Here is a 57,671-nt window from a genome sequence, read left to right on the forward strand (position 1 = left end):
TTCCCTTCACCCATAATTTCATTGTCATTTCCTTTCCCGTTAAACCCATAACGATACTCTTTGGCATCTTTATGACGATTCGGCACCAGCATTCCAAAAGGATAGTAATCTAAACATCTTTAAAGCCAGTAAATATAGGAACTCATTCCATAATAAATATCCTAAAAAATGCACCAAAAGGCAATTTTCAGCATTTCAAAGATAGAAAATTAATGGTATTTTGGGTTTAATTTAATGAGGGAAATGAGGAAATTCAAAATGTGATTTAGTAACATTTCTTTATCATTAAAAAACCTACAGAATTTATTTGTAAAAGAATTTTAAAAGTTTATCTTGCCCCAGTTTTATTAAAAAAAATACCACATTGAAAACAAAAGTATTATCCGGTTTTTTACTGCTTTTTTTTAGTCTTTTTTTGGTTTCTTTTTCAGATCCGTATGCCATCAAACGCATTTCTGATGCCAACTTCAGATATGAATTTTATACTACCGATAAAAAGGTAAAGGTAAAAGACCATAAAATGTACTTTTGGTTTAAAGGCGGCGCAATTCATAGTGCCGAATCCGGTATTGCCGGAACTTTGCTTGATGATAAATTTGTAAAAATGTATCACAGCAATCAATTGGCCGAACAAGGTCAGTTTAAAGAAGGCCTAAAAGTAGGAACCTGGAAAACCTGGCATCAAAACGGAACTATTGAATCTGTTCAAAATTGGAAAAAAGGTTTAAAATGCGGTGATTATTTACGCTACGACCAAAATGGCGCTCTTGCCGAAACCGGAAAATACAGCAAAGACTTAAAAACGGGTAAATGGGTAAATTTCGAAAAGAAAGATACACTTGTTTACAAAAAAGGAACGCTTGTAATCAAGAAACAAAAACTGTCTAAATCTCAGGAATACAAACTGAAAGAAGAACAGGCTAAAATTGAAAAATCTCAAAAAGAAGCACAACAACTTGAAATCACTCAGGATGCTAATACGTTAACTTCATACAAAGAAGCAACCAAAGAAAAAGAAAAAGCTGAAAAAGAAAGAATAGCAAAAGAAAAAGCAGCCGAAAAAGAAAAAACAGCAAAAGAGAAAGCAGCCGAACAAGAAAAGAAAAAAGCAGCCGATAAAGCTCCCAAAAAAGATTCTAAAACAAAATCTTTCTTTAAAAACATATTTACAAAAAAGCAATAAACTATGGTTAAAGCTCATAGTTTATTATATGCCATTTACATCTGCTTAATCGTATCCATTATTTGCGGCGCATTGTTGTATTTTGCTAATTTGTACAATCAGCTTAACTTATATTACAATTTACAGGAAGAGTTATACATTCAAAACCAGTCGGTTGTCAATTTTGCTTTGGGAAATAAAATTCTTCCGCAGGAAATCGAAAAAGATGAAAACTCAGGAATTGAAGGAAGATACAAAACCAAATCTTATGGTTTACTGACACTTTTACTGGCAGAATCATCCGTAGGAAATGATACTGTAACCTCAGCTCATTTTGTTGGAAATTATGTTACTAACAAAACCGCTATTTATTTAACCAATATCTCCAAATCGCTTAGTTATTCGGGAACGGTTACTTTAACAGGAAACAGCGAATTGCCTTCAGATTTTATTGATGCTGCCTACATTAACAACAGCGCAAACAAGTTTACCAATAACGGAAAAATCACAGTTTCGGATATTAGATTACCTGAAATAAATCCTGATTTTGAAAAAATATTTGAGGAAACAGAAGGTTTAAAAACAGCATTGAAAGACGTAGAAAAACCAAAAGATTCCCTTTACTACAATTCCTTTTTTAACGAAACCAAAGAAATTTACATAAACTCCTCACTTTCGAATATCATTTTTAAAGGCAATTTTATTCTTAAATCACAAGATTCTATCCGGATTAAAAAAAGTACCGTTCTGGAAGATGTAATTTTGATTGCCCCAAAAATAACTTTCGAAGCCGGATTTAAAGGAACCGTTCAGGCATTTGCTACAAAAGGCATTGAACTTGAGGAAAAAGTGACTTTAAATTATCCTTCCGTACTATGTGTTTACAATAAAAATGAAGAAGAAAGCAAAATCATAATAAAAAAAGAAAGTATAATAAGTGGCGCTGTAGTGCTTTTTGGTAATTCGCCAGACGACTTTGATAAAAGCAGCATAGAGATTGCCGAAGAAGGTTTAATCTTTGGAGACATTTATTGTACCGGAAAATTGGCTTTAAGAAGCAATGTTTATGGTTCTGTTTACACCAATCGTTTTTTTGTAAAAACAATGGCTTCAACTTACGACAATACCATTAGCGATGTCGAAATAAATGCCAGCAAACGACCCGCTTATTTTATTTCAATTCCTTTGTTTAACAATCAAAAATCAGCCTATGGTATTCTTAAAAAAGTATTATAGTGTAAAAGCAAACTCCATTCTGGAGTCGGTAATCGCGTTAACCATTATCTCGATTTGCCTGTATTTTGCTATTTTGATTTTTGCTTCTGTTTTTACACCCAGAACATCGGCCAAGTTTTACAGCACTCAAAATAAAGTAAATGAACTGTTCTTTTTGTCGCAATTAAAAAATGATTCGCTGCAATACGAAAGTGCAAACGAAGATCTTTTGATAGAAGAAGAAATTGTAAATGATCATTTAAAAAAGATTTCGGTACAATATAAAGATAGCACGCAGTTTAAATTCGAAAAAAGTTTTTATGTCGAAAATAACCCTTAATCAGAAAAATTCAGTTTCGGCATTTTCTATTATAGAAACAATCGTCGGCATGGCGATTACAGCAATTATTATGAGCATTTTATTTGTCATCTTTAATATCGTCACAGAGCGAATGCTTGATTTTAAAAATCAAAATCAACTCGTTAACGATTTAAACCGACTAACTTACAGCATAAACAAAGACATTTTCGAAAAGGAAAAAATGACAAGAATTGATAATGAATTATTTTTTAAAGGATATGCAGGAGAAAAAGTAACCTATAATTTTCAGGAAGATTTTACAATAAGAACTCATGAAACATTTATAGACACTTTTAAAATCAAATTAAAGCAAATCGTTATCGATACCGTCAGGAATAAATCGGAGCAATTACTATTTCAAAAACTAAAATTAAATGTAGAAATTAATGAAAACGAATCCTCTTTAAATTTCTACAAAAGAGTTTATGCTAATGAATTATTACAAAAAATACCAAAATAATGAGCCTCGATTTAAGCACATATAAAGCACCAAAAGCTGAGAAAACTGATTTTAAATTACCATCAGCAGGTACTTCATTTCAATTTTCGAAAAAACTATCTGATAAGAAAAAAGAAATTTTTTACAGAGAATTGGGCATGCTGTTAAAATCCGGTGTTGATTTTAAAAAAGCTTTGGAAATTCTTAGCAATCAGTCAACAAATAAGTTTGAAAAAGAAATCATAATTCAAATTAAGGATAAAGTTATTTCGGGAAGAAGCATTTACGAATCAATGCGCGAAACCAATCAATTTTCGGCTTACGAGTATTACAGCATTCAGATTGGTGAAGAAACCAGAAAACTGGAAGAAGTTTTAGGCGAACTGCAAAAATACTTCAACCGAAAAATTCAAATGAAAAGACAGATTATTTCTGTTTTAACCTACCCGACAATCGTAATGCTTGTTACCATTTTGGTATTGTATTTCATGTTGAATAAAGTAGTTCCGATGTTTAGTGGTGTATTTAAACAATTTGGAAGCGAATTACCAAAAAGCACGCAGATTATTATAAAAATATCCAATCATTCCGGGACCATTTTTGCCGTTGTTTTTGCTTTCATAATTGGTCTTGTAATTATGCATACTTTACTTAAGGAAAAAGATTTTTACCGGGCTTTTACGACAAAAATGCTTTTGAAAATTCCTTATTTTGGAAACCTCATTAGAAAAATTTACATCTCTCGTTTTTGTCAGGCAATGAATTTATTGATTACATCAAAAACGACTTTAATAAACTCATTATCCCTTACGGCAAAAATGATTGGTTTCTATCCAATCGAAGTAGCGATTCAGGAAATAAAAGACGATATAACGCGTGGGGCTTCTTTAAACGAAAGTTTAAAAAAACACAACGTCTTCGAAAACAAAATGGTTTCCATGGTTGAAGTTGCAGAGCAAGTGAATCAGCTTGAAACTATGTTTGAACGACTTACAGAGCAATATAATGAAGAAATTAGTCATCAGACAAAAATGATTGGAGTCATTCTGGAACCCATGATAATCATCGTTATCGGAGTAATTGTAGGAGTAATTATGGTGTCTATGTACGCCCCAATGTTTGATTTAAGTAAAATTATAAATAAATAGTAATAGTTTCGTTACAATTTGTATTTTTGCCGCCAAAGATATTAACATATTTTAATAAATAAATGCATACAAATGTCAAATAAGATAAAAAAATTATTAAAAAATAGTAAAAAAGCTACAATTAAAGCATATTCGTTAACAGAAATTTTAATTGTATTATGCATTATTGGAATATTGTTGTTAATGGTTTTACCTAATCAAACTTCTGTAATTGGACAAGCAAAAGCTATTGAAGCCCAAGCTATGCTTAATCAGGTTTATGGTTTAGAAAAAAGTCATTTTTACAGACATTCTAAATATTCAGGCAGTCTGGAAGAATTAGGATTCGAACAGGAACAAACTGTAGACGAAGGCGGACAGGCCGTATATAAAATTGAAATCCTTGAAGCATCAAATGATTCATTTCTTGCCAGAGCTACCGCAACCTCAGATCTTGATGGAGATGGTAATTTTAATACTTGGGAAATTGACAGTAAAAAAATGCTAACCGAAGTAACAAAAGAATAATTTGGAAATAACTTTACTTTCTTTATCATTTACTTTATTGTTTGTGTTTTTTCAGGATTGGAAATACAGGCGCATTCATGTATTGCTGCCAGTCGCTATCTTTCTTTTATCATTGTATGTAACACATTTACAACCTTCCGTTTTTAAAAACACTCTCTTAAACGGGGCCTTTTTTCTTATTACACTGGTTGTACTCGTAATTTATATGAGCATTAAAAACAGACAATTCCTAAATCCATTTCAACATTATTTTGGGCTGGGTGATTTACTTTTTTATATAGCAGTCACTCCGCTGTTTTTATTGCCGAATTTTATTTTGTTTTTTATACTTTCTATGGTTTTTGCTCTTGCTTTACAAATTATATTCAAGAAAATTATTCATGAAAATACAGTCCCTTTAGCCGGATTTTCGGCATTATTTTTATTTATTATTCTGATAAAAGATTATCTGTCTTTTTATCAAAAATTTACTTTGATATAAATTATGCAGGAAATCACCATTCTTTCAGAAAACCAGCATATTGTGTCAAGCGATCTCGCAAACCAATATCGAATATTACCGAAATCAGTTTCAGAAAACACTTTAGAATTATATGTTGATGATTCTTATAATAATGCTGATGCAAAAGAAGAACTGGAACTTTTTTTAGGCAAAAACATTATATTTAGTCCAATTGATTCTTATGAAATAGAAAAAGCACTTTCTATTTATTACCGTAAAGAACGATTGACAAATTCTAATAAATCATTAAATTTTGACAGAGGTGATTTTCTTGAAAATTTACTGGAAGAAGCAAAATCATTAAAATGTAGTGATATTCATTTTGAAGTTTATGAAAATTCTGCCCGAATCAGGTTTAGGATTGACGGACAACTTATTGAACGTTATAAAGTTGAACGCGAAAATTATCTTGAATTAGTAAACAAAATCAAGATTAAAGCAAAACTTAATATTACCGAAAAACGTTTACCACAAGACGGAAGGATAACTAATGATTCGTTTGATATAAGGGTTTCTATTTTACCAACCTTATTTGGTGAAAAAATAGTAATGCGTTTATTAGGACAGGATGCATCTAATATCGATCTGAGCACACTTGGGCTTCAAAAAGAAGAATTAGAACATTATCTTGAAGCTGTAAAGAAACCAAACGGAATTATTTTAATAAGCGGTCCTACAGGTTCGGGAAAGACAACTACACTTTACGCAACCTTAAGATTACTTAATGATAGCCGTAGAAATATAGTTACTGTTGAAGATCCTATAGAATATACTCTAAAGGGAATTAATCAGGTACAATTAAAAGAAGATATTGGACTAACTTTTTCATCTGCCTTAAAATCATTTTTAAGACAAGATCCCGATGTTATAATGTTAGGGGAAATTAGAGATTCTGAAACTGCGTTAATGGCCATCAGAGCTTCATTAACAGGTCACCTGGTATTATCTACCATTCACACCAACTCAGCAATAGGAACAATTTCGAGATTGATTGATATGGGCGTGCCTTCGTATCTAATTGCAGAAACCCTAAACCTTTCTGTAGCGCAGCGATTAATTCGAAAACTATGTCCGAATTGCAAAAAAGAAACGCCTTTTATCGGGAAGGATTTTCCTATGAATTATAAATTGCCATACGAAATAACATCGTATTACAAACCTGTTGGCTGCAACCAGTGTTTTCATACAGGATATAAGGGAAGAACCGCAATTTATGAAGTCCTTACAATAGACTCCATAATTGCAGAAGCCATAAAAAACAATACCGTTACTAAATTATTCAGTAACGATGAAAATTATAAATCACTATCAGAAAAAGCTTTTGATATTTTGGCCGAAGGAGAAACGGCCTTAGAAGAAATATATTCTATTTTAATTAACTTATAAATAAATGTTTAAAAAATTAGGTTACGTAATTATTGTACTATTTTTTACCAATAGTATTGTTGCACAACAAGATATAAACGAATTAAGCAAACAGTTTGATGCCCTTTCGGCACAAAAAAAAGGACTTAACGAAACTATTAAAATAGATGTTTCAGGCTTAACACTTCATGATTTTATTTCTTCAATTGCCGAGGAACATCAGTTGAATATTGATGTCGATACCGAATTGAATCAGCCTGTATCAAACAACTTTTTTGATGTTACAGTCAAGGATGTATTTATTCATCTTGTACAAAAATATGATCTTGAAGTTACTTTCATGAACAATATTATTCTATTCAAGAAAAGAAAGGCGGTAAAAGTCGTCGAGAAAAAGCTCCCAAAGGTTATTGACGTGAGCTATAATTCGCAAAATGATTTTTTATCCCTAAGATTAGAAAATGATACTTTATCAGCAGTTGCAAAAGCAATTATTGACAAATCGGGTAAAAACTTAATTTTGGCGACTGAAGTTAAAAATATCCGTGTATCAGCTTATATTTTAAATCGTCCGTTTGATCAGGTAATAGAAATGATGTCAAAATCAAATGACCTGATTGCAACAAAAGATGAAAATGGTTTTTACTATATCGAAAAAAATAAAGATGGAACCGTTTCATTAAACAGTAGTTCTCAAAAATCAAAACAGCCAAAAGCCAGTAGTGGAGTACCGGGATTTTATGAAGTTATTTTAAATAAAAATGGTCTTTTAAATGTAAAAGCATATATCGCCGATGCCTCTGATTTATTGACAGAAGCAGCCGAAAAATTACACGTTAATTATTTTTTATACAATAAACCTGAAAACGAAAAAACAACCCTTTCTGCAGAAAATATTACTTTTGATGAATTATTATTTCACATTTTTAAAGGAAAAAAATATACATTTAAAAGACAAGGTAATCTCTATTTAATTGGAGATGAAGGAGCAGAAGGATTGCGTGCTACAGAAATCCTTCAATTAGAAAACAGATCAATTGAACTTGTTTTGGCCTCACTGCCTAAAGTCTTTACAGAGAAACTGGAAATTAAGGAATTTGTAGAACTAAACGGATTAGTAGCCTCCGGATCTAAATCGATATTGGAAGAATTAAAACTATATATCAAGCAAATTGATAAAGTAGTACCAATGGTTCAGATTGAAGTAATCATTGTACAATACAATAAATCGCACGATGTACAAACGGGAATGAAAGCCGGTCTTGATAAAATCAACAAACAGGTTACTGGCGGAACATTGTTTCCAACAACAGATGTTACTGTAAACTCAACCTCTGTAAACAGTTTAATCGATGCCTTTAATGGTTTTGGAATTTTCAAACTGGGAAAAGTTACTGAAGCTTTTTATCTTAATTTAAAATTATTAGAAAATAATTCTATCGTTAAAGTAGAATCAACGCCAAAAATCGCAACTATCAGCGGTCACGAAGCAAAATTATCTATTGGAGAAACAAGCTACTATTTTGAACAAAGCAACCGTTTGATTAATAGTAATATTGGAAACGACATCTTAAATTCAGGAACATGGAAATCTACAGATGCTAACTTAAGCCTTTCTATAAAACCGTTTGTTTCTATTGATGAAAATGTAACACTTACCATAGTAGTTGAAAAAAGTTCTTTCCTGGCAAGAGCCGGCGAAAATGCTCCTCCGGGAAAAGCAACCCAAAAATTTGAATCCCTTGTTCGTGTTAAGAATGGTGAAATGATATTATTAGGCGGTTTAGATGAATTAAAAAAAGAAGACAGCGGTTCAGGAACTCCTCTATTATCAAGAATACCTATTATAAAATGGTTTTTTAGCAGTAGAAAAAAAGGAAAAACCAACTCAAAATTGCACATTTTTATTAAACCAACAGTGGTATATTAATGATTACATTTTTATCTAAAATAATAAAACTAAACAATTTACACGTAATTGGAATCATTAAGAAAGATAATGAGGAGAGTTATCATGTTCTGACGGTTAAGAAAAAAGGAAGTAAAATTGATATTGTAAATGCGGTTTCGTTTGATTCTTTCGAAAAAATTGCCCAAAATATTGACCTTAAAATTCCTGTCCTTTTAGCTATTGATGGAAAAGGAATTTTGAATAAAGAAATAAATTTCAATAACGAGAGTGATGTAACCTGGTATAAAAACATAGATTTTGAATCGATTTATTATACCAGCCTGATGGGTTCAAACAGTAATTTTATTAGTTTCTGCAGAAAAAACATCGTACAGGAAATTACTGAAAAATTTCTAAAAAAAGGTTTTCAGGTTGCCGATATTTATGTAGGTTCTTTTTTATCAGGCTTATTGCACAATGCAATAAAAAAAGACTTTATTACGTCAAACGATATCATTTTACAACTTGAAAATGGAAGACTAGCTGGCTTCACTAAACAAACTGACCCTGTAAAAACAGAAGATTATAGTATTGGTAAAGATACCATTTCCAGCAATTTCTTACCTCTTTATGGAATTATTGTTCATTTTTTTATTCAGCCAAAAGAAGTTTCAAAAACAAAAAATGAAACCTTAAATACAGAAGAGATTGTATATAAAAAAGCCTTTAATGTTTTAGGAATTACAATGCTCGTTGGTTTTTTAATTAGTTTATTGACAAGCTATTTCCTTATACAATATTATGGGGCAAAAAATGCTGAATTAAATCTCCAGAGTGTATATTCTAATCAATCATACCAATTAATACTAGACCTTGAAAAACAAAAAGAAAACAAACAACAACTTTTACAAGAGTCCGGATTTCTGTCGGCAAAATTTCTTTCTTTTTACAGTTATGAGATAATTAAGGGAATTCCGCAAGATATTTCTTTAACTAATTTGAATATCATTCCGGTAACCAAAGAAATTAAAGCCACTAAAAAAATAAGTTTTGATGCGAAAACAATCATTATAAAAGGAGAAACTTTCAACGAATCTTCATTTAATAATTGGATGGAAAAAATAAAAAAAATGGACTGGCTTAAAAATTTTGAAATTATAAGTTTCAAAAAAGACAAGAAAAATAAGTCGCAGTTTGAAATAAAAATCACGATAAAAGATGTTTGAAAACTATTCCTATAAAAAGAAATTCATGGTTTTGCTCCTGGTTTTTGTTATGCTTTTAATAACAGCATATAAAAGATCTTTTCACAACTTATTTCAGGTAATACATGAATATAAAACATTAGCTGAGAAAACAAACGACATCAATAAAAAAGCAAATAATACAGAGAAACTAACAAAAGAAATTAATTATCTGGACCGTGTTATTGGCAAAGAAGGTATTACAAAAGAAATGGTACAGCAAGGAATAATAAGTTTTGCCTCTACCAAAGATCCTAAAATTTCTATTAACGATTTGCAATCTTCTCATGTTTTTTCTGATGAAAATTACCGAATAATTAGTAATCAGCTTGATGTAACCGGAAACTGCAATCAATTATTAGCCTTAGGATATGGTTTTGAAAAAAAGTTTGATTATTCGAGAATTGTCAGCATGAATTTCTATACCACCAAAAAAAACAATACCTCTGAAGTTTTACATTTAAAAATGATTTTTCAAAATTATGAAAACAATAAATAAAATTATATTCGCACTTTTAGCCCTATCGATTATATCTTGTGATGATGTTTTTGAAGAAGATATTTCAAATGATATCATAGAAACAACATCCCCAAAAGATGATGCAACAATTGAAAGTAATGTAGTCACCTTTAAATGGAACGAACTTGATGGAGCAAAAAAATATCGCTTACAAGTATTAGACTTAGAAGAAACAGTAGTGTTTGACTCATTAGTTAGCCAAACAAGTTTCATTTGTCCATTAGAGCCGGGATCTTACTTATGGAAAGTAAGAGGCGAAAATTTTGCTTATGAATCTGAATATTCAGAAACTTCAACTTTCTCTATAATAACTACTGAAAATCTAGCCAATCAGCAAGTTATATTATCCAGTCCAGACAATAACATTTACAAAAATACAACAAGTGTTACGCTTAAATGGCAAAAACTGGCTGCAGCAACGAGTTATAATGTAGAAGTAGTAAATACTACAACCGGTGAATCTGTTTATACCGCAGAAAGTATATCCGAAACAAGTGTCGCGCTAAGCAGCACAGATTTAGAGCAGGACGCTGTTTATCAATGGAAAATAAGAGGAATAAACAGTACGAGCCAAACCACACAAGTATCTACAAGAAATTTTATGATAGATACCGTTGTTCCAAATGTACCGCAAAATAGTCTCCCGGCAACTAATGCTACCATTACAAATAACGTATCAACTGCTTTCACTTGGATTTCTCCAACCGACACTGGAACAGTGCAATCGCCATTGTTGTATACTATAGAATTTTCGACCACCAATACTTTTACCACCCTGCTTTTTACTACAAACAATTCAAGTACATCCTATCAATATACATTTACGGCTATTGGAGATTATTACTGGAGAATTAAAACTAGTGATTCTGCAGGTAATATCAGTGCTTATAGTAGTCCGTTTAAGGTGACAGTAATCTAAGAAAAAATGGTTAAAAAGAAAATCAATATTGTTTTAATAATTGTAGTTTTAGGACTATGGGGATCTGTATTTTATAAAACGATCAGTCAATATTTCTTTACTAAAGAAATAGCTGCCAATACCGCATATTCAGAAAAAATACAATTCAATCAAATCAACAAGGATACTTTTGCATTAGAAAAAGTATCGAGAGATCCTTTTCTAAACAAACAAACGCAGGAAGCAGTCTCCTATCCTAAAAGACAATATACAAATAATGCTTCTGCTACGCCAAAAAGAGCAAAACCCGCAATTCAGCCTCGCCAACTAACAGTGTGGCCGGCAATTTCGTATCATGGTTATATAAAAGATTCACGAGGAGAATTGGTCATCATTAAAATCAACCAAAAAATGTTTCGTTTAAGAAAAGATGCGCTTGCAGATGGAATTATCGTAAAAAAAATATCCAGCGATTCTTTAGAATTAGATTTCAATAAAGAAAGAAAAGTAATTAAGCGTTTTAAAATTTAAGTACTTTTCTTTTTATTTCAGGAGCAGAATTTTTGTTTTCAAACAACAATTTTCCCGCTATACCTTTCAATCTTTTGAGCCGAACCACGACACAAAGTATTTCCTGTTCTATCAGGATAGATTATCTTTTTATTTTTGAAGTCACTATTAATCTCCTTATCAAACCATATTTTTAGCTTAATAAATATGTATATTTAGGAAAAATATTAATTTATGAAATTAAGGATTCAAAACTTTAGAAGTCTAAAAGACACTGGAGACATTGAAATTAAACCTATTACCGTTTTGATTGGAAAAAACAGTTCAGGTAAAAGTTCTTTTTTAAGAACCTTTCCAATGTTAAAACAAAGTACACAAGAAAAAACAGTATCGCCTATACTTTTATTTGGAGATTATGTCGATTTTGGATCATATAATGACATCAAGCCTCATTTTTCCAAAGATAATGAAATGCTTTATGAATTGGGTTTTACTATTAACACAAATTCGTTAAGCACTTTAAGACAACAATTTAGATATTCAAGATCGAAACGACTAGAAAAAGAATTTGAATTTAGATATAGCTTAAGATTTTACGAAAACAAAAAGCAACTTATTCAAATTGTTAATATTAAATTTGAAGTACTAGAAAACAAAATCAATATAATATTTGATCAAGAAAATAAGAAGATAACAGAAATAAGCCTTAACAATAAAAAAATATTCGGAGTAGAAGATAATTTAGTATTTCTTGATGATGGAGAATTTAGTGTTGATATCTATCAAGAGAAAAAAATTTCAGAGAAAAAAAATTTCGAACAGTTTAGTCATTTGGTAAGACGAGAACTTGTTAAAATCATATCAAAATATGTACATGGCGGTACTGAAAATGAAGCTAAAATTGATATAATTAGAAAAATTGGGTTTTCTGATGATGATGAAATAATGTTGAAAGAAATTAAGTCAATTACAAGTCCATCTTCTTGGAAAAAGCGTTCCCAAACATGGAGTTCTGACTCAAAGGAATTTAAGGAACTTAAGAACTATTTTTTTTTATATGACTTTTTCACTTATTACTCTGACATAACTAACACCTATCTTAAAAGTTTATTTCTGAATATTAACTATATAGCTCCACTTAGAGCTACAGCAGAAAGATATTATCGAATTCAACATTTAGCGGTTGATGAAGTGGATCAAAACGGGAAGAACCTCCCGGTTTTTTTAGGAAGCTTAAGTGATTCACAATTGGTAAACTTCCAATCTTGGACTTATGAAAATTTTGGATTTAAAACTAAAATCTCTAAAATTGAAGGACATTATTCTATCAAAATTGAACATGAAGATAAATATGAAATTAATCTATCAGATATGGGATTTGGATATTCACAAATTCTTCCAATTCTAACTCAAATATGGCATTCTTCCACAAAAAAAAGAGCTAAAAGAAACAGTTTTCTATATAGTGATGATATAGAAAAAATAATAGTAATTGAACAGCCTGAACTTCATTTACATCCTGACTTTCAAGCAAAATTCGCCGACGCCATATCTAAAATCATTACATCATCTAAAAAAAACAATATTTCTTTAAAACTTATTATTGAAACACACAGCGATGTTATTATTAATAGATTCGGAGATAACATTTTGAACAATGAAATTTCTAATGAAGACATTAATATTGTAATTTTTGACAAAAAAAATGAAATCAGCCCAACAGAAATAAAAAATTCATATTTTGATATTGAAGGGAATTTAAGGAATTGGCCATTAGGATTTTTTCAACCTCCAATAATTTAACGTATTATGGTTTTATTTATTGATGATTCCTTGGTAAATAGTATAGGAAATGAATTGAATTTTAAAGTTTTTTTTCAAAAATTAATGGTATCATATACAGAAGGAAAACATGTCATTATAATTTCTCCAATTAATATTAAAAAAATTTTAGATTCAAAAGTTTTAGATTCACATTCAGAAATTGTATTAAAACATTATTTTTCACATAACAAAGCTTCGTTGGAAATACTTGATTTATTCGATAAAATAACAAGAATAATACCTAGTACAGAACAAGAAACAGTTTATTCAGTCATTACAAATAAAAAAGAGTTTAACAATATAAATATTGAGAAATTTATTGATACGGTAAATTTTCAAAAAACTATTCTACTTGGAGAAAATGGAAACGACATTCTAGTGTACGCATTAATGGCTGAATACTACAAGATAAGTAGTAACAAAAACGCCTTCGTTTTGAGCTATAAATCTCAGACAGGCGGGGGGAGTACAACAGTAAATGAATATAAAACAATTTTTTCTGCAGGTGAGGAATTTTGTTTTTGTCTTCTAGATAGTGATAAAAGAACTCCACATAAATCAATTGGTGATACTGCAAAAAAAGTAAAAAATTATCACCTTTCAAATTACAATTCCAATTTCAAATGTAATTACCATATTGTTGATGTATTAGAAATTGAAAATTTATTACCCAGAATTTTTTATTTAGAGCATTATGAAAAAAAAGATATAAATAAGACAGGAATACTTAAAAGAATTGAATCATTTGAAAAAATTGATCCTAGTTCTTTTTTTCACGTTGATTTAAAAAAAGGCTTAAAAAAAATAGAAGATTATAGTGATGATAGTTTCAAAAATTATTGGTTTAATTTATTACTAGGAATAAATCCTATGACCGAAGATTTTGGAAATGGCGATTATGGATGTTTTAAAGGGTATGGTGATAAAATAGTAGTTGATTTTCTTAATTTTGAAAAGGAAGAAATTTTTAAGTTTGTTAATAATGATAATGTTTCACAAAATTGGTCTGAAATTGGCAAAAAATTAAGCTCATACATTTATGGAACACCGAAAATTAGAGTAATCTAAACCAAGATAGACCTACTTCAACAAATACCCCAAACGAATACTCCCGTAAAAAGATCCGTTCATATCATGACTTTCTAATTCTTTTCCATGATAAATAAAAGAGTAAGACATATTGAAGTTATTATGGCGGTATTTTAAACCAAATTCAGCATTAAAACGCCACGGAATCAACTCGAAAGTTACCGGACTTGTATTGCTAAACATGCTTCCTTCGATTGTAGCATCATAAAATTGGTAATTGATACTCGGAATGGCGTAAAAGTAAAATTCACGAACATTGTATTGCACTTGGGAACTTACAGAAGCATCGTGCAAATTAGAATCGTAAATTGGAAGTAATTTTTTGAAACCTAGTCGGGTTAAAAAACCTGCGGAAACTCCGGTGAAAATTGTCCCAACATTTGCTTCTGTCTGAAAGTGAAGATCAGCAAATTCGTTGGGTTCGTTTTTAAGTAACTTCTTCGAATATAAAGCATGCGCCTGAACGCCCAATGCATTGTGAACCTGATTTTCCCAGCCAAAAACTTCTTTGTATCCAATAGTATGATGAAAAGCTTCCTGCATTTGTCTTCCAAAGGCATTAGGCCCCATATAACCCAACTGGAAATCGGTTTTTAAAACTGATTCAGATTGATAAAAAAAGCTTCTCCCCGCTTCGGCAAAAAGATAACCTGCAAACGGACGGTTGTTACGGTTACGAGCTTCAATATTAATATACCTCGGATTATAAATATATTGACCAACACGAAACTCAGTTATTTTCTTGTTGATTTTTTCATTTTCATTCTTTGATAAAAATCGGTAAAAAAGTTCCAGACCATTCGTATAATACATGTCATTTTTAGACGATGTATATAAATCATTATCTGTTATAAAACCTATTTCCTTAGTTTTTCCTTGTCCAAAAGTCAACGTGGTTGTTACTATCAGGAATGCAAAAACAATCTTTTTACTTCCCATCATAATTTATTTTTCCTACTGCTCGCATTTCACGAACAATTCTTTCTTTACGTCGGTTTATATAACTGGAAGATCCTGTTGCCTTGAATTTTCTTGGATTTGGTAATATAGCAGCAATTCCGGCAGCCTGCATTGGCGTTAAACTCGAAGCATCACGACGATACCAATGTTCTGTTGCCGCATAAGCTCCGTAAACACCATCGCCCATTTCGATACTGTTCAGATACACTTCCATAATGCGTTCTTTGCCCCAGATAATTTCTATTAAAACAGTAAAATAAGCTTCTAAACCTTTACGGAAATAACTTTTTCCCTGCCATAAAAACACATTTTTGGCCGTTTGTTGCGAGATCGTACTTCCGCCACGAATTCGGCGTCCGCGTTCGTTGCTTTTATATGCTTTTTGAAGTGCCTTGAAATCGAAACCATTATGAGATAAAAAAGTTCCGTCTTCACTGGCAATTACGGCTTTTTGCAAATTCATCGAAATCTTATCGATAGGTTCCCAATCGTGATCGAAATAAACCTCTTTGCCACCCAGTTTATTTTCTATCGCCCTTATTAACATTAATGGCGTAAAAGGCACGGGTATATATTTAAAAAATATTACAGACCCTATCGAGAGCCCGAAAAACCATAACATTAGTTTAATAAAAAACCATTTTACTTTTTCGCCAAAAGAGCGATTTCCTTTTTTCTTAGCTGCAGGTTTTGGTTTAGTTGCGCTTGTTGTTTTTTTTAGTGGTGTTTTTTTAACTCCCATTATATTAAATCTGCTAATTCTGTTCCTATTAAACTTCCTATTGCAACGCCCATTCCGCCCAAACGCACTCCACAAAACACGTTTTCAGACAGTTGCGAAACAACAGGTTTTTTACTGTTTCCGATTCCCATAATGCCGCTCCAACGATGTGCAATTTGGAAATCCTGATTTGGTAAAATTACATTTTTAAGTAAATCTTCCAACTTATTTTGTACAATTTTGGTCTGACCAAATTCAGTTGTATTTTCTGCTTCAAAATCGAGGTTTCTTCCCCCTCCAAGTAAAATTCTATCACCAATATTTCTGAAATAATAATAACCGCGATCCAAATGAAAAGTTCCTTTAATATCCAGATTTTTAATAGGTTCTGTAATTAAAACCTGCGCTCTGGCGGGCTGAACTTCACCTTTTGTCAAAGCATTGGCAAACCCATTTGTAGCAAAAAGTATTTTTTGAGATTTAAAACTAAAATCCCCAAGAGCAATTTCAACCTGATTTCCCAAATCGGCATAACCTGTTACGATTTGTTGATTCAAAATTAAAATATCTGCAGCAACGGCTTGTTTCAGCAATTCCTGCATCATATTTCCGGTATCGATTTGTGCTTCAAACGGATTAAAAATCAAATATTCGTGAATGTTTTCAAATCCAAATCGATCGACTTCTTTGGCAAAAACATCACTCTTGAAAATGTGTTTTAAAATTTCGTTGATAAATGGCAAACGCATTATCGTTTCGTTAAAACCTCTTTCATCATCTTTTAGAAACAATTCATATCCGCCGTGAGGTTTAAAATCTATTGCAGTGTCACCAAGCCTTTTTCGAAGCAATTGCAAACCCTGCCAGCGTTTTTCGATTAATTGCACAACGTCTTCTTCTGAATGTGTGTTTAAATCTTCTAAAATTTCAGAAAGACTTCCAAAACAGGCAAAACCGGCATTTTTTGTACTCGCACCTTGTGGTAATGCTCCTTTTTCTAAAACCAGAATTTTAGCTGCCGGAAATCTTTCGCGTAAGCGTAATGCTGCATGCAATCCTACAATTCCGCTTCCAACAATTGTATAATCAACGTTGGTGAACCAATTTTTCAGTTCCCAGTAACTTAAATCCATTTGGCAATTTTTTATAAAAATAATGATTTTTTTTTCACCATATAAGTTATATAAGATCATTTAAAATTATTTTTTTACCATTAAGAGATTAAGTTATATTAAGTAGCAAAGCTTAATTTTTCTTAATCTCTTAATGGTTAATTTAAAATATTTTTATTTTTCATAAATCATTTTAATTTGCGAAATCTGTGGCTAATTTTATCATTTATCTGAGATTCAAATGAACTTATAATACTTATATGGTTGGAATCTTTTAACATTTACTTGCTGAAATATAGTTGTACTTTTAGCTCCACAAAAATTAGAATTTTATTATGAAAAAAGTATTATTTACAACCTTAATAATGATGAGTTTAAATGCTATCGGACAGAATGTAATGTCACCGGAATTGTTATGGAAGTTAGGAAGAGTCTCTGCGCTTGGACTTTCGAAAGATGAAAAAAATGTTGTTTTTAAGGTTTCAACTCCTTCTGTTGAAGAAAACAAATCGCATTCTAAATTTTACACGATTCCTGTAAATGGCGGAAATGCAACTGAAATTAAGGATACTAAAGAGATTTTGAAAGACAAAAATATTTCGCCTGACGGAAAATTTTTAGTGTATAATGAAGAAGTTAAAATTGATAAAGTCTTAGGAAAAGATTATTATCCAAACCTGACAAAATCAGACGTTCAAATTTATAATGGTTTAGATTATCGTCATTGGGATACTTGGAATGAAGGAAAATTTAACCATGTTTTTTATAAAGAAAATAAAGAAGGCGCAACAGGAATTGATATTTTAAAAGGTGAAACGTTTGATTCTCCGCAAAAACCATTTGGCGGCGACGAAGATTATATCTGGTCTCCTGATGGAAAAAGCATTTTGTATGTGTGCAAGAAAAAAGCAGGAACCGAATATGCAATTTCTACCAATACCAATATTTATGAGTACAATTTAGAAACTCAAAAAACGACCAACCGAACCGAAGATAATTTGGGTTACGATACGGCTCCGCAATTTTCTCCAACAGGAAACCTAACATGGTTACAAATGAAACGTGACGGTTACGAAGCTGATAAAAACGATATTATTGTTGAGTTTAAAGGAATCAAAACCAACTTAACGGCATATTGGGACGGAACTGTAGATAATTTTATCTGGAGCAAAGATGGAAAAAACGTATATTTTGTTGCTCCGGTTGATGGTACAAAACAACTTTTTGTTGTTAATTTTCCGGGTTTAACTAGAATTGCAATTCAGGTTCGTCAAATTACAAATGGTGATTTTGACGTAAATGACTTGGTTGGTTTTGCCGGTGATGATATCATCGTAACAAGAAATGACATGAATCATGCTCCGGAAATTTTCTCTTATAATTTGAAGAAAAGCAGCTGGAAACAACTTTCAAACGTCAATACCGAAACATATAAAACATTGGCGTTAGGCAAAACTGAAAGACGTTATGTTACCACAACTGATGGCAAAAAAATGTTGGTTTGGGTAATTCTACCTCCAAATTTCGATGCTTCAAAAAAATATCCAACTTTATTATTCTGTCAAGGCGGACCACAAAGTGCGTTGACACAATCGTATTCTTTCCGTTGGAATTTCTCTTTAATGGCAGCAAAAGGTTATATTGTTGTAGCACCAAACCGTCGCGGAATGCCAGGTCACGGTGTTGAATGGAACGAAAAAATTAGTAAAGACTGGGGCGGACAAGTGATGGACGATTACCTTTCTGCAATTGATGACGTTGCCAAAGAAAATTATGTAGATAAAAGTCGTTTAGGTTGTGTTGGTGCAAGTTATGGAGGATATTCGGTATTTTATTTAGCCGGAATTCATAACAACCGTTTTAAAACTTTTATTGCTCACGATGGCGTTTTCAATACAGTAAGTATGTTGGGAACTACAGAAGAAGTTTTCTTTAACAATTGGGATTTTGGAGGTGCTTATTGGGAAAAAGACAATGCTGTGGCTCAAAAAGCTTACACTACTTTTAATCCGGCAACTTTGGTACAAAACTGGAATAAACCGATTTTAATTTTTCAGGGAGGAAAAGATTTCCGTGTGCCAATCGGACAAGGACAAGAAGCTTTTCAGGCTGCACAACTTCGCGGAATTAAAAGCAGATTGGTTTATTTTCCAGAAGAAAACCATTGGGTTTTACAGCCACAAAATGCTCAGGTTTGGCAGGGAGAATTTTTTAAATGGCTGAGCGAAACGCTTTAATATATTAAATAAATAAAATTAGCCATCTATTTTTGCAGATTCAACTTTGTTAGTCGGCAAAAATAGATGGCTTTTTTGTAAATTCATATTACAATTATATAACATATTGATATGATTTTATACTTGAAAATCAGAAAATTTTAAATAAATTGCAATACTTTCAATTTTAAAAATACCAGCAATTACAGCCTATGGAGAGCAAAAGAAGTTACACTGCAATAAAAGTCCTCTTCAGTTATATTGCCTTATTGGGATTAGTTGTTACTGTTGGATGGTTTTTGTATTCAGAAAATGTAGTGTACAATAAACTTGAGGGCAAGATTGCTTTCGAAAAAACAAAAATTCTAAGGGTCAGCAAACTTTTTTCGAATGTTTACAAAACCGAAAGTCTCGCCAGAAAAACAATTCAAACCAATTCAGAAAGTGATTTTAAAAGTTATCTTATCGAAACAGATTCGTTGCGATGCAGGATTGATACTTTAAAAGAAATTGTTACTACAGAATATCAAAAGGTTTTATTGGATAGTGTGAACTATTTACTATCTGAAAAAACAGAAAACATCCGACAATTAAAAACGATAAAAAATAAAGCAGAAGATGAAGTTTCGGTAAATACGGCGATTGACGAGATTACCAAAATGGAGTTTAAACTGCGTAAATTAGAACTTCAGGATTTTACTAAAAATCCCAATGACCTTGGCAATTATCAGCGAAATGTATTGCAGAAATATGTTGATTACCTTAATCAAAATATTCCCGATGACAGCACCAATACATTGAGCAAACAAGCTTCGGATTCTATTTTGGCCAATTCAAAAAAACTGCTTAGCAATGTAAAACTAAAAGCAGAAAAGAAAAAAGAGTCTTTGAATTTTGAAGAAAACAAGCTCTTGAAAAATGAGATTGCAATTTCGGAACAACTTCGAAAAGTGCTTCGAATTATCGAAAGAGAAATCATCATTAATTCTATTAAAAACAATTCACTTAAAGAAAAATCACTTAAAAAAGTCAATGAAATCGTTACGGCTTCGGCAATAATTGGTTTAATTCTGACGCTGTTTTTCTCGATTTTAATTGTGAGCGATTATTCAAAATCGCAATTGTATAAAAAACAGCTTGAGATTGCGAATTTTAAAACCAAAAATCTGCTGAAAAGCCGTGAACAATTGATTTCGACAGTAAGCCACGATTTAAAAACGCCATTGAGTACAATTGTTGGCTACACAGAACTTTTAGGAAATTCTGATGTAAACTCGAAGCAATCTTATTTTGTAAAAAACATTAAAAACTCCTCTGAATATATTTCGCAACTGGTTCAGGATTTATTGGATTTCTCTCAAATTGAAGCCGGAAAAATCACAATCGAAAAGGTACCGTTTTATTTGCCTGAAATTATCGAAGATGTTGCCAAAAACATTCAAACAGTTTACAAGCAAAAAGATATTGAATTGATTATTAATGTTGATGAAAAACTGAATACAAAAGTAGTAGGCGATCCATTTCGTTTAAAACAAATTTTGACCAACATTATTGGAAATGCTTATAAATTTACAGAAGAAGGTTTTATAAAAATCAGCGCTTTCGCGGATGTTGAAGAGCCGTTTTTTATTATAACCATTGAAGATTCAGGAATAGGAATTGAAAAAGGAAACCAGAAAATAGTTTTTGAAGAATTTGCCCAAGCGAATGAAGGCATTGAAAAAAAATACGGCGGAACCGGTCTGGGTCTGGCTATTTGCCAAAAAATAATATCGATTTTGGGCGGAACTTTAAATCTTGAAAGCACTTTTGGAAAAGGAAGTACTTTTGAAATTAAACTTCCATTATTGTTTGACACCAGTGAGAATGCAATTCCTGAAATTAAAAAGCCTGCTTTTGCTAACAATAAAAAATTCACTTTTATTGTTATCGACGACGATATTAATTTACTGAATTTAACGAGCGGTGTTTTAAAACAGGAAAAACACAAAGTTCTATCGTTTGACAGAGCAACAAAAGCATTAGAGACTGTTTCAAACACGAATTTTGATTTTATTATTACTGATATTCAAATGCCGGAAATGGATGGCTTTACGTTTATCAAAAAATTGAGAAACTATAATTTTTCAACCTATAAAAACCAGCCGATAATTGCACTTACAGGACGAACTGATTTGGATTTATCCGTTTACACCGAGGCAGGATTTACAACTGTAATTAAAAAACCCTATTCGCCAAAAGTATTACTACAGACGATTCAGCATATTTTAGAAAACAAAGATATTCCAACAACTGAAGTTAATGAAGCTGAGCTAAATTCGACTCAATTCTATTCATTAGAAACTTTAAAAGAATTTTTAGGAAATGACGATGACGCACTAAAAGATGTCATTGTATCATTTGTTGAAAGTACAGATGAAAATATGGTCTTTTTAGAAAAAGCAATAGCGCAACAAAATATAACAGAAATCAATACAATTGCTCACAGAATTGCGCCAATGTTCAGGCAAATTCAGGCAAATGAAATTGGAAATATTCTTAAAAACCTGGAAAGAAATGATTTAGAAAGTGAAGGCTTAGAAAGTATTTTCGAAAGCTTAAAAACTAAGACCGAAACTCTTTTCACATCTTTAAAACAAGAAATTGTTTAATCGATATTGTATTGTTTCAATTTATTGTAAAGTGTTTTGCGTGTAATTTTAAGCAATTTTGCTGCTTCAGATTTGTTGTTTTGCGCTTTTGATAAAGCATAAATAATGGCTTCTTTTTCATTTTCAGACAATGAAAAATTACCCGTATTTGAACTTTGCTTCTGGATTTGAAAAAACTCTGCAGGCAAAACATCACTTTCTATAAAATCACCGCGAGATAATAATGTAGCGCGTTTTACACAGTTTTGTAATTCGCGTAAATTTCCGGGCCAACTGTATTTTTGAAAAATATCAACCACTTCCGGCGAAAATCCGATAATTTCCTTGTTCAGTTGTTGATTGGCTTTCTCCAAAAAATAATCGGCAAAAACCATTAAATCTTCTCCCCTGTCTGTTAATGATGGCGACTGAATTGAAAATTCGTTTATTCTATGGTATAAATCTTCACGAAAATCACCGTTTTTAACGGCTTCGCGTAGATCTTCATTTGTTGCAGTAATGATTCGAATATCAACATTAATTTCTTTATTGCTTCCAACAGGTTTGATCTTACGTTCCTGAAGCGCTCTTAAAAGCTGTATTTGATTTTCGTAAGACAGATTCCCTATTTCATCTAAAAAAAGAGTTCCTCCGTTAGCGGCCTCAAAATACCCCATTTTATCGCTAATAGCTCCGGTAAAAGATCCTTTTAAATGCCCAAAGAATTCACTTGCAGCTAATTCCTTTGGAATTGCGCCACAATCGACTGCTATAAAATTATTATTTTTTCTATTACTTTGCTGATGGATGCTTTTGGCAATGATTTCTTTTCCTGTGCCGCTTTCGCCGATAATTAAAACGGACATATCCGTTGGGCTCACCAATTGAATGTGATCGAGCAATTTTTTTGAAGCAACAGAAATTCCTTTTACAAATTCATTTTCAGAAGAAGTTGTTTGTTTTCTAAGTGCTTTTTTTTCTTTAGAAGGAGTTTCTTCTGTTGTGGTTTCGCTTTGCAGCGCATTTGTAATTACTAGTAAAACCTCATCAGGGTTAAAAGGTTTTGAGATATAATCGGCAGCACCATTTTTGATTGCTTTTACTGCTGTATTAACATCTGAATATCCTGTCATTAAAATTACAGGAATATTAGGGTAAGAATCTTTAAATTCTTTCATAAGTCCGATACCGTCAGAATCAGGCAAACGAAGATCTGTCAAAATCAAATCGAAAGATTCTTTTTTGATCGCTAATCTTGCTTCTTCTGCTGAGAATGCAATAGTTACATCATATGCTTTTTTTAATAGAAATCGTTCTAATAATTTGCAAAATGAAATGTCATCTTCTATTAATAATATCTTTGGCATCTGTTTTTAGGGACTTTTCTGCTAAAATAACACTATTAAAGTTGTATTTTCATAAAATTTTGCAAAAAAAAAGAGATTGTTCTTCAACAATCTCTTTTTCACCAAAAACATAAATCTAATTCACCTAATTATATTTTTAACCAGTTACCATTGACATCTGAAAAAACAGTAGCCTTTTGGTCTTTAACCGATATTTCTAGTTTGTATTCTTTTTTATCGTTTACAAATGCTTTTACTACTTTCGCTCCCGGATAAGCAGTTTCTAAGGCTGTTTTAACAGCCGTAGGAACCGCATCGGCGCTGATTTCTGTATATTCGGCTTGTATAGCAACTTCACTTTTCACTATTTCAGATTGTAAAGTTGTGGTTGCGTAAATAGATAAACTTGCTAGAACGATCGCTACTGAAAGGACAATCTTTTTCATGATAATTATTTTTTAATGATGTTTCCTTCAGCATCTGCAAATACAGTATACTTTTGATCTCCTTTTGAGATTTCAAGTTTATATTCTTTCTTTTGGTTTACAGACGCTTTTTCAAGCTTTGTTCCCGGAAAAGATTTTTCAACCGTAGATTTTACTGCGGCAGGCACAGCATCAGCACTAACCTCAGTAAATTCATCCTGAATAGTTACTGATTGATTCATTGAATTTGTTATTAAGGGAATAGTAGCTGCATTTACAGTTAAACTTCCTAAAACGATTGCTGTGGATAATAGTAACTTTTTCATAGTGATTGTTTTTTGAGGGTTGATGTTAATTTATATTATTTTTTAAGGATTGTTCCTTTTTCGTCTGTATAAACAATAGACTTAACATCTCTAACGCTAATTTCGATTTTATATTCTTTTTTTGCGTTTACATATGCTTTTTCAAGCTTTACGCCTGGATATGCATTATCTAAAGATGTTTTAATTGCTGCCGGAACAGCGTCTATTTCTTTGTATTCGTCCTGAGGATTTATTGTTTTAATATTTGAATTTAAAACGACAGTATTTCCTGCTTGCATCGACAACGTTCCCAGAACAATTGCCGCTGATAATATTAACTTTTTCATAATAATAGTTTTTTAGTGTAATTTATAACCTAAGTCGTTGGTTAGTCGACTTATTAATTACTTATTTTTTAATCCAAGATCCGTCTGCATTAGCATAAAGAGAACCTACTTTGTCTCCAACAGTAACATCTAATTTATACTCAGATTTTGTGTTTTTATATGCTTTTGAAAGTACTGCATCCGGGTAAGCTTTTTTCAAAGCCTCTGTTATAGGAGCTGGTACTTCTTCAAGTTTGATTTCAGCATAATCATCCTGAATTGAAATTGTTTTTACGATTGTATTTGAAATTGGAGAAGTTGAAGCAAATGATGTTAAACCTCCCAAAACGATTGCGGCTGATAAAAATAAATTTTTCATAATAATATATATTTTAAGTAATAACGTTAATTTTTAGTAATCTGTTGTAAATCAGATATTTATTTTATTTTTTAATCCAAGTTCCGTCTGCGTTAGCATAAAGAGAACCTACTTTGTCTCCTACGGTAACTTCTAATTTATATTCAGATTTTGTATTTTTGTATGCTTTTGTAAGTACTGCATCCGGGTATGCTTTTTTAAGTGCATCTGTAACTGCAACTGGTACTTCTACTACTTTAATCTCAGTATAATCATCCTGAATAGTTACTGTTTTTACGATTGTATTTGAAATTGGAGAAGTTGAAGCAAATGATGTTAAACCTCCCAAAACGATTGCGGCTGATAAAAATAGATTTTTCATAATAGTCATATTTTAATATTTGTAATTTTATTTTAGTATTCTTAATTTGAATAAACATAAAAGTCTATTAAATTATTTTTTAATCCAGGTTCCATCTGCATTAGCATAAAGAGAACCAACTTTGTCACCTACTGTAACATCCAATTTATATTCTGATTTTGCATTTTTGTATGCTTTTGAAAGTACTGCATCCGGATAAGCTTTTTTCAAAGCATCTGTAACTGCAGCAGGAACTTCTTCTACCTTAATTTCTGTGTATTCGTCCTGAATAGAAATTGTTTTAACGATTGTATTTGAAATTGGTGAAGTTGAAGCGAATGATGTTAAACTTCCCAAAACGATTGCGGCTGATAAAAATAAATTTTTCATAATGTGTATATATTTAATTTTGTTAATAGTTGTTTACGCTTTAGATAATGAAATAATTATGCCGTAACAAGATGATAATCGCTTAATCTCTGTAAAAGCCTGTTTTTAAAGGGATTTAGACTAATGTGCCAAAAATAAATAAATTGAAAAAGTGTGTAATTGACTGATATTGTGTGTAAAAAGTATACACAAAATGTGTTTACCACATAAAAAGTAAACCCGACACAGGTTTTAAAACCTGTCGGGTTTGTTATGAAAAATACCAAAATTGAAAATCTTTACATAATGCTATAAACATAGTTAACGGTTTTAACCGTTGGGACGCAATAATTATCACCTCTTATCACCACTTTATTCCCAACGCATCTCCCGTGGTTGAAACCACGTGCTATGTTTAAAATGCGATATAATTTAGAGGTGCAAAGAATGTGAATATATTATAGGTATTCACACGAGACCCGACAGGTTTTAAAACCTGTCGGGTTTATGATATGGAGTAAAAACAAAAAAGGCCGTCAAAATTGACAGCCTTTTTATTATTATTCTATTGGATTCATTTTAAAAGTATCCATAAATGCAGTCGTATAATCTCCTGCAATATATCTCGGATCATCCATTAATTGTCTATGGAAAGGTATTGTTGTTTTAACACCTTCGATAACAAACTCATCCAAAGCTCTACGCATTTTGCTGATAGCCTCTTCACGAGATTGTGCCGTAGTAATTAATTTAGCGATCATCGAATCGTAGTTTGGCGGAATAGTGTAACCAGAATAAACGTGAGTATCTAAACGAACTCCGTGACCTCCCGGCATATGAAGTGTAGTAATTTTTCCTGGTGAAGGACGAAAATCATTATAAGGATCTTCAGCATTAATACGACATTCGATAGCATGCAATTCCGGTAAGTAGTTTCTACCTGAAATCGGGATTCCGGCAGCCACCATAATTTGCTCACGAATCAAATCATAATCAATAACTTGTTCTGTGATTGGGTGTTCTACCTGGATACGTGTATTCATTTCCATGAAGTAGAAGTTTCTGTGTTTATCAACCAAAAATTCTACAGTTCCTGCACCTTCGTATTTAATAAATTCAGCAGCTTTTACAGCAGCCTCACCCATTGCAGTACGTAATTCATCAGTCATGAATGGTGAAGGCGTTTCTTCTGTTAGTTTTTGGTGACGACGTTGTACCGAGCAGTCTCTTTCAGAAAGGTGACATGCTTTTCCGTATGAATCTCCAACAACCTGAATTTCGATATGACGTGGTTCTTCAATAAGTTTCTCCATGTACATACCATCATTTCCAAATGCAGCAGCAGCTTCCTGACGTGCACTTTCCCAAGCTTTCAAAAGCTCTTCTTCTTTCCAGACAGCACGCATTCCTTTTCCACCACCACCAGCAGTTGCTTTAAGCATCACCGGGTAACCAAATTCTTTAGCTAATTTTTGTGTTTGTTCGAAAGATTCTAATAATCCTTCAGAACCTGGTACACATGGAACTCCTGCAGCTTTCATTGTTGCTTTTGCAGAAGCTTTATCTCCCATTCTGTCAATCATTTCAGGAGCAGCCCCAATAAATTTGATTCCGTGTTCCTGACAAATTTTTGAGAATTTAGCATTCTCAGAAAGAAATCCATATCCTGGATGTATTGCATCTGCGTTTGTAATTTCGGCAGCGGCAATGATATTTGACATTTTCAAATACGATAAGTTACTTGGAGGAGGACCAATACAAACCGCTTCGTCAGCAAACTTAACATGTAGACTTTCTGCATCGGCTGTAGAGTAAACCGCTACAGTCTTGATTCCCATCTCTTTACATGTACGAATTACACGAAGTGCAATTTCTCCTCTATTCGCAATTAATATTTTTTTAAACATCTTTATTTAATTAGATAATTAGACAATTTGATCATTAGATAATTTTAGATGATTAACAAATTGCTCCTCATTCTAAAATCTAAAATCTAAAATCTAAATTTATTTATGATGGATCAACTAAGAATAAAGGTTGGTCAAATTCTACAGGAGACATATCGTCTACAAGAATTTTTACAATTTTACCTGAAACTTCTGATTCGATTTCGTTGAATAATTTCATTGCTTCAATTACACAAAGAACATCACCTTTTGCAATAGTGCTTCCTACTTCAGTGAAAACAGGTTTGTCCGGAGATGGTTTTCTATAAAAAGTACCAATGATTGGTGATTTTATAGTAATATATTTCGAATCTTCTGCTGGTGCAGATGCCTCACTAGTTACGTTTACAACAGCTGGAGCTACTTGTTGAGGAGCAACTGCTTGTGGCAATTGCGCTTGAGCAGGCAATTGTTGTACATAAGTAGTTTCAGTAACGTTTCCTTCTAAAGTTGTTCTAATAGTGATTTTTACATCATCCATTTCCAACTTTACTTCTGCAACTCCCGAATTTGCTACAAATTTGATTAGGTTTTGAATTTCTTTTAAATCCATAATGATTCGTTTTTAGTTTTAATTTATTTTTTATCGTAAGCCCATTTCAAATAGATAGATCCCCAAGTGAATCCTCCACCAAAAGCGGCAAAAATAATATTATCTCCTTTTTTCAATAAGTGTTCAAAGTCGTATAGTACTAATGGCAAAGTAGCTGAAGTTGTATTACCATATCTTTCGATATTCATTAACACTTTAGAATCATCAAGATTCATTCTGCCTGCAGTTGCATCAATAATACGTTTATTTGCCTGATGGGGCACTAACCAATTTACATCTTCATTAGTCAAATTGTTTCTTTTTACGATCAATTCGCTTGCATCAGCCATATTGGTAACAGCAAATTTAAAAACGGTTTTCCCGTCCTGAATAATATTGTGCTGTCTGTTTTGTACGGTTTCTTCTGTAGTAGGTATTAAAGAACCACCGGCAGGGATTTTAAGATAGTCGCGTCCTTGCCCATCGCTTCGTAGGTATTCATCTTGCAAGCCTAAGCCTTCATAATTTGGTTCGAATAAAACAGCTCCTGCTCCATCTCCAAAAATAATACAAGTTGATCTGTCTGTATAATCTACAATTGATGACATTTTATCGGCACCAATTAATAGTACTTTTTTGTATCGACCTGACTGCACATAAGCTGCAGCAGTTGACATTCCGTATAAGAAACTTGAGCATGCGGCTTGCAAATCATATGCAAATGCATTTGTAGCTCCAATTTGTGTCGCAACATAAACTCCTGTAGAGGCTACCGGCATATCTGCTGTAGCTGTTGCCATGATTACCATATCTATCTCTAGCGGATCGATATTAGCTTTCGCGATTAAATCTTGTGCTGCTTTTATAGCAAGAAACGATGTTCCTTTGTCAGCATCTTTAAGAATTCTTCTTTCTTTAATTCCGGTACGAGTGGTAATCCATTCGTCATTGGTATCTACCATTGTTTCTAACACTTTGTTCGAAAGAACAAAGTCTGGAACATAGCCTCCAACAGCGGTAATTGCGGCTGTGATTGTATTCATTATATTCTATTATTTCCTTCCAAATATTATTATTTGAAAAATTTTTAAAAGACTTGAAAAGTACAAAAAAAAACGAAGCGAATTTGTATCTATTTTCTTAAAAACCGAAAATTATAACCAACAAAAAAAACTCTCACTATGTGAGAGTTCTAGTATAATTTACAAAAACGTATTAAGCAACCGCTTCAGATTTATCGATAACAACTTGCCCTCTGTAATACATTTTACCTTCATGCCAGTAAGCTCTGTGGTATAAATGTGCTTCTCCAGTAATAGGACATGTAGCGATTTGAGCTACAGTAGCTTTATAATGTGTTCTTCTCTTATCTCTTCTTGTTTTCGAGATTTTTCTCTTAGGATGTGCCATTTTACTATATTATTTATCCGTTAATAGTTTTTTTAGTTTGTCCCAACGCGGGTCAATATCTTCTTCTTGTTTACTCTCTTCTTTTTGTTCTTTTACTTTTAATTCATTCAGTTTGGTTAAAGCTTCACTTTTTAAAGTTCCGTCTTTAACTCCCGGATGAACTCGTTTTAGCGGTACCGAAAGCGCAATCATTTCATAAATGTATTGTTCAACATCTATTTCATGCTCACCATGCGGCAGAATTAACAGCTCTTCGTTATCATTATTGAATTCATCTCCAAAACGAACAATCAATTTCATTTTTCCTTTTATAGGAAGATCAAAATCTTCGCCTGTTAGATCACAAGGCACATTTACAGTTCCTTTATGCTTGAATTCCAACTCTAACATGTTGTTTTTCTTATCTAAAACTAAACTCACTTTGATATCAGAACTTTGAAATTCGTCGTAATCAAAGTTCTCAAAGAACGCATTACTTATTTGATACTCAAAATGGTGTTTTCCCAGCTTTAATCCAATAAATGGAATTAAAAATTCTTTTGTTTTGCTCATTTCAACATCAATTTGTCCTCTTCATATCTAAACTAGATATCCGAATTGGGGTGCAAAGATATAAAATTATTGTAAAACTAATAATCTTATTCACCTTTTTTTGTTTATAACTGTTTTTCTTTTATTTTAAGAGGTTTTTGGCTAATCTCCTCATACTGATTACGCGAGCGAAAAATATCAATCGCGAGATAAACTGCTTCTTTAAACGAATTGTAATCTGCCATATCTTTTCCTGCAATATCATAGGCTGTACCATGATCTGGCGAGGTTCTTACTTTATTTAATCCCGCAGTATAATTAACTCCTTTTCCAAATGATAATGTCTTAAATGGAATCAAACCCTGATCGTGATAGGTTGCCACAATAGCATCATATTTTTCATACTGACCGCTTCCAAAAAAACCATCTGCAGGAAACGGACCAAAAACCATTGTTCCCGAATCAAATATTTTCTTTAAGGTTGGCTTTAAAACCAAATCATCTTCTTTCCCAATCACTCCTCCATCACCAGCATGCGGATTTAATCCTAAAACAGCAATTTTTGGCTTTACAATACTAAAATCCTGAATCAGTGATTTTCTTACTGTTTCGATTTTTCTTGTAATTAGTTCTTCTGTTAAATGCGAAGAAACTTCACTTAAAGGAACATGATCTGTTAACAACCCGACTCTAAGATTATCCTGAACCATCATCATCAAGGCATTCCCTTCTAATTCCTGATCTAAATAATCGGTATGCCCGGGAAATTTAAATTCTTCCGACTGAATATTGTATTTGTTGATGGGAGCTGTGACTAAAACGTCAATTAAATCTTCTTTTAACGCTTTTGTAGCAGCAACAAATGACTTTATGGCGTAGGTTCCTATTTTCTCATCATTTGCTCCTAAATTAATATCAACTCCTTCTTTCCATAAATTATACACATTTACTTTTCCCGGTAAGACCTGATCCAATTTATCTACACCGTGAAACTGAACCGTTGAAGTAAAATTTTTTTTAACGAAAGAAAGAATTTTGGCATTTGCAAAAATAACCGGCGTACACAGTTCTAACATTCGAGAATCTTCGAATGTTTTCAATATAACTTCGCTTCCAATACCGTTTAAATCTCCTATTGAAATTCCAACAATTATATTTTCTGCTTTTTTATTCATGAGCTCAGATTATTTATTACTAATTTTGATGTGCAAATTTAGTAAAATAAAATAACAATGTTTACAGGAATTATAGAAACCCTAGGAAGGATTCACGAAATACAAAAAGACCAAAACAATCTTCACATAACAGTCGACTCCTCCATTACACATGAATTGAAAATTGACCAAAGCGTTTCGCACAACGGAATTTGCCTGACGGTCGTTGCCATAAAAGACTCTTTTTATACCGTAACCGCTATAGATGAAACGATTCTAAAAACAAATATTGGAGAATGGCAGGTAAACGATATTGTAAATCTTGAAAGAGGAATGAAACTGGGCGATCGCCTTGACGGACATATCGTTCAGGGCCACGTTGACCAAACAGGAACATGCATTAAAATTGAAGAAGCAAACGGAAGTTGGAATTATACTTTTGAATACGATAAAAACCTCAACAATATTACAATAGAAAAAGGTTCGATCACTGTAAACGGAGTTAGTTTAACAGTTGTAAATTCTAAGACCAATGAATTTAGTGTTTCTATTATCCCTTATACTTTTGAAAATACAAATTTCAAAAACTTTAAAGTTGGAACTAAAATAAATCTGGAATTCGACGTGGTAGGAAAGTACATTTCGAGGCTTTACGCGATAAACAAATAAAATTCACAATGTGTCATAAAAAAAAAGCTTCAATTTATATTGAAGCTTTTTTATTTAAATTATATCTGTATATCGTATGTATTCCAAAAGAAAAACCACATATTAACAAAACTATTAAATATTCATCAATAGGTCCATCTGCAGGTGGCGGCGGAATTGCCGAGGCTCTATTACCAGGTGAAGGCGGAGTTCCATCTGCCAGAACACTTGATACATTTATCAAGGTTATTAAAAATGCCAATAAAACAGTCTTTGTTATTTTCATAAATCTCAACATATTGAAAAACAATAGTATATATTATTAAATTCAGCTTTATTTATTATAATTCGCACAAAAACAATCTTTTACGCTTTATTACAGCGGCAAATGTAGAAGATTTTGTCTAAAATCCAAGATTTTTAAACAAAAAAACTTTGTGATTTTTTGTGTGTTTTTTTCAAATCTTAACAGATCATGCATTACAGCATATCCTATTGCTATTTTATACATTTACGAATATTTTTTGCTTTTGGTTTTATGATAACTTATTTATAAATATAATAAGACAATAATTTATTCATTTAGACTTCAAAATTTATAAAACAGCTTTTTTTTAAAGATCCAATTCAGAGTTACGAGTTCTCTTCAACTCATTTATATAACAATTCCCTAATTTTTTGATCGGATTAGCCTGAATTTATTTCACAAAAAAAACCTCTACATTGCTGTAAAGGCTTTCTATTTCTGTGGTCCCACCTGGGCTCGAACCAGGGACCACCTGATTATGAGTCAGGTGCTCTAACCAGCTGAGCTATAGGACCGGTTTGAGGATGCAATATTACTACTATTTTTCGTTCACTCCAAATATTTTAAGGCTTGATTTGCATTTAATTTAAAATCACATCCACTCATCTTAAAAACACAATTGATTTTCAATATCTTATTTAAAAACCAAATTGTGTTTTTTTTATTTAATTTCCTGACAAAGCTCTACCAAAACGCCATTTGTATTCTTCGGATGCAAAAAAACAACCCATTTATTATCGGCACCTTTTTTAGGAACCTCATTAATCAGTACAAAACCCTCGCTTTTTAGACGTTCTATTTCTGCAGCGATATCATCAACATCAAAAGCAATATGATGAATTCCTTCTCCTTTTTTTTCCAAAAACTTCGCAATTGGACTTTCTGGATTTGTTGCCATCAAAAGTTCAATTTTATTCGTTCCTGTTTGAAAAAAAGAAGTTAAAACGCCTTCACTTTGTACTTCTTCTGATTTGTAAGAAGAAACACCTAATAATTTTTCGAACAAGCTATTTGACTCCTCAATATTTTTGACTGCAATTCCTATATGTTCAATTTTATTTACCATTTGCTTTTATTATTGATTAATATAAGTATTAAAATAACCGCATTCCGAAATCACATCCTGATAGTATTTTGTATCAGAATAATCTTTTTTCAGGGTTTTAAATCCGTTCCAGGCGATAAAATTAACTTTATCATCTTCTATACTCCACCAATTGGTTACATTGTTGTACTTAGTATTATAATATTCATTGCGCTCGCATTTTGCCAGCATGTAAATACATTTTGCTTTTTGTTCTTTTGTCGTTGCCGCTTCAAATGCTTTTTGATAATACATTTTCGGCAAATCACAATTTGTAATCATTTTTTTCATGGAATCTCTAAATGAATACGGACTTGAACCGTATCCTACAATACTTATTTCATAGAAAGTCCTTCCGTTTCCAAAATGTGTGATATTATAAAAAGCATTTCCTAACAATAAACTATTTGTGTAAACATCTTCTTTTTGAGCCAGTTTATCCTGCATTTCTTTTATTGTGGTTAGAAAATCCAATTGAGAATATTTCTTTTTTTGATACGCCGCATGATCACAATCGTGGCAATCTTTTATATTTCCGTTAAACGGATTCCCTAAAAATTGATAATACTGAACAGAATCTGTTTGCTGAATAAAACCAATTGCTTCCGGGATTTTATTTTTAAAAGTTGCCTGAACTGCCTGAAAATTGCTAATATCTTTTACTTTCAAACTATAAATTCCTGCCGCTATTTTTTCGATTTCGGTTTTATCTGTTTTAGCCAAAAAAGCTTTCATATCCAGCAAATTCTTTTCATTGTCGTAAAAAGAATTTCCGCGACCCCAATAATTATCCGGAGTATCGCCAAATAATTCTGCCATAACCGGATTCGATTTTGCTCTGTAAAGCGATGCTAAATAATTTTTACTCCACTGTGCAGCATTTTGATAACGAAACTCCTGCCCTTTATATGTTTTTGGAAGTTCCTGATACAACCAGTTTAAATCTGCTAAAATTGTTTTTTCATTTTTATCTGTAAGTTTATCAATCTTGCTCATATTATTTACAAAGCGAAGCAGCCTTAATTGAAGTTTTGCCAACTCCGTTTTAGGCATTGTTTTTTCGGCTTTATCAAAGTTAGTTTCTGCCGTTGCATAATCGCCTTTTAATGTTTGTAAATATCCTAATGAAATATCCCATAAATAAGGTTTATTGGTATTTCCTGCCGCAGCTATTTTAGACACTAAATCGAATGCCGTTTTATCAATTTTGCTTTTGTTTAGCTCTTTGTTTTCAGCAACAGTTTGCTTTTTTGCCGGAACATTTTCTTTCGCACCTTCCTGAAACGAATTATTAATACTTTCCTCCTGCCCGTTTACCAATCGGGTTAACAAATAATTCAAATGCTCACTTTTTGGGTCAAGTTCGTGAATTTTTGCAATAGCTTGTTTTCCATCTTTATAAAAACCATGAATCGCCCAAAGTGCTGCTTTTTCACTATTATTTTTAGCCAAAAACAACGATTTATTCCAATCAGCATCATTTTGTGGATGAAAACTGTAAGCCGTAACAATTCTCAATTCCGGGCATTTATCAAATACTTGTGCATACAAACAATTCGATTCTGCGTATTTTTTCTGTTTGTGTTTTATTCCCGCAACGTAGGAAAGCGCGCGATAATACAATACATTTTTAGGAACCGATTTTTCTGTTTTATTAAAAAAATCAAGCGCTTTTTGTTTATTGGTGCTGTAGAAAAAAGCTTTCATGGTAAGAAACCAATATCTGTTTTCTAAAAACGGATCTTTAGTGGTATTGTAAACATTTTCGATAGACTGAATCATCTTAAAATCATTGAAGGTTTTTGCCACAACCGGTTCATAACTCCAATAATCGGTATTGATAGAAACAGTTTCTATTTTTTGTGCCAAATATAAAAACTCGATAAAGTTTTTAATTTTCTCATCTTTCAAATTGATTTTCTTTCCCCATTTTAAAGAAGTCGGATTGTCTTTTTTTGTTTTCAAATAAACATGAAGCTGTGTAATATCAGTTTTATTCTGAGGTGTTTTTTTCTCAGATGAATACATTGGTGTTTCTTCACCAATCAAAAAATAACTTACAGTCGAAGCATCTGCTTTTCCTTTTAAATAATTTTCCCAGTCTGATTTTATATCTTCATTAAACCTGGAATTATGCTGCGTATCAAAACCAATTCCGTAAAAAATATCTCCCGATAAAAAAAGTGGCGTATATGATTTATCTGTAAAGGTTTCAGGCGTAAAATTGGAGTTGTAACTAAAAAAATCCCAGTCGTCTCCACCTGCGCAGGCATAAATTATTCCGTAAACAAAAAGGAAAGAAGCACTAGAAATAAGAAACAACTTGTTTAAAAATATTCTTTTCATAGGTATTTATATTGAATTCATCTAAATCGTAAAAAATAATTTCGTTTGGTGTCTGAGCTAAATTTTCATCCAATTCTTGTGCCATTTCTTTTAAATCTTCTGCAGAAATGGCTTCTATTTTGAGTTTATCGTTTTCTTCGTAAAAAACACCATTTTTATAATTGGATTTTTTCACTTTAAAGAAAATCACATCAATTTGCTCGAAGTTTTTGTCTTTTTTAAGTTCGCTCACATTTAATTTGGAACGCAAACCGATCACTTTTCCATCACGAATATGAACTCCCCACGAATATATTGGTAAAGCAAAATCAAGATGCAACGGATACTTTTTTAAACTTTTAAGATACCTCTCGGCAATTTTAGAACTGTAAATAGAATTTTCTGCATCGGGCGCTATTGAACCCATATTATAGTACATTAAAACTCCGGAATCTACATTTGGGATTTTGGTCTTTTTGAAATATTTAACCTGATGCAATCGTATTGTTGCGGAGAGTTTTTTATGCGAAAGTTTTTTAAACCGTTCAATAAACTTCAAATAATTACCTTTACTTTCAAGCGTCCAGTCGCAATCAATTTGAATTTCCTTAGATGCAATTTTGTTTTTGGCATTTATTTCTTCGATTAATCGAAAAGTCTTTTGCGCCAAATCCTCAATATCAAGATTGGTTTGCAGCATGACTTTATTTTTGATAAAAACCACAGGAACAATTTCGAAAGCATTTAAATCTTCCTGAAAATGTATCGGACTTATCGGAATTGGCTCTTTAGATTCGGGATGTAAACCAATATCAAAATAGCGAATATAAAGCTTCGTAACGTTACTTTTTCTCAAAACCTCTTTCTCGGTTTCAGACAATTTGAAGATCGTTTTCCAATAATAAAAAGATACAATTGGCTCTTTTGTTTTGCTACAGGAAACAAGCAGTAAAAACACAAAACCAATTAAAATATTATTTTTCAAACCAATTAAATTAAATGCAGATTCAAAAGTAAGAAATTATAATCCGGTTTCTGGATTGAACTTCAAAAAAACAAGAAAAACTGAAAGGCGGAATTCCTAATAAATAGATAAAAAATTTCGATTAAAGCAAATATAATCGTTATTTTGTGCAATCAAATTTAAAACAGTTATGTTGAAAAACAACTTCAAATATATTTCATTTCTATTCGTATTGTTAATGATGAGCTGCGCCAAAAGAGGCAGCATTACCGGCGGATTAAAAGACACTTTGGCGCCTGTGTTAAGCTCAAGTTCACCTAAAAACTTCAATACTAATTTTAAAGGAGATCAAATCGTCTTAAATTTTGATGAATATGTTAAGCTTAAAAACCTTAACAAACAGCTTGTTATTTCACCACCAATGAAACACGAGCCTCTTATTACACCAACAAATGTCAGCAAAGTTTTAACGATAAAAATCAAAGACACTTTAGAGCCTAATACGACATACAGTTTCAATTTCGGGCAAAGTATTACAGACAATAATGAAGGTAATGCGATGAACCAATTTAAATACATTTTTTCGACCGGACCTTATATCGATTCGCTTTCTATTGGCGGTATTGTTAAAGATGCTTACGAAAAAAATGTCGATAATTTTGTTTCGGTAATGTTATATGAAGTAAATGACAAATACAAAGATTCTGTAGTTTATAAAGATCTTCCCAGATATATTACGAATACTTTAGACAGTTTGAGAACCTTTAAACTTGAAAATTTAAAAGCAGGAAAATATCTTTTGGTAGCGATGAAAGATAAAGGCAGCAACAATAAATTTAATCCTAAAGATGATAAAATTGGGTTTATAAAACATTTTATTACCGTACCAAATGACACACTTTTTGAATTAGAATTATTTAAAGAAACATTACCCCTAAAAGCTTTAAAACCAATACAAGCTTCTGGAAACAGATTGTTTTTACCGTATGAAGGCAAACAGAATTTCAAGCTTTCCCAACCAAAAATTGTTCTTAAAAACAATGATGAAATACTGGAAACTATTGTAACACAATTTCCTAAAAAAGATTCTCTGCAAGTTTGGTATAAACCTTTAAAAGCGGATTCATTACAGCTGGAAATAACAAAAGAGAATTACAATAAAAAATTTACTTTTAAAATTAAAGATCAAAAGAAAGACACCTTAAATATAACAGCGGTACAAAACGGAGCCATTAATTTTAGAGACAGATTTACTTTAGAAACCGCAACGCCGTTAGTTAAATTTGATAAGTCAAAAATTAAATTAATTAATAAAGATTCGGTTGCTGTAGATTTTACGACAGAATACAATGAACTGGAGCAAAAATTATATGTTGATTTTAAGAAAGAACCTTTAGAAAAATACAAGTTTACTTTTCTCCCGGGTGCTCTGACTGATTTTTATGACAAAGTAAACGATACTTTATCGTATAAATTAACGACAAAGGAATATGCTGATAATGGGAATTTGGTTTTGAATTTGAAAAACGTAAAACGATTCCCGATCATTGTTGAAATAACCAATAAAAAAGGAGATGTTGTATTGGCAAGCGACTATTCTGAAGGCAATACAAAAATTCAATTTGATTTATTGCAGCCCGAATCATTTACGCTTCGAATAACGTATGACGATAATAAAAACAAAATATACGATTCAGGTAATTTCTTAAATAAAACCTATGCCGAGGAAGTATTTTATTATCAAAAAGAAATCGATGTTCGAGCCAATTGGGACGTCGATGAAACTATTGATTTAAGTGTTCCTTATAATCCTGAAGTCGATAAAAAAGAAACTGACAAGAAGAAAAAAGAAGATCAGAAAAAGAAAAAAGCGTTCTAGATTTTCAGATTAAAACAAATTTGACACGAATTTCACTAATACAAAATTCAATTTCAGAATGTAGTTTGTGTAATTAATTCAAGTTGACATTCAATGCTATAACCAATAAATCTTTTCAAAACACAAAGTTTTTTTCTCGTTTTATGTCATTTCGACGAAGGAGAAATCTCCGCAAGTAACTCCGCAATGAGAATTCAATCTTTGTCGAGCTTCTTGCGGAGATTTCTCCTTCGTCGAAATGACAAACAGTAGGTTTTTTTTCAAGCGTGGGTGATTTGGCTTGTTAAACTGGCAACTTGAAATAATTAGTGTTTCTTTATTTTTAGTTACCTAAATTTTTATTTCGAAGAAATCCTTATCGCTTAAAAAATCTAGTTTTTTTCTAGTTTCCAACATACTATTTTTATCCAATTCGACCACAAAAACGTCTTCTGTTTCTTGTGGTTCGAGAAGATAATTTCCCAAAAAATCAACTGTTTGCGAATGTCCAATATATTCATAATTATTGGCATCTACTCCTACTCTGTTTACGCCAATAACATAACTCAGGTTTTCAACAGCGCGCGCCTGAAGCAAAATATCCCAGGCATTGGTTCGGATTTTTGGCCAACTCGCTACATATATAAGTAAATCGTAGTTTTCGATATTTCTGGCAAAGGCAGGAAATCTTAAATCGTAACAAACCTGCAGGCAAATTTTCCAGCCTAAATAATCAACAATTACTTTTTCGGTTCCGGCAGTATAGGTTTTGTCTTCGCCGGCGAGTGTAAACAAATGTCTTTTATTGTAATATTGAATTTCTCCGGAAGGAAAAACAAACAACATTCTATTATAAAATTTTTCATTTTCGGTTATTACCAAACTTCCTGTAATCGCACAATTTTTCTGTTTTGCCATTTCTTTCATCCACAAAATAGTTTCACCCTGCATGGTTTCGGCTACAGCCAAAGCATTCATGGTAAATCCAGTAGAAAACATTTCGGGTAAAACGATCAAATTAACTTCTGAATCAATTTGATTTATTTTCAATTCGAAAGCATTTCTATTTTTAGAAATATCTTCCCAATAAAGATCTGATTGTATAAGTGCGATTTTCATATTTCAAAAATACGAATTTTAATATGAAAATTATTTTTTGCAGAAAAAGCATAATCTGCAAAATTTTCTCAAAACACCTTTGAAAATCACACTTCTTTTCGAAATTAAAAGTAGGTGGGTAAAAAATATTGCAAAAAAAATGCATTTTATGCAAAAAAAATGCAAATGTGAAAAATATTTATATATATTTGAACATCAATGCAAAACCAAAAAAACAACTAACCAAAAAAAATTATGAAAACAAGGCTAATTTCATTAGTGTTTATCGGAGGAATCATCTTCTCCGCAAACGCCAAAGAGATTGCAATAAAAAAGCATCTTTTTGAACAACAAAGCAATCAGGTTGAAATCTCGGGTCAGATTTTAGGCCAGGACGACGGTCTGCCAATTGCGGGAGCTACTATTTATGCAGAAAGCAATAATAAAATTGCAACAATATCTGACGAAAACGGAAAATTTAAATTAACCGTTCCGGAAAACGAAGCCCATGTTATTGTAACCTACATGGGATACGAAACTTTATCATTTGCCTTAATTAAAACTACAAGTTTAGTAATCCGATTAAAACCTGCAGAAAATGTTCTGGAACAAGTTTTGGTAACGGCACTTGGAGTTAAAAAAAGCAGTAAATCGGTCGCATATGCCGTAACAGAATTGAAAGGAACTGAGTTTACAAAAGCCAAAGAAACTAATATAGCCAATGCATTAGTTGGAAAAATTGCCGGAGTTAACGTAAGCAGCACCGCAACGGGACCAAACGGATCGAGCAGAGTTGTGATTCGTGGAAACGGGTCTTTAAACGGAAACAATCAGCCTATGTATGTGGTAAATGATTTGCCGATTGATAATACGCAATTGAATTTACCGGGAATTGGAAACGGTGCCGGATCAACAAGAATAAATGTGGACCGAGGTGACGGAACTTCGGTTATAAATCCTGATGATATTAAAACCATTACGGTTCTTAAAGGTGGAACTGCTGCCGCTCTTTACGGTGCAAATGCTGCAAATGGTGTCATTTTGATTCAGACAAAAAGAGGTGCTGCACAACAAGGAATTGGTGTTGAGTACAATAGTTCTTTTACTTTTGAAACACCATCTATTACTCCGGATTGGCAATATGAATATGGTTCCGGAGCAAATGGTCTAAAGCCAACAACTCAAGCCGAAGCCATTGCTGCAGGACGCTGGTCATGGGGTGCAAAAATGGACGGAAGTAATGTTATTCAGTTTGATGGCGTTGCGAGACCTTATGTAGCACAAAAAGATAATATTAAAAATTTCTATAGAACGGGAACGACTTTTATCAATTCTATCGCTTTATCAGGTGGAAGTGAAAAAGCTACAGGACGTCTTTCTTTTTCAAATATGGACAACGAAAGTGTTTTGCCTAACTCAGGTTTTAACCGCAAAACGTTGAATATTGCCGGAAATGTTAACTTAACAGATTGGTTAAAATTTGATGTTGTAACGCAATATAACTTAGAAAAATCAGAAAACAGACCTACGGTTTCTGATGCTGAAGCAAATGCCAACTGGGGAACTTACATGATTGCCAACACTGTCGACATTAGAAACCTTGCCCCGGGCTATGATGTAAATGGTGTTGAGGAAGCATGGAACCCGGTTGCCGTTGCTACAAACCCTTATTTTGTGGTGAATAAAATCAAAAACCACGATACTAAAAACCGTTTCATCGGAATGGTAAATGTGAAACTGAATTTTACCCGTGATTTATTCCTTCAGGGTCGAATTGGTCAGGATTATACCGATTATGATTTCTTCGGATACATCCCAAAAACAACTTTAAACAATCCGGTTGGATATGCGCAGGGTTCAAGAATGAAATTATCCAACTTAAACTCAGAAGCAATTCTTAATTATACTAAGAAAAACATTTACAAAGAATTCTCTTTAAATGCATTGGTTGGGGTTAACTCAAGAACTACGCTTCGAGACGAAACTAAAGTAGAGGGATCAAATTTTGTTTTGGATGATTTTTATGCTTTGAGCAATTTATCGACTTTGGCTTATAGTTATCCTTACGGAAAAACCAAAACAAATTCTGTTTACGGCGCTGTCGATTTAGATTATAAAAACATCGTTTTTTTAAACTTTACAGGTCGCCAGGATTGGTTTTCGACTTTATCTGCAGAAAATAATACGGTATTTTATCCGTCTGTGGGAACAAGTATTATTGTTTCGGATATTATTACAATGCCTGAATTTGTTTCATTTGCAAAACTTAGAACTTCCTGGGCCGAGGTTGGTGGCGCAACTCCTGATCCGTACGCATTGAATCAATCTTATTCTATGATTCAGGGAGGGCACAACGGTCAGCAATTACAAGGCCCAACAAGTTCAAGAGTTCCTAATTCGACTTTAAGTCCGTTGACTTCTACAACATTTGAAGTTGGAACCGATTTAGGATTTTTCAATAATCGTTTGAATGTTGATTTTGCATGGTACAATCGTGCGACTACAAATGATATAGTTGAAACTACGATTTCAACAGCTTCGGGAGCAAATACAGCTTTGTTGAATCTTGGGAAAATGAGAAACAAAGGGGTTGAACTTTTGCTTACCGGAAAAATCATCAACAATAAAAACTTTTCATGGGATGCCACTTTCAACGGATCGTACAATAAAAATACTGTTGAAGCACTTACAGATCAGTTAAACTCTATTACAATGGCAACTTCTGTAAACGGTTACGTAACAATTGCAAGTGATGTTGGGCGCCCATACAGTATTATAAAAGGATACAAACCTCGTGTTGATGCTAATGGAAATACAGTTTATAACGTAAGCGGCGGTTCTGCAACCATAGCGCAAGGTCCACTCGAAGAATTAGGTCAGGGAGTTCATCCTTGGGGAGCAGGAATTAGTAATGAATTTAAGTATAAAAATATCTCTTTCAGCTTTTTAATTGATGGAAAATTCGGCGGAAGCCTTTACTCTGGAACTGATTTGTACGGAACTCGTATGGGTTTAACCAAACTAACGCTTGAAGGTCGTGAATCAGGTTTGCCAATTTCCGGAGTTGACACCAACGGAAACCCGGTAAATATGGTTATTGCTCCTGAAAACCTGAGAACGTATTATGATGGTTTAAGAAACATTTCATCCACTTTTGTTTACGATGCAAGTTTTATCAAACTAAGACAAATCATTTTGGGTTATTCGTTGCCAATTGAAAAAATAAAAGGTTTGTCTAAACTTCAGGGCGCTTCTCTTTCATTTGTAGCAAGAAACTTATTCATTCTTTACAAGAAAACACCAAACGTAGATCCGGAATCTGTATTTAGTGCAGGAAATGCTCAGGGTGTTGAACAATTTGGAGTGCCAAAAACAAGAAGTTTCGGTTTAAGTTTAAACGTTAAATTCTAAAATTAAAAGACATGAAAAAGATAACCATTTTATATATCACAGGCTTACTTTTAGCAAGTATGACAAGCTGTACCAAAGATTTTGAAGAAATAAATACAAACCCGAATGTTGTTGAAAAACCAAACCCGAATTTCATTTTCAGCAAATCTATTTTAGACGGCTTAAACAATAATTATTTTGCTACCAATATTTTGGAATGCGGCGGAATGTTGCAGCATTATGCGACTTATAAAGAAGCATCCGGAGTTGGAGATAAATATTTAAGCAATGAAGTTTATTTTTCGGCTTATTTTAATCAGGTTTATCCAACGGCTTTAAATGAAACCGAAATTGTAATTGATGCCGTAAAAGACAATGCAAACGACAGCAATAAACTGAATGTTGCCAGAATCTGGAAAGCGTATTTGTATCACAGAATTACAGATTTATACGGCGATATTCCGTATACGGAAGCTGCAAAAGCAAACAGCACACAAATTTTTCTGCCAAAATACGATACACAGGAATTCATTTATAAAGATTTATTAAAGGAATTAGACGAAGCTGCTTTGGCATTAGATCCTGCAAAACCAACTTTTGGCAATGCCGATTTTATCTACAACGGCGATGTGGCAAAATGGAAAAAATTCTCGTATTCGCTAATGCTTCGTTTGGCAATGCGATTAACAAAAGTTGATCCGGCATTGGCACAAAGCTGGGCAAACAAAGCAATCGCCGGTGGTATAATTTTGAATACTGCCGATAATGCCATTATGAAATATACAGACGGACCAAATGATATCAACAGAAATCCGGTTGGTTTTGACTCGAGAAAACAAGATTTTACCGCAGGATCTTTTGGTCAGAAAAATGTGGAAGGCGGAAAATTAGCCAAAACATTTATAGATGTTTTACAAGCTACTGCCGATCCAAGAATTAGTGTTTATGCAGGCGTTTGGCAGGGAAATGTTCAAAACACAAGTCTTGCGGTTCAAAAAGGTTTTCCTAACGGAACAAAAATAGCTCCGACGCCTACAGAACAAGCCACTTATTCTGAACCAAATCAAAGTACGGTTTTTAGATATGATGCCCCAATCATGATTTTAAGCAATGCCGAAACTAGTTTTCTATTAGCCGAAGCCGCTGCAAGAGGCTGGTACGCTGGCGAAACTGATCAGGCATTATATGAAAAAGGTGTAAGAGCTTCATTTTTAAACATGGGAATTTACGGAACAGCCTACACAATTGCAGACGCAACGCCTTATTTAACGCTGAATCCTTTTAACGTAGCCGGATCTTTTGAAGACAAAATGAATCAAATTCATACGCAAATCTGGATTGCACTTTTTGTAGACGAGCAGGAAGTTTATGCCAATTGGAGACGAACAGGATATCCGGTTTTAGTTCCTGTAAATTTTCCTGGAAATGTCACAAATGGCACAATCCCAAGACGTTTCAAATATCCAACGAGCGAATATTCAGTCAATTCAGCTAACTTAGCAGAAGCAGTTAAACGCCAAGGCGAAGATAATTTCACGACAAGAATTTGGTGGGATAAATAATAGTAAATGTTTTGTGTAATTAATAAATAATAAATTGGTTGTAAAAAAAGGTGTAATCCCTACGGGATATCTGTAGGGGTGACTTTGGTTAATTCTACCAATATTTAACTCCTAACGGAGTAATAAAATATCTCGGAGAGATTACATATTGGTAGAAAATCAATTTTATAGGCGCTATTTTTTGTCCCGTAGGGACTACTTCTACCAATATTTAACTCCTAACGGAGTAATAAAAAATATCTCGGAGAGATTACATATTGGTAGAAATCAATTTATTTATGCCATTTTTTGTCCCGTAGGGACTACACTTAGCAACTTGAATTAATTAATTAACCATATAGGTTTCAAAGATTTTTAATTTTTAATTCTCAATTTTTAATTAAAACAATAAATGAGCATATTAATTCTTACGGCATGTATTGCGTTTTTAATCCTCCAGATTGCCTGGTTTAAAATCAATCCGTTTATTGCCTTTATCATAACGGCTTTACTGGCAGGTCTTTTTTTAGGTCTGCCAATAAACACCTTATCGCAAACGGTGCAAAAAGGTTTGGGCGAAATGTTAGGGTCGATTACGCTCATTATCGTTTTCGGAACCTGCATTGGTAAACTTACCGTTTCCTCTGGTGCAGCCAATGTTATTGCCAAAACAGTTATGGGATGGACAGGCGAAAAATATGTCCGCTTAGGCTTAATGATTACCGGATTTATTGTTGGTATACCGCTATTTTATAGTGTGGGATTTGTTTTGTTAGTACCTTTAATCTTTTCAGTAGCCCATCAATTTAAACTGTCAAAAGTATATTTGGGAATCCCTATGCTTGCGTCACTTTCAGTTGCGCACGGTTTTTTGCCTCCACATCCGTCTCCAATGGCATTAAGCAGTATTTTAAATGCTGATATTGGTCTCGTTTTAGTTTACGGAATCATCATTGCCGTTCCAACTATATTTATTGCGGGATTATTGTTTTCGAATTTGCTCAAAAACATCAAAACAGAAACGGATCATGAAATTTTAAATGTTGAAGAAGTAGTAAGCGCAGGAAAACAACCGAGTTTTTCTGTTAGTTTATTTTCAGCCTTATTCCCCGTTTTCGGATTAACCATAACATCTATATTGCCTTTATTTTCAGATAATGAAACTTTGGTAAATATTTGCAAAACCGTTGGCGAACCAAGTATAATTATGCTGATTTCATTGCTAATTTGCACCTATACTTTAGGAATCAGAATGAATCGAAGTTTGGCATCTCTAATGGATGATTATGCTGTTGCTATAAAAGATGTTGCACTAATAGTCTTAATTGTTGGCGGTGCCGGAAGTTTAAAGGAAGTCATGATCGTAAGCGGTGTCAACGAAACTATTGTTGGCACATTAACCCAAATCAATATTCACCCCTATTTACTGGCCTGGATTATGGCGGCCATTATCAGGGTTTGTGTAGGTTCTGCAACGGCGGCGGGATTAATGACGGCCAGCGTTTTGTTACCTTTATTACAAACTAATAATCTTGACCCCAACTTATTAGTTTTATCTGTTGGAGCAGGAAGTTTGATGTGCTCGCATGTAAACGATCCGGGTTTCTGGATGTTCAAAGAATATTTTAATATCAGCCTGAAAGATACCTTTAAATCATGGACCGTAATGGAATCCTTAGTATCGGTTTTGGGAATTGTTTTCGTTTTTATTTTAAACTCTATAATACATTAATATCATGAATTTATTGCCTCAGGAAAAATTTGAAACCCTTGGCTTATCATTACCGCCAGCGCCTCAACCTCTTGGTATATATAAACCTTATTTAGTCGACGGAAAGTATTTGTATCTTTCTGGTCACGGCCCGGTTCGCGACGACAAATCTCTAATTATCGGAAGAATTGGCGACGATATGGATATCGAAGAAGGAAAACTGGCCGCAAGACAAGTTGGCTTAACGATGCTTTCGACAATTGTTACCAATTTTGGAAGCCTGAACAAAGTAAAAAGAGTTATAAAAGTTTTGGGAATGGTGAATTGCAACGGCGATTTCCTTAGACATCCCTACGTAATAAATGGCTGCAGCGAATTATTCGCCGAAGTTTGGGGACAAGAAAACGGAATTGGCGTAAGAAGCGCCGTAGGAATGGGATCTTTACCAGATAATATTCCCGTAGAAGTTGAAGCTGTTTTCGAATTATATTAAAAGATTTTTTTTAACCACAAATTATACAAATTTCGCAAATTAATTTTTACATACTGATTTGTGAAAATTTGCGGAATTTGTGGTTGAAAAACTAATCTGTAGCAAAAATTTAAACACATAGAAACATAGATTTTATTGTAACTTTTAGAGGATATTTTAAAAACTAGCTTTCACACATAGCTATGTTTGTTAATGCAAGTGAAACGCCTATTATGCGGCTTCAAAAACTATGTTTCTATGTGTTAAAAAAATAAGCGCTACGTTTATAAATCTTTTGAATCTGTAAATCCCGATAGCTATCGGGAGTGACAAAAAAACAAAAACCATGAATACAAATACATCACAAACAAGAATTGCAACTTTCGGAGAATTATTACTTCGGATGAATGTTGCCAATGGAGACCGGTTTACGCAGGCCAATGAAATAAAAGTTCATGTGGGCGGAGCCGAAGCCAATGTTTGTGTTTTACTTTCTCAACTCGGCATTCAAACCGATTATATCACGAGATTACCCCAAAATGATTTGGCACAATTGACTTTAAACGAACTGCAGAAATACAAAGTAAACACTTCAAAATGTGTTTACGGCGGAGAACGTTTGGGATTGTATTTTGTCGAAGCCGGAAATCAAATCAGGCAATCGCAGGTTATTTACGACCGAAGCAATTCGTCTTTTGCAACTATTCAAAAAGATCAAATCAATTGGGATTTGGCTTTCGCCGATGTCACTCATTTTCATTGGTCAGGAATAAGTCCGGGCGTTTCAAATGAAGCCGGTTTGGTTTGTAAAGACGCTATTCTTTCGGCACATAAAAAAGGATTAACTATTTCTTCCGATTTTAATTACCGATCAAAATTGTGGCAATACGGAAAAGATCCGTCTGAAATTATGCCCGATTTGCTACAATACAGTACGATAACCGTTGCAGATATAGACGCGATTGAAATTTACTTCAGAATAAAAACCGATAAAAACGAATCGGATGCCAATCGTTTCAGGAAAACATTCGAATTATTAAAAGAAAAAATGCCATTCCTAAAAACCCTCGCCATGAGTTTTAGAAAATCAGACGGACTGGCACATTTATACAAAGGAATGTTATTTCACGAAGGTCATTTTTATGAAACAAAAGAATACAAAATACATTTGGTAACCGATCAAATTGGTTCCGGTGACGCCTTCAACGCAGGATTATTATACGGATTATCCAACAAATTATCTGCACAGGAATGCATCGATTGGGCAACTGCCTGCGGCGTGATCAAACAAAGTATTCACGGAGATTTCGCCATGAGCAATCCAACAGAAATAAGTCATTTTATTACAAATGGCGCGAGTAACAGAATCAATAGATAAAATTATATTTAAGCATATGTACAGCATTTTAAAAGCACAAGGCGTACTTCCGTTAGTAACACAAATCAATATTGAAACAGCCAAAATTGTGCTGCAGTCTGCCGCAGATGCCGGTATAAAAATTATCGAATTTGCCGCTCGTGCCGATAATGCTAAAGAAGTTTTCACTCAAATGGTTGCCTTTAAAAAAGCAAATAATTTGGATGTAAAAATTGCCGTTGGTTCTATTTTGAGCGTTGATGATGCCGAAACATTTTATCAATTGGGCGCAGATTGTATCGTTTGTCCGCATACCGATCCTGAAATTGGTAACTATTGTTTCAAAAATAATATTTACTGGATTCCGGGCGCAGCAACTTTAAACGAAATACTGCATGCCAATAAATTAGGTGCTGATGTTGTAAAACTTTTTCCTGCCGATAAAATTGGCGGACCTGGATATGTAAAAGCCATTAGAGCGCCGTTTCCAAATTTAAGAATAATGCCAACCGGAGGTGTAACGTTAGAAGAAAGCAACCTGAAATCATGGTTCAAATCCGGCGTTGTTTGCGTTGGAATTGGCTCTAATTTATTTTCGAAAGAAATGCTTTTGAGCTTAACTTATGAAGAATCACTTCAGGCTTTTCAAAATTTAATTGAAGTGGTAGAAAAAACAAGAAACTAGATTATGCAAAAAAATTGGTGGAAAATTAATTCCGAAACTCGTCCCGATACCCCGTTTTTGGCTGTTTACGAAGATCGTATCCGGTTTAATCTCGAGCGACTTATTAAAGCTGTAAACGGTGACACTCAAAAATTAAGACCTCACATCAAAACACATAAAATTGGTGAAATTCTGGAGTTGTTTAAAATTTACAACATCAAAAAAGTAAAATGCGCCACAATTGCCGAAGCCGAACTTGCTGCGATTCATGAAATTCCGGATGTGCTTCTCGCCTATCAGCCTGTTGGTGCAAAAAAAGAAAGATGGCTTTTGTTGCTTCAAAAATATCCAAATATTCAATTTTCGACTATTGTTGACAATTTAGAATCGGCGAAAGCCTTAAATGAAATTGCTGAGAAAAATAAGCTTTCGCTAAATATTTATCTCGATTTAAATGCCGGAATGAACAGAACCGGAGTTTCAATTTCAGACCAATGGAGCGATTTGGCAACTGAAATTATTTCATTAAAAAACATTCATTTTACAGGAATTCATATTTATGACGGTCACCTAAAAGGAAGTGTTGAAGAACGAAATATTCAGGCTTCAAAATCCTTTTCGATCATTAAAAAAGAATTGGAGAAAATACAGCAAAAAATAAATTACGAATTAAAAATTGTTGCAGGAGGATCAAATACATTTCCGTTTTATGCCACTCAGGAAAATGTAGAATCAAGTCCGGGAACTTTTGTTTTTTGGGATTCAAATTATCAGATTAATTTACCGGAACAGGAATTTAAACCTGCTTTGGTGATTGTGGGAACTATAATTTCAAAACCAACAAATGCAACGCTTTGTGTTGATATTGGATACAAAGCCGTTTCATCAGAAAACCCGATTGATAAAAGATTAGTGATTTTAAATGATGAAAATTTAATCCCAATTTCCCATTCAGAAGAACATTTGATTGTAGAAAATCGAGGTAAAAATCAATATAAAATTGGCGATACCGTTTATGCACAGCCGTATCATGTTTGCCCAACCTGCGCGCTTTATGATTCCGTTCAGGTGATCAACAAAGAACATCAAATTTGCGATCAATGGCAAGTTGTGGCACGAAGCAGAAAAATTAATATCTAGCAGCAGAAAAAGGAGAATAAAGAAAAAGAATAGAAAATAGAGCGAAGAACAAAGAGAATAGGCCTCATAATAACACTTATAGAGAACCTCTGTGCCTTTGGACCTTTGTGCCTTTGTGCCTTAAAAAAAATAATATGTTTATAATAGACGCCCATTTAGACCTGAGCATGAATGCGATGGAATGGAATCGAGATTTAAGAAATGATGTACCCACTTTGCGTCATCTCGAAAAAGGAATGACGGATAAACCGGATCGTGAACGTGCAACGGTTTCGTTTCCGGATTTGCGACGCGGTAATATCGGAATTGTAGTCGCTACTCAAATTGCACGTTTTGTAAAACCTGACAGCATTATTCCCGGTTGGAATTCTCCCGAACAAGCCTGGGCGCAAACACAAGGACAATTGGCGTGGTACAAAGCGATGGAAGAAGCCGGAGAAATCACATCGATTACCGATAAAAAGTCACTTCAAAAACAAATTGATTTATGGAATGACGGAACGCCAAACGATAAAAAACCAATTGGTTACATTTTGAGTTTAGAAGGCGCCGATTCTATTATTGATATTTCATATCTCGAAAAAGCATACAATTACGGATTACGCGCGATTGGTCCGGCACATTATGGCCCGGGACGCTACGCAAACGGAACAGACGCCACGGGAAAAATGAACCAAAACGGTCTTGATTTATTGAAAGAAATGGAACGTTTGAATATTATTCTGGATGCCACACATTTATGCGACGATGCTTTTTGGCAGGCTTTAGATCATTATAACGGACCTGTTTGGGCGAGTCATAACAATTGCAGAAGTCTGGTTGATCACAATCGCCAATATAGCGACGAAATGATCAAAGCCTTGATTTCGAGAAGTGCTGTTATTGGCGGCGCTTTAGATGCGTGGATGCTGGTTCCGAATTGGGAAAGAGGAGTTTCGACTCCTTTAGGAATGAATTGCGATCTTGAAACGGTTTTCAAACACATGGATCACATTTGTCAACTGGCAGGAAATGCAAATCACATTGGCGTAGGTTCAGATTTGGATGGCGCTTTTGGTACAGAACAATCTCCATATGATTTAAATACGATTGCTGATTTGCAAAAATTGGTTTTGATATTTAAAAACAACGGCTATTCTGATGAAGATTTGAATAAAATCTTCCATCAAAACTGGATTAATTTTTTAATGAAGAATTGGGATTAGATAATATTCGGCAAGGAATATGAAAATTGTTTTTTTGCCACGAATTTCTCTAATTTTCTCTAATTTTTATTTTGAAATTGCTTAGGAATTAGCCACATATTTACACAGATTTTTTAATCAGTACAATTAAAATAATTCGGGGTAATTCGAGAAATTCGTGGCAAACTTTTTTATATTATTAAATAAAAACTAAACTTGGAACTGCCTTTTTATACGCTTGTAATTTTGCGTCTTTTGGATCAACTTCCGTGACAACGTAATCAACCTCAGATAAATTGGCAATTTTCATTTTGAGAACCGTATCTAGTTTTTCTGAAATAGTTAAAATCGCTGTTTTTTCAGAAGCCTGAATCATTGCTTTTTTTACCTGAACGGTTTCCCAGTCAGAATCTGAGAATCCGCCTTCGATATCCAAAGCGTTGGTTCCTAATATTAATAAATCGACTTTAATATTGGCCAATTGATTATAAACATCGCCGCTCACACACATTTGGCTGTAAGATGAAATGCTGCCGCCAATCATGATAATTTTCACATTGGGTTTGTCCAGAAGTTCAACCGCAGATAAAACGGTAACGGTAAAAATAGTAAGATTTAAATCATTAGGAATTAAGCGAATGAACTCACGAATTGTGGTTCCACCGCCAATTAATAAAACCATGCCGTCATGAAGTAAGCCTAGCGTTTTTTGTGCAATAATTTGTTTTGATTCGCCTGCATATGTTTGATTGGATGAAGAATGATGGTACGCTTTTGTCATCGCGCCGCCTTTGACTTTAATCAATAACGATTCTGATTCAAGTTCATTAATATCGCGTCTAACAGTATCTTCTGAAACAAATAATTTAGCCGAAAGCGTTTCAAAACTTACACGGGTATGCAAGTTAATCTCTTTTAAAATAAGATTTTTACGTTCTTCCTTGCTATAGTTTACCACTTCATTATCGTTATTCATGCGAATTCTTTTTTTTGAACAAATGTAAACAATAAATGCAATATTCTTGCGAATCAAATTATAACACAACGTAATAAAAAAGTTAACAAGCCTAATTTAAAGAGTTTTATAACAAATTAAGAATTGCAAAAAAAATGCAACTTTATGTAACAAACCTTAAATTTGTTTAACCACCAAAAAAGTAACCATGCAAAAAAGTATATTTCTCTTTTTGATATTCTGTTATTCCTTCGGAAATGCTCAAAATGCTTCTAATAACAATTCGATAATTCCTGCTCCAAATTTTTATAAAGCAACAGGAGATAGTATTTTTTTAAACGGACAAATAAAAGTTGTTTTTGAAAAGAACAAGTTTAGTGCGAAAGAAGTAAAAACAGCACAGATTTTTGAAGCAGCAATTAACAAAAACGTATCTTCAAAAAAGAGCAATATTGAAGTTTTGTTTGTTACTCAAAATCCGTCTTCATCCTTAAAAAAAGAGGCTTATAAAATCAATATTTCGGCAAAAAAGATCACCGTTACCGGAAGTGAAGAAGGATTATTTTATGCTGTTCAGAGTTTATTACAGCTTTTTCCAAACCAATTCAAAAATCAGGAAATAAAATTGCCTTGCGTAACCATCCAAGACGAGCCCAGATACGACTACCGCGGGCTTCACCTTGATGTTTGCCGTCATTTTTTCCCGGTTGATGTTATAAAAGATTTTATTGCACAAATGTCCCGTTATAAGTTAAATAACTTTCATTGGCACTTAACAGACGATCAGGGCTGGAGAATCGAGATCAAAAAGTATCCAAAATTAACCGAAGTCGGATCGAAAAGAGCTCAGACTTTAGTGGGGAATAAATTTGAGAGATCACCCTATTTTTTTGACGGAAATCCGTATGGAGGATTTTATACACAGGAAGAAATTAAGGAAGTTGTAAAGTTTGCCGAAGAACATTATGTAAACATTATTCCTGAAATAGAAATGCCCGGTCATGCAACTGCGGCGGTTACTGCTTATCCAAATTTATCGTGTTTTCCAAACAGAAATTATAAAGTTGTTGAATATTGGGGCGTTTTTGAAGATATCTTTTGTGCCGGAAAAGAAGAAACTTTTACTTTTCTGGAAGATATTTTAACAGAAGTTATGGCTTTGTTCCCTAGTAAATACATTCATATTGGCGGAGACGAATGTCCGAAAACAAGATGGAAAGAATGCCCGAATTGCCAAAAACGAATCAAAGATCTCGGTTTGAAAAACGAACATGAATTACAAAGTTATCTCACCACCAGAATCGAAAAATTCCTAAATGCAAACGGAAGACAAATTCTGGGCTGGGACGAAATGCTCGAAGGCGGGCTCGCACCAAATGCCGCTGTAATGTCCTGGCGCGGAGAAGCGGGAGGAATTGCCGCTGCAAGACAAAAACACAACGTAATTATGAATCCGGAACAAGTTGTATATCTGGATTATAATCAGGGATATTCGCCAAATGAACCTTTAACGATTGGAAGATTAACGACAGTTGAGAAAATTTATAATTACAATCCAACTCCGGTGGATAGTTTAACTGTTAAGGAGCAAAAATATATTATGGGCGTTCAGTCTAATCTTTGGTCGGAATATTTGACAAGTCCGGCTAAATTGAATTATATGCTTTATCCAAGAATATTTGCTTTAGCAGAAATTGCCTGGACAGAACCTCAAAACAAAAATTACAACAATTTTATTTTAGACAGAATTCCGCATCATTTAGAAAAACTAGACACGCAAAAAAGATTATATAAAGTTCCATCGCCTTTTGGCGCGAATGAAACAGCATTAATCGCATCAAAATATGTTTTGGATTTAAAACCAACTATCAAAAATGGACAAATTTTCTACACCATTGACGGTTATAATCCAGATGAAACCGCAGAACTTTATACAAAACCCGTAACGATAAATATTCCGAAAGGAGAATATAGAATTATAAAAATTATTCAGATTAATTCTGACGGAAGAAGAAGTTCCATCAATAAAATAGTAGTTCAAAATCCGGATATAAAATCGGCTTTAACCATAAAACCAATCAAGAAAGGTTTAAAGTTTGATTATTTTACAGGAACATTATTTCAGCAAACACAGGATTTAGAGTTGGCAAAACCTGTTAACTCAGGCATTTTTGAAGGCGCAATAAGCAGTGAAAAATGGAAATCGAAAACAGAGCGTTATATCGGCTTAAAATTCGACGGATATATCTATATTCCGGAAACGGCCAATTATACGATTTCAACGCTTTCAGATGACGGATCGAAGCTTTTTATCGACAATGAATTAGTTGTTAATAATGATGGTATTCATTGGCTCAATGAAGCGTATGGCGCTGTAAAACTTGAAAAGGGTTTTCATAAAATCAACATCAGCTATTTTGATCAGATTGGCGGAACAACTTTAAGCTGTTTTATTCAAGAGGAAGGAAAAGAAAAACAGGAAATTAGTGCTTCGCAATTATATTATGAATAAAAAAAAGACGCATTTGCTGTAGCTAATGCGTCTTTTATTATGCAAATCTATTTAGATATTGCTTTGCTGATATTTTTAAAATCGTCATCTTTTAAATTATATGCAAAACCGGCACCGTAAAAATAGTAAACCGGATTTCCCGTTTTAGCATTTACAACATCTAAATATTTGTTACCATTCATACTTACATAGCGTAAATAGAATATATCTTCGTTGTTAAGAATCTTCTTTTCCAAATCTTCATCTCTAATAAACTGATACTTGTATTTGTAATCTTCTACTAGTTTTTTAAGATCCTTTTCGTCTCTAAGTTTTTCAGTTCCTTTCCATGGATTATATTCCATCATATAAGCTTCCGGAATATAAAGTGTGTTTTCTTTTAGATTCTTAACTTCCGGAGTTGTAAAATCATCATAAAGTCCTGAATGCTCACCTTTACTGATAATTTGGTTTATCTTCTGAAAGTAATTTTTCAGCATTCCCAAATTAGTATTTGTAAAACTTTGCTCCGTATACATCCTATCGTAAAGAATGCCAATTTTCTCATCTGATCTGGCCCCTGCCATCGCATCTACTAAAAATTTATTATTAACGCTAAGCGGAAATCTTGCTATATAAGTTAAATGTTCATTGAAAAGCATGCTCAATTTTCTATTGTATTTTTTATCATCTGATTTCAGTTTAGCAAATCCTTTATCGAATTTTTCTTTATCCAAAATTCGTATTGCAAAATTGGTATGAATGTAAACGGTACCTTTTCCGCTTATAGTAATATCTCCAATAAATTTAGCGATTGAATATTTGCCATCTCCATAATCAGCAATATTAAAATCTTTAAAGTCAACAATTTTATAAGGAGTAACTGTCCAAACTTCTTTCAAAATTTTTTCGTAGTCTTCTTTTTTGTTTACTTGTGGCAAAACAAAAACCGTAGTTGTCGCTTTAAATTTTTCAAGTTCGCCTTTTTCAAATGGTTCATTCGCTCCTCTGTAAGATGCCGTTACGGCAATTTGTGAATAATTTTTAATGCTCAGGATTAGCATTGTAATAAGTAAAATTCTTTTCATTTAATTTGTTTTTGTCTTGATTTCGGGACTAAAGATAATATTATTAAAGTTGAAATAACTGCATAAAAAAACGCATCAGCCGTGGCTGATGCGTTTTTTATTATTTAAAACTATTTCTTAAAATTATCCTTTTAAGCTTGCAGATAAATATTCACGGTTCATACGCGCGATATTTTCAAGAGAAATTCCTTTCGGACATTCTACTTCGCAAGCTCCGGTGTTGGTACAGTTACCAAAACCTTCATGATCCATTTGATGTACCATGTTTAATACACGATCAACAGCTTCAATTTTACCTTGTGGCAATAAAGCATATTGAGATACTTTTGCAGCAACGAACAACATTGCCGATGAGTTTTTACAAGTTGCAACACAAGCTCCACAACCAATACAAGCAGCTGCATCAAATGATTTATCTGCATCGTGTTTGTTAATCGGAATTGTATTGGCATCGATTGTATTTCCTGAAGTATTTACCGAGATAAATCCGCCAGCGTGCTGAATTCTGTCAAAAGAACTTCTGTCAACAACTAAATCTTTAATTACCGGGAAAGCTTTTGCTCTAAATGGCTCGATAAAAATCGTGTCACCATCTTTAAACATACGCATGTGTAACTGACAAGTTGTTACTCCTCTGTCTGGCCCGTGTGCTTCTCCATTGATGAATAAGGAACACATTCCGCAAATTCCTTCACGACAATCGTGGTCAAATGCTACTGGCTCTTCTCCTTTGTTGATTAATTGCTCGTTAAGAACATCAAGCATTTCAAGGAAAGACATATCTGGTTCGATTCCGTCGATTGGATATTCAACGATTCCCCCTTTATCCTGGGCGTTTTTCTGACGCCATATTTTTAATGTAAGTTTCATTTTCTATAAGTTTTAAGTATTAAGAAATAAGTATTAAGACTTTTTCAGAATACTATTTATAACTACGCTGTACTAATTTAATGTTTTCGTAAACCAGAGGTTCTTTGTGTAATACAGCATCGCTTGGTTTTCCTTTGTATTCCCAGGCTGCAACGTATGCAAAGTTTTCGTCATCACGAAGTGCTTCTCCTTCTTCTGTTTGGTATTCTTCACGGAAGTGACCTCCACAAGATTCATTACGGTGTAATGCATCTTTCGCGAACAATTCTCCTAACTCTAAGAAATCGGCAACACGTGTCGCTTTCTCTAATTCCTGATTAAATTCGTTAGCGCTTCCAGGAACTTTTACATCTTTATAAAACTCTTCACGTAAAGCGGCAATTTCTTCGATAGCTTCAGTTAAACCTTTAGCATTACGAGCCATACCAACTTTATCCCACATGATTTTTCCTAATTTCTTATGGAAATAATCTACAGAATGAGTTCCTTTATTATTGATAAATCTATCAATTTGATCTTTTACTTCTTTTTCTGCTGCTACGAATTCCGGTAAATCTGTAGAAATTGGCCCCATTTTAATATCCGGAGCTAAATAATCTCCAATAGTATAAGGTAACACAAAATATCCATCAGCTAAACCTTGCATCAAAGCAGAAGCTCCAAGTCTGTTTGCTCCGTGATCAGAGAAGTTAGATTCTCCAATTGAGAAACATCCAGGAATTGTAGTCATTAAGTTATAATCAACCCAAGTTCCACCCATTGTGTAGTGAACCGCAGGGTAAATCATCATTGGTGTTGTATAAGGATCTTCGTCAACGATTTTATAATACATTTGGAATAAGTTTCCGTATTTACTTTTCACGATTTCAGCTCCTAATTTTGTTACCAAAGCAGCATCATTAGCATCTAAACCTTTTACGAAAGCTTCTTCAGTTCCGTAACGTTTAATTGCCGCAGCAAAGTCCAAGTAAACTGCTTCTCCCGTTTTGTTAACTCCAAAACCAGCATCACATCTTTCTTTAGCAGCACGAGATGCAACGTCACGAGGCACTAAGTTACCAAAAGCAGGATATCTTCTTTCTAAAAAATAATCTCTTTCAGCTTCAGACAAATCTGTTGCTTTTTTCTTTCCTTCACGGATAGCTTT

The 57,671-nt window shown here is 33.2% G+C and carries 52 protein-coding genes and 1 tRNA gene (1 of these 53 running past the window's edge); 28 read left to right on the forward strand and 25 right to left on the reverse strand.

Features of this window, described 5'->3' with window-relative positions:
- The first annotated feature begins 364 nt into the window (after positions 1 to 364).
- The 14 genes from SD960_RS14170 to SD960_RS14235 all read left to right on the forward strand — a co-directional run bounded on the left by SD960_RS14170 (position 365) and on the right by SD960_RS14235 (position 14,654).
- The gene (locus SD960_RS14170) at positions 365 to 1,183 is read left to right on the forward strand and encodes a hypothetical protein (RefSeq protein WP_318804126.1); all 819 of its coding nucleotides are present in this window, start codon (positions 365 to 367) and stop codon (positions 1,181 to 1,183) included.
- Positions 1,184 to 1,186: 3 nt separating this feature from the next.
- Entirely contained in the window at positions 1,187 to 2,398 is a 1,212-nt protein-coding gene (locus SD960_RS14175) for a hypothetical protein (RefSeq protein ID WP_318804128.1), read from the forward strand.
- Entirely contained in the window at positions 2,373 to 2,717 is a 345-nt protein-coding gene (locus SD960_RS14180; RefSeq protein ID WP_318804130.1) for a hypothetical protein, read from the forward strand. The genes SD960_RS14175 and SD960_RS14180 overlap by 26 nt, the downstream gene beginning before the upstream one ends.
- The gene (locus SD960_RS14185) at positions 2,698 to 3,198 is read left to right on the forward strand and encodes a hypothetical protein (protein WP_318804132.1); all 501 of its coding nucleotides are present in this window, start codon (positions 2,698 to 2,700) and stop codon (positions 3,196 to 3,198) included. The genes SD960_RS14180 and SD960_RS14185 overlap by 20 nt, the downstream gene beginning before the upstream one ends.
- Positions 3,198 to 4,325 carry a type II secretion system F family protein gene (locus tag SD960_RS14190; RefSeq protein ID WP_318804134.1) on the forward strand — a complete coding sequence of 376 codons (1,128 nt, stop codon included), beginning with the start codon at positions 3,198 to 3,200 and terminating at the stop codon, positions 4,323 to 4,325. Before SD960_RS14185 ends, SD960_RS14190 begins: the two co-directional genes overlap by 1 nt.
- A 72-nt stretch (positions 4,326 to 4,397) precedes the next feature.
- On the forward strand, positions 4,398 to 4,832 hold the full coding sequence (locus SD960_RS14195; RefSeq protein WP_073397650.1) for a type IV pilin protein: 435 nt from the start codon (positions 4,398 to 4,400) through the stop codon (positions 4,830 to 4,832).
- Between the two features lie 484 nt (positions 4,833 to 5,316).
- The gene (locus tag SD960_RS14200; protein WP_318804138.1) at positions 5,317 to 6,720 is read left to right on the forward strand and encodes a GspE/PulE family protein; all 1,404 of its coding nucleotides are present in this window, start codon (positions 5,317 to 5,319) and stop codon (positions 6,718 to 6,720) included.
- A gap of 4 nt (positions 6,721 to 6,724) precedes the next feature.
- Complete coding sequence (locus SD960_RS14205) at positions 6,725 to 8,629, forward strand: type II and III secretion system protein (protein WP_318804141.1); 1,905 nt, start codon at positions 6,725 to 6,727, stop codon at positions 8,627 to 8,629.
- Positions 8,629 to 9,816, forward strand: a complete 1,188-nt coding sequence (locus tag SD960_RS14210) for a PilN domain-containing protein (RefSeq protein WP_318804144.1) — start codon at positions 8,629 to 8,631, stop codon at positions 9,814 to 9,816. Before SD960_RS14205 ends, SD960_RS14210 begins: the two co-directional genes overlap by 1 nt.
- Positions 9,809 to 10,333: a hypothetical protein gene (locus SD960_RS14215; protein WP_318804146.1), complete on the forward strand. Its 525-nt coding sequence runs from the start codon at positions 9,809 to 9,811 to the stop codon at positions 10,331 to 10,333. The genes SD960_RS14210 and SD960_RS14215 overlap by 8 nt, the downstream gene beginning before the upstream one ends.
- Positions 10,317 to 11,273: a hypothetical protein gene (locus SD960_RS14220; protein WP_318804148.1), complete on the forward strand. Its 957-nt coding sequence runs from the start codon at positions 10,317 to 10,319 to the stop codon at positions 11,271 to 11,273. The genes SD960_RS14215 and SD960_RS14220 overlap by 17 nt, the downstream gene beginning before the upstream one ends.
- Positions 11,274 to 11,279: 6 nt before the next feature.
- Positions 11,280 to 11,783 carry a hypothetical protein gene (locus SD960_RS14225; RefSeq protein ID WP_318804150.1) on the forward strand — a complete coding sequence of 168 codons (504 nt, stop codon included), beginning with the start codon at positions 11,280 to 11,282 and terminating at the stop codon, positions 11,781 to 11,783.
- A gap of 213 nt (positions 11,784 to 11,996) precedes the next feature.
- Complete coding sequence (locus SD960_RS14230) at positions 11,997 to 13,565, forward strand: AAA family ATPase (protein WP_318804152.1); 1,569 nt, start codon at positions 11,997 to 11,999, stop codon at positions 13,563 to 13,565.
- A gap of 6 nt (positions 13,566 to 13,571) precedes the next feature.
- Complete coding sequence (locus SD960_RS14235; RefSeq protein ID WP_318804155.1) at positions 13,572 to 14,654, forward strand: hypothetical protein; 1,083 nt, start codon at positions 13,572 to 13,574, stop codon at positions 14,652 to 14,654.
- 12 nt (positions 14,655 to 14,666) lie between these two features.
- Here SD960_RS14235 and SD960_RS14240 read toward each other — a convergent pair whose 3' ends face one another.
- From SD960_RS14240 to SD960_RS14250, 3 genes are read right to left on the reverse strand one after another with little or no spacing between them, the layout of a single operon-like run.
- Complete coding sequence (locus SD960_RS14240; protein WP_318804156.1) at positions 14,667 to 15,617, reverse strand: lipid A deacylase LpxR family protein; 951 nt, start codon at positions 15,615 to 15,617, stop codon at positions 14,667 to 14,669.
- Entirely contained in the window at positions 15,604 to 16,377 is a 774-nt protein-coding gene (gene mtgA, locus SD960_RS14245; protein WP_318804158.1) for a monofunctional biosynthetic peptidoglycan transglycosylase, read from the reverse strand. The genes SD960_RS14240 and mtgA overlap by 14 nt, the downstream gene beginning before the upstream one ends.
- On the reverse strand, positions 16,377 to 17,489 hold the full coding sequence (locus SD960_RS14250; protein WP_318804159.1) for an FAD-dependent oxidoreductase: 1,113 nt from the start codon (positions 17,487 to 17,489) through the stop codon (positions 16,377 to 16,379). Before SD960_RS14250 ends, mtgA begins: the two co-directional genes overlap by 1 nt.
- Before the next feature lie 314 nt (positions 17,490 to 17,803).
- Here SD960_RS14250 and SD960_RS14255 point away from each other — a divergent pair, with 314 nt between their 5' ends.
- Both SD960_RS14255 and SD960_RS14260 read left to right on the forward strand, forming a co-directional pair.
- On the forward strand, positions 17,804 to 19,705 hold the full coding sequence (locus tag SD960_RS14255) for a S9 family peptidase (RefSeq protein ID WP_318804160.1): 1,902 nt from the start codon (positions 17,804 to 17,806) through the stop codon (positions 19,703 to 19,705).
- A 191-nt stretch (positions 19,706 to 19,896) separates the two neighbouring features.
- Positions 19,897 to 22,335, forward strand: a complete 2,439-nt coding sequence (locus SD960_RS14260) for a hybrid sensor histidine kinase/response regulator (RefSeq protein WP_318804161.1) — start codon at positions 19,897 to 19,899, stop codon at positions 22,333 to 22,335.
- Here the strand turns inward: SD960_RS14260 and SD960_RS14265 are convergent.
- From SD960_RS14265 to pdxA, 13 genes are all read right to left on the reverse strand, one after another.
- Positions 22,332 to 23,681, reverse strand: a complete 1,350-nt coding sequence (locus SD960_RS14265; protein ID WP_318804163.1) for a sigma-54 dependent transcriptional regulator — start codon at positions 23,679 to 23,681, stop codon at positions 22,332 to 22,334. The genes SD960_RS14260 and SD960_RS14265 overlap by 4 nt on opposite strands.
- 128 nt (positions 23,682 to 23,809) lie before the next feature.
- Positions 23,810 to 24,106 (reverse strand): hypothetical protein, encoded by a 297-nt coding sequence (locus SD960_RS14270; RefSeq protein WP_318804165.1) that lies wholly within the window; start codon positions 24,104 to 24,106, stop codon positions 23,810 to 23,812.
- A 5-nt stretch (positions 24,107 to 24,111) separates the two neighbouring features.
- Positions 24,112 to 24,411: a PepSY-like domain-containing protein gene (locus SD960_RS14275; RefSeq protein WP_318804167.1), complete on the reverse strand. Its 300-nt coding sequence runs from the start codon at positions 24,409 to 24,411 to the stop codon at positions 24,112 to 24,114.
- A 35-nt stretch (positions 24,412 to 24,446) separates the two neighbouring features.
- Positions 24,447 to 24,737: a hypothetical protein gene (locus SD960_RS14280; RefSeq protein WP_318804168.1), complete on the reverse strand. Its 291-nt coding sequence runs from the start codon at positions 24,735 to 24,737 to the stop codon at positions 24,447 to 24,449.
- A 61-nt stretch (positions 24,738 to 24,798) separates the two neighbouring features.
- The gene (locus SD960_RS14285; protein WP_318804170.1) at positions 24,799 to 25,095 is read right to left on the reverse strand and encodes a hypothetical protein; all 297 of its coding nucleotides are present in this window, start codon (positions 25,093 to 25,095) and stop codon (positions 24,799 to 24,801) included.
- Between the two features lie 64 nt (positions 25,096 to 25,159).
- Entirely contained in the window at positions 25,160 to 25,456 is a 297-nt protein-coding gene (locus SD960_RS14290) for a hypothetical protein (RefSeq protein WP_073397614.1), read from the reverse strand.
- A gap of 72 nt (positions 25,457 to 25,528) precedes the next feature.
- Complete coding sequence (locus SD960_RS14295) at positions 25,529 to 25,825, reverse strand: hypothetical protein (protein ID WP_302093822.1); 297 nt, start codon at positions 25,823 to 25,825, stop codon at positions 25,529 to 25,531.
- Positions 25,826 to 26,364: 539 nt separating this feature from the next.
- A complete protein-coding gene (gene accC / locus SD960_RS14300; protein ID WP_318804174.1) occupies positions 26,365 to 27,711 on the reverse strand; it encodes an acetyl-CoA carboxylase biotin carboxylase subunit in 1,347 nt (448 codons plus the stop codon).
- Positions 27,712 to 27,814: 103 nt separating this feature from the next.
- A complete protein-coding gene (gene accB / locus SD960_RS14305) occupies positions 27,815 to 28,303 on the reverse strand; it encodes an acetyl-CoA carboxylase biotin carboxyl carrier protein (protein ID WP_318804176.1) in 489 nt (162 codons plus the stop codon).
- 23 nt (positions 28,304 to 28,326) lie between these two features.
- Positions 28,327 to 29,325, reverse strand: coding sequence for a beta-ketoacyl-ACP synthase III (locus tag SD960_RS14310; RefSeq protein WP_318804177.1), 999 nt, complete (start codon positions 29,323 to 29,325; stop codon positions 28,327 to 28,329).
- Positions 29,326 to 29,497: 172 nt separating this feature from the next.
- A complete protein-coding gene (gene rpmF / locus SD960_RS14315; RefSeq protein WP_031455170.1) occupies positions 29,498 to 29,692 on the reverse strand; it encodes a 50S ribosomal protein L32 in 195 nt (64 codons plus the stop codon).
- A gap of 9 nt (positions 29,693 to 29,701) precedes the next feature.
- Positions 29,702 to 30,244, reverse strand: a complete 543-nt coding sequence (locus SD960_RS14320; protein WP_318804185.1) for a DUF177 domain-containing protein — start codon at positions 30,242 to 30,244, stop codon at positions 29,702 to 29,704.
- Positions 30,245 to 30,348: 104 nt separating this feature from the next.
- On the reverse strand, positions 30,349 to 31,398 hold the full coding sequence (gene pdxA / locus SD960_RS14325; protein ID WP_318804187.1) for a 4-hydroxythreonine-4-phosphate dehydrogenase PdxA: 1,050 nt from the start codon (positions 31,396 to 31,398) through the stop codon (positions 30,349 to 30,351).
- Positions 31,399 to 31,455: 57 nt separating this feature from the next.
- On the opposite strand from pdxA, the gene SD960_RS14330 reads away from it, so the two are divergent.
- Together SD960_RS14330 and SD960_RS14335 are read left to right on the forward strand one after the other, a co-directional pair.
- Positions 31,456 to 32,046 carry a riboflavin synthase gene (locus SD960_RS14330; RefSeq protein WP_318804189.1) on the forward strand — a complete coding sequence of 197 codons (591 nt, stop codon included), beginning with the start codon at positions 31,456 to 31,458 and terminating at the stop codon, positions 32,044 to 32,046.
- Between the two features lie 8 nt (positions 32,047 to 32,054).
- Positions 32,055 to 32,351, forward strand: a complete 297-nt coding sequence (locus tag SD960_RS14335; protein WP_318804191.1) for a hypothetical protein — start codon at positions 32,055 to 32,057, stop codon at positions 32,349 to 32,351.
- A 422-nt stretch (positions 32,352 to 32,773) separates the two neighbouring features.
- Here SD960_RS14335 and SD960_RS14340 read toward each other — a convergent pair.
- From SD960_RS14340 to SD960_RS14355, 4 genes are all read right to left on the reverse strand, one after another.
- Positions 32,774 to 32,847 (reverse strand) — tRNA-Ile (locus tag SD960_RS14340).
- Between the two features lie 146 nt (positions 32,848 to 32,993).
- Complete coding sequence (gene mce / locus SD960_RS14345) at positions 32,994 to 33,398, reverse strand: methylmalonyl-CoA epimerase (protein ID WP_318804193.1); 405 nt, start codon at positions 33,396 to 33,398, stop codon at positions 32,994 to 32,996.
- 9 nt (positions 33,399 to 33,407) lie between these two features.
- Positions 33,408 to 35,762: a hypothetical protein gene (locus tag SD960_RS14350; RefSeq protein ID WP_318804195.1), complete on the reverse strand. Its 2,355-nt coding sequence runs from the start codon at positions 35,760 to 35,762 to the stop codon at positions 33,408 to 33,410.
- Positions 35,722 to 36,726: a hypothetical protein gene (locus SD960_RS14355; RefSeq protein ID WP_318804197.1), complete on the reverse strand. Its 1,005-nt coding sequence runs from the start codon at positions 36,724 to 36,726 to the stop codon at positions 35,722 to 35,724. The genes SD960_RS14350 and SD960_RS14355 overlap by 41 nt, the downstream gene beginning before the upstream one ends.
- A 169-nt stretch (positions 36,727 to 36,895) precedes the next feature.
- Here SD960_RS14355 and SD960_RS14360 point away from each other — a divergent pair, with 169 nt between their 5' ends.
- Entirely contained in the window at positions 36,896 to 38,584 is a 1,689-nt protein-coding gene (locus SD960_RS14360; protein WP_318804200.1) for an Ig-like domain-containing protein, read from the forward strand.
- Between the two features lie 330 nt (positions 38,585 to 38,914).
- Here SD960_RS14360 and SD960_RS14365 read toward each other — a convergent pair whose 3' ends face one another.
- Entirely contained in the window at positions 38,915 to 39,682 is a 768-nt protein-coding gene (locus tag SD960_RS14365; RefSeq protein ID WP_318804202.1) for a nitrilase family protein, read from the reverse strand.
- Positions 39,683 to 39,916: 234 nt separating this feature from the next.
- On the opposite strand from SD960_RS14365, the gene SD960_RS14370 reads away from it, so the two are divergent.
- The 8 genes from SD960_RS14370 (at position 39,917) to SD960_RS14405 (ending at position 51,141) form a co-directional block, all read left to right on the forward strand.
- A complete protein-coding gene (locus SD960_RS14370) occupies positions 39,917 to 43,072 on the forward strand; it encodes a SusC/RagA family TonB-linked outer membrane protein (protein ID WP_318804204.1) in 3,156 nt (1,051 codons plus the stop codon).
- Positions 43,073 to 43,083: 11 nt separating this feature from the next.
- Entirely contained in the window at positions 43,084 to 44,613 is a 1,530-nt protein-coding gene (locus SD960_RS14375) for a SusD/RagB family nutrient-binding outer membrane lipoprotein (protein WP_318804206.1), read from the forward strand.
- Between the two features lie 391 nt (positions 44,614 to 45,004).
- On the forward strand, positions 45,005 to 46,324 hold the full coding sequence (locus SD960_RS14380; RefSeq protein WP_318804208.1) for a gluconate:H+ symporter: 1,320 nt from the start codon (positions 45,005 to 45,007) through the stop codon (positions 46,322 to 46,324).
- Positions 46,325 to 46,328: 4 nt separating this feature from the next.
- Positions 46,329 to 46,796, forward strand: coding sequence for a RidA family protein (locus SD960_RS14385; protein WP_042565550.1), 468 nt, complete (start codon positions 46,329 to 46,331; stop codon positions 46,794 to 46,796).
- A 325-nt stretch (positions 46,797 to 47,121) separates the two neighbouring features.
- Complete coding sequence (locus tag SD960_RS14390) at positions 47,122 to 48,153, forward strand: sugar kinase (RefSeq protein ID WP_318804209.1); 1,032 nt, start codon at positions 47,122 to 47,124, stop codon at positions 48,151 to 48,153.
- Between the two features lie 16 nt (positions 48,154 to 48,169).
- A complete protein-coding gene (locus SD960_RS14395) occupies positions 48,170 to 48,817 on the forward strand; it encodes an aldolase (RefSeq protein ID WP_318804210.1) in 648 nt (215 codons plus the stop codon).
- A 3-nt stretch (positions 48,818 to 48,820) separates the two neighbouring features.
- A complete protein-coding gene (locus SD960_RS14400; RefSeq protein WP_318804211.1) occupies positions 48,821 to 49,936 on the forward strand; it encodes a D-TA family PLP-dependent enzyme in 1,116 nt (371 codons plus the stop codon).
- 134 nt (positions 49,937 to 50,070) lie between these two features.
- Positions 50,071 to 51,141, forward strand: a complete 1,071-nt coding sequence (locus SD960_RS14405) for a dipeptidase (protein ID WP_318804212.1) — start codon at positions 50,071 to 50,073, stop codon at positions 51,139 to 51,141.
- Between the two features lie 178 nt (positions 51,142 to 51,319).
- Here SD960_RS14405 and SD960_RS14410 read toward each other — a convergent pair whose 3' ends face one another.
- On the reverse strand, positions 51,320 to 52,096 hold the full coding sequence (locus SD960_RS14410) for a DeoR/GlpR family DNA-binding transcription regulator (protein WP_318804213.1): 777 nt from the start codon (positions 52,094 to 52,096) through the stop codon (positions 51,320 to 51,322).
- A 187-nt stretch (positions 52,097 to 52,283) separates the two neighbouring features.
- On the opposite strand from SD960_RS14410, the gene SD960_RS14415 reads away from it, so the two are divergent.
- Positions 52,284 to 54,587 (forward strand): family 20 glycosylhydrolase, encoded by a 2,304-nt coding sequence (locus SD960_RS14415; RefSeq protein WP_318804214.1) that lies wholly within the window; start codon positions 52,284 to 52,286, stop codon positions 54,585 to 54,587.
- 47 nt (positions 54,588 to 54,634) lie between these two features.
- On the opposite strand, the gene SD960_RS14420 is transcribed toward SD960_RS14415, so the two are convergent.
- The 3 genes from SD960_RS14420 to SD960_RS14430 all read right to left on the reverse strand — a co-directional run.
- On the reverse strand, positions 54,635 to 55,654 hold the full coding sequence (locus tag SD960_RS14420; RefSeq protein ID WP_318804215.1) for a hypothetical protein: 1,020 nt from the start codon (positions 55,652 to 55,654) through the stop codon (positions 54,635 to 54,637).
- A gap of 123 nt (positions 55,655 to 55,777) precedes the next feature.
- Complete coding sequence (locus SD960_RS14425) at positions 55,778 to 56,524, reverse strand: succinate dehydrogenase/fumarate reductase iron-sulfur subunit (protein ID WP_042565543.1); 747 nt, start codon at positions 56,522 to 56,524, stop codon at positions 55,778 to 55,780.
- Positions 56,525 to 56,576: 52 nt separating this feature from the next.
- Positions 56,577 to 57,671, reverse strand: partial view of a fumarate reductase/succinate dehydrogenase flavoprotein subunit gene (locus tag SD960_RS14430; RefSeq protein WP_318804217.1) — the 3' portion only. The gene runs 906 nt beyond the window's last position; the window shows 1,095 of its 2,001 coding nt (coding positions 907-2,001); the start codon falls outside the window, past its right edge — the gene reads right to left on this strand; it ends in the stop codon at positions 56,577 to 56,579.

The sequence above is a fragment of the Flavobacterium sp. MMLR14_040 genome, assembly GCF_033657265.1.
In the GTDB taxonomy this organism is placed as follows: Bacteria; Bacteroidota; Bacteroidia; order Flavobacteriales; family Flavobacteriaceae; genus Flavobacterium.

Excerpts from the sequence above, each read along its gene's own strand:
- SD960_RS14175 (WP_318804128.1), top strand. The coding sequence starts at position 1,187 with ATGGTTAAAGCTCATAGTTTATTATATGCCATTTACATCTGCTTAATC.
- SD960_RS14180 (WP_318804130.1), top strand. The coding sequence starts at position 2,373 with ATGGTATTCTTAAAAAAGTATTATAGTGTAAAAGCAAACTCCATTCTG.
- SD960_RS14185 (WP_318804132.1), top strand. The coding sequence starts at position 2,698 with ATGTCGAAAATAACCCTTAATCAGAAAAATTCAGTTTCGGCATTTTCT.
- SD960_RS14190 (WP_318804134.1), top strand. The coding sequence starts at position 3,198 with ATGAGCCTCGATTTAAGCACATATAAAGCACCAAAAGCTGAGAAAACT.
- SD960_RS14195 (WP_073397650.1), top strand. The coding sequence starts at position 4,398 with ATGTCAAATAAGATAAAAAAATTATTAAAAAATAGTAAAAAAGCTACA.
- SD960_RS14200 (WP_318804138.1), top strand. The coding sequence starts at position 5,317 with ATGCAGGAAATCACCATTCTTTCAGAAAACCAGCATATTGTGTCAAGC.
- SD960_RS14205 (WP_318804141.1), top strand. The coding sequence starts at position 6,725 with ATGTTTAAAAAATTAGGTTACGTAATTATTGTACTATTTTTTACCAAT.
- SD960_RS14210 (WP_318804144.1), top strand. The coding sequence starts at position 8,629 with ATGATTACATTTTTATCTAAAATAATAAAACTAAACAATTTACACGTA.
- SD960_RS14215 (WP_318804146.1), top strand. The coding sequence starts at position 9,809 with ATGTTTGAAAACTATTCCTATAAAAAGAAATTCATGGTTTTGCTCCTG.
- SD960_RS14220 (WP_318804148.1), top strand. The coding sequence starts at position 10,317 with ATGAAAACAATAAATAAAATTATATTCGCACTTTTAGCCCTATCGATT.
- SD960_RS14225 (WP_318804150.1), top strand. The coding sequence starts at position 11,280 with ATGGTTAAAAAGAAAATCAATATTGTTTTAATAATTGTAGTTTTAGGA.
- SD960_RS14230 (WP_318804152.1), top strand. The coding sequence starts at position 11,997 with ATGAAATTAAGGATTCAAAACTTTAGAAGTCTAAAAGACACTGGAGAC.
- SD960_RS14235 (WP_318804155.1), top strand. The coding sequence starts at position 13,572 with ATGGTTTTATTTATTGATGATTCCTTGGTAAATAGTATAGGAAATGAA.
- SD960_RS14240 (WP_318804156.1), bottom strand. The coding sequence starts at position 15,617 with ATGATGGGAAGTAAAAAGATTGTTTTTGCATTCCTGATAGTAACAACC.
- mtgA (WP_318804158.1), bottom strand. The coding sequence starts at position 16,377 with ATGGGAGTTAAAAAAACACCACTAAAAAAAACAACAAGCGCAACTAAA.
- SD960_RS14250 (WP_318804159.1), bottom strand. The coding sequence starts at position 17,489 with ATGGATTTAAGTTACTGGGAACTGAAAAATTGGTTCACCAACGTTGAT.
- SD960_RS14255 (WP_318804160.1), top strand. The coding sequence starts at position 17,804 with ATGAAAAAAGTATTATTTACAACCTTAATAATGATGAGTTTAAATGCT.
- SD960_RS14260 (WP_318804161.1), top strand. The coding sequence starts at position 19,897 with ATGGAGAGCAAAAGAAGTTACACTGCAATAAAAGTCCTCTTCAGTTAT.
- SD960_RS14265 (WP_318804163.1), bottom strand. The coding sequence starts at position 23,681 with ATGCCAAAGATATTATTAATAGAAGATGACATTTCATTTTGCAAATTA.
- SD960_RS14270 (WP_318804165.1), bottom strand. The coding sequence starts at position 24,106 with ATGAAAAAGATTGTCCTTTCAGTAGCGATCGTTCTAGCAAGTTTATCT.
- SD960_RS14275 (WP_318804167.1), bottom strand. The coding sequence starts at position 24,411 with ATGAAAAAGTTACTATTATCCACAGCAATCGTTTTAGGAAGTTTAACT.
- SD960_RS14280 (WP_318804168.1), bottom strand. The coding sequence starts at position 24,737 with ATGAAAAAGTTAATATTATCAGCGGCAATTGTTCTGGGAACGTTGTCG.
- SD960_RS14285 (WP_318804170.1), bottom strand. The coding sequence starts at position 25,095 with ATGAAAAATTTATTTTTATCAGCCGCAATCGTTTTGGGAGGTTTAACA.
- SD960_RS14290 (WP_073397614.1), bottom strand. The coding sequence starts at position 25,456 with ATGAAAAATCTATTTTTATCAGCCGCAATCGTTTTGGGAGGTTTAACA.
- SD960_RS14295 (WP_302093822.1), bottom strand. The coding sequence starts at position 25,825 with ATGAAAAATTTATTTTTATCAGCCGCAATCGTTTTGGGAAGTTTAACA.
- accC (WP_318804174.1), bottom strand. The coding sequence starts at position 27,711 with ATGTTTAAAAAAATATTAATTGCGAATAGAGGAGAAATTGCACTTCGT.
- accB (WP_318804176.1), bottom strand. The coding sequence starts at position 28,303 with ATGGATTTAAAAGAAATTCAAAACCTAATCAAATTTGTAGCAAATTCG.
- SD960_RS14310 (WP_318804177.1), bottom strand. The coding sequence starts at position 29,325 with ATGAATACAATCACAGCCGCAATTACCGCTGTTGGAGGCTATGTTCCA.
- rpmF (WP_031455170.1), bottom strand. The coding sequence starts at position 29,692 with ATGGCACATCCTAAGAGAAAAATCTCGAAAACAAGAAGAGATAAGAGA.
- SD960_RS14320 (WP_318804185.1), bottom strand. The coding sequence starts at position 30,244 with ATGAGCAAAACAAAAGAATTTTTAATTCCATTTATTGGATTAAAGCTG.
- pdxA (WP_318804187.1), bottom strand. The coding sequence starts at position 31,398 with ATGAATAAAAAAGCAGAAAATATAATTGTTGGAATTTCAATAGGAGAT.
- SD960_RS14330 (WP_318804189.1), top strand. The coding sequence starts at position 31,456 with ATGTTTACAGGAATTATAGAAACCCTAGGAAGGATTCACGAAATACAA.
- SD960_RS14335 (WP_318804191.1), top strand. The coding sequence starts at position 32,055 with ATGTGTCATAAAAAAAAAGCTTCAATTTATATTGAAGCTTTTTTATTT.
- mce (WP_318804193.1), bottom strand. The coding sequence starts at position 33,398 with ATGGTAAATAAAATTGAACATATAGGAATTGCAGTCAAAAATATTGAG.
- SD960_RS14350 (WP_318804195.1), bottom strand. The coding sequence starts at position 35,762 with ATGAAAAGAATATTTTTAAACAAGTTGTTTCTTATTTCTAGTGCTTCT.
- SD960_RS14360 (WP_318804200.1), top strand. The coding sequence starts at position 36,896 with ATGTTGAAAAACAACTTCAAATATATTTCATTTCTATTCGTATTGTTA.
- SD960_RS14365 (WP_318804202.1), bottom strand. The coding sequence starts at position 39,682 with ATGAAAATCGCACTTATACAATCAGATCTTTATTGGGAAGATATTTCT.
- SD960_RS14370 (WP_318804204.1), top strand. The coding sequence starts at position 39,917 with ATGAAAACAAGGCTAATTTCATTAGTGTTTATCGGAGGAATCATCTTC.
- SD960_RS14375 (WP_318804206.1), top strand. The coding sequence starts at position 43,084 with ATGAAAAAGATAACCATTTTATATATCACAGGCTTACTTTTAGCAAGT.
- SD960_RS14380 (WP_318804208.1), top strand. The coding sequence starts at position 45,005 with ATGAGCATATTAATTCTTACGGCATGTATTGCGTTTTTAATCCTCCAG.
- SD960_RS14385 (WP_042565550.1), top strand. The coding sequence starts at position 46,329 with ATGAATTTATTGCCTCAGGAAAAATTTGAAACCCTTGGCTTATCATTA.
- SD960_RS14390 (WP_318804209.1), top strand. The coding sequence starts at position 47,122 with ATGAATACAAATACATCACAAACAAGAATTGCAACTTTCGGAGAATTA.
- SD960_RS14395 (WP_318804210.1), top strand. The coding sequence starts at position 48,170 with ATGTACAGCATTTTAAAAGCACAAGGCGTACTTCCGTTAGTAACACAA.
- SD960_RS14400 (WP_318804211.1), top strand. The coding sequence starts at position 48,821 with ATGCAAAAAAATTGGTGGAAAATTAATTCCGAAACTCGTCCCGATACC.
- SD960_RS14405 (WP_318804212.1), top strand. The coding sequence starts at position 50,071 with ATGTTTATAATAGACGCCCATTTAGACCTGAGCATGAATGCGATGGAA.
- SD960_RS14410 (WP_318804213.1), bottom strand. The coding sequence starts at position 52,096 with ATGAATAACGATAATGAAGTGGTAAACTATAGCAAGGAAGAACGTAAA.
- SD960_RS14415 (WP_318804214.1), top strand. The coding sequence starts at position 52,284 with ATGCAAAAAAGTATATTTCTCTTTTTGATATTCTGTTATTCCTTCGGA.
- SD960_RS14420 (WP_318804215.1), bottom strand. The coding sequence starts at position 55,654 with ATGAAAAGAATTTTACTTATTACAATGCTAATCCTGAGCATTAAAAAT.
- SD960_RS14425 (WP_042565543.1), bottom strand. The coding sequence starts at position 56,524 with ATGAAACTTACATTAAAAATATGGCGTCAGAAAAACGCCCAGGATAAA.